The 57,671-nt window shown below is 51.2% G+C and carries 47 protein-coding genes (2 of these 47 only partly in view); 22 read left to right on the top strand and 25 right to left on the bottom strand.

Features of this window, described 5'->3' with window-relative positions:
- From pnp to mtr, 5 genes are all read left to right on the top strand, one after another.
- Nucleotides 1-1,415: the 3' portion of a polyribonucleotide nucleotidyltransferase gene (pnp, locus tag M2371_RS13385; protein WP_147295619.1), read on the top strand. 715 nt of this gene lie to the left of the window's left edge; the window shows 1,415 of its 2,130 coding nt (coding positions 716-2,130); its start codon lies beyond the left edge, outside the window; it ends in the stop codon at nucleotides 1,413-1,415.
- A 117-nt stretch (nucleotides 1,416-1,532) separates the two neighbouring features.
- Entirely contained in the window at nucleotides 1,533-2,417 is an 885-nt protein-coding gene (nlpI, locus tag M2371_RS13380) for a lipoprotein NlpI (protein WP_034498810.1), read from the top strand.
- 110 nt (nucleotides 2,418-2,527) lie between these two features.
- Nucleotides 2,528-2,605 carry a protein YrbN gene (gene yrbN / locus M2371_RS13375; RefSeq protein WP_110510645.1) on the top strand — a complete coding sequence of 26 codons (78 nt, stop codon included), beginning with the start codon at nucleotides 2,528-2,530 and terminating at the stop codon, nucleotides 2,603-2,605.
- Nucleotides 2,598-4,589 (top strand): DEAD/DEAH family ATP-dependent RNA helicase, encoded by a 1,992-nt coding sequence (locus M2371_RS13370; protein ID WP_034498808.1) that lies wholly within the window; start codon nucleotides 2,598-2,600, stop codon nucleotides 4,587-4,589. Before yrbN ends, M2371_RS13370 begins: the two co-directional genes overlap by 8 nt.
- Before the next feature lie 159 nt (nucleotides 4,590-4,748).
- The gene (gene mtr, locus M2371_RS13365) at nucleotides 4,749-5,993 is read left to right on the top strand and encodes a tryptophan permease (RefSeq protein WP_259267938.1); all 1,245 of its coding nucleotides are present in this window, start codon (nucleotides 4,749-4,751) and stop codon (nucleotides 5,991-5,993) included.
- A 32-nt stretch (nucleotides 5,994-6,025) separates the two neighbouring features.
- On the opposite strand, the gene M2371_RS13360 is transcribed toward mtr, so the two are convergent.
- The 3 genes from M2371_RS13360 to M2371_RS13350 all read right to left on the bottom strand — a co-directional run bounded on the left by M2371_RS13360 (nucleotide 6,026) and on the right by M2371_RS13350 (nucleotide 9,028).
- Nucleotides 6,026-7,036, bottom strand: a complete 1,011-nt coding sequence (locus tag M2371_RS13360; protein WP_259267937.1) for a luciferase-like monooxygenase — start codon at nucleotides 7,034-7,036, stop codon at nucleotides 6,026-6,028.
- A 103-nt stretch (nucleotides 7,037-7,139) separates the two neighbouring features.
- The gene (locus tag M2371_RS13355; protein WP_156104910.1) at nucleotides 7,140-8,042 is read right to left on the bottom strand and encodes a U32 family peptidase; all 903 of its coding nucleotides are present in this window, start codon (nucleotides 8,040-8,042) and stop codon (nucleotides 7,140-7,142) included.
- Nucleotides 8,033-9,028, bottom strand: a complete 996-nt coding sequence (locus tag M2371_RS13350; protein ID WP_259267936.1) for a peptidase U32 family protein — start codon at nucleotides 9,026-9,028, stop codon at nucleotides 8,033-8,035. Before M2371_RS13350 ends, M2371_RS13355 begins: the two co-directional genes overlap by 10 nt.
- Before the next feature lie 248 nt (nucleotides 9,029-9,276).
- Between M2371_RS13350 and M2371_RS13345 the strand changes: the two genes are divergently transcribed.
- Entirely contained in the window at nucleotides 9,277-9,801 is a 525-nt protein-coding gene (locus tag M2371_RS13345; RefSeq protein ID WP_034498800.1) for an SCP2 domain-containing protein, read from the top strand.
- A complete protein-coding gene (locus M2371_RS13340; protein ID WP_034498799.1) occupies nucleotides 9,795-10,301 on the top strand; it encodes a GNAT family N-acetyltransferase in 507 nt (168 codons plus the stop codon). The genes M2371_RS13345 and M2371_RS13340 overlap by 7 nt, the downstream gene beginning before the upstream one ends.
- On the opposite strand, the gene M2371_RS13335 is transcribed toward M2371_RS13340, so the two are convergent.
- On the bottom strand, nucleotides 10,285-10,593 hold the full coding sequence (locus M2371_RS13335; RefSeq protein ID WP_259267935.1) for a GIY-YIG nuclease family protein: 309 nt from the start codon (nucleotides 10,591-10,593) through the stop codon (nucleotides 10,285-10,287). The genes M2371_RS13340 and M2371_RS13335 overlap by 17 nt on opposite strands.
- Before the next feature lie 53 nt (nucleotides 10,594-10,646).
- Between M2371_RS13335 and M2371_RS13330 the strand changes: the two genes are divergently transcribed.
- Together M2371_RS13330 and M2371_RS13325 are read left to right on the top strand one after the other, a co-directional pair.
- On the top strand, nucleotides 10,647-11,090 hold the full coding sequence (locus M2371_RS13330; protein ID WP_259267934.1) for a YhbP family protein: 444 nt from the start codon (nucleotides 10,647-10,649) through the stop codon (nucleotides 11,088-11,090).
- 15 nt (nucleotides 11,091-11,105) lie between these two features.
- Nucleotides 11,106-11,747 carry an NAD(P)H-binding protein gene (locus tag M2371_RS13325; RefSeq protein WP_259267933.1) on the top strand — a complete coding sequence of 214 codons (642 nt, stop codon included), beginning with the start codon at nucleotides 11,106-11,108 and terminating at the stop codon, nucleotides 11,745-11,747.
- A gap of 6 nt (nucleotides 11,748-11,753) precedes the next feature.
- Here M2371_RS13325 and nrdG read toward each other — a convergent pair whose 3' ends face one another.
- The 5 genes from nrdG to treR form a co-directional block, all read right to left on the bottom strand.
- Nucleotides 11,754-12,218 (bottom strand): anaerobic ribonucleoside-triphosphate reductase-activating protein, encoded by a 465-nt coding sequence (nrdG, locus tag M2371_RS13320; protein WP_259267932.1) that lies wholly within the window; start codon nucleotides 12,216-12,218, stop codon nucleotides 11,754-11,756.
- The gene (gene nrdD / locus M2371_RS13315; RefSeq protein ID WP_259267931.1) at nucleotides 12,219-14,354 is read right to left on the bottom strand and encodes an anaerobic ribonucleoside-triphosphate reductase; all 2,136 of its coding nucleotides are present in this window, start codon (nucleotides 14,352-14,354) and stop codon (nucleotides 12,219-12,221) included.
- Between the two features lie 345 nt (nucleotides 14,355-14,699).
- On the bottom strand, nucleotides 14,700-16,358 hold the full coding sequence (gene treC, locus M2371_RS13310; RefSeq protein ID WP_259267930.1) for an alpha,alpha-phosphotrehalase: 1,659 nt from the start codon (nucleotides 16,356-16,358) through the stop codon (nucleotides 14,700-14,702).
- Nucleotides 16,359-16,488: 130 nt separating this feature from the next.
- Nucleotides 16,489-17,907 carry a PTS trehalose transporter subunit IIBC gene (treB, locus tag M2371_RS13305; RefSeq protein ID WP_172893132.1) on the bottom strand — a complete coding sequence of 473 codons (1,419 nt, stop codon included), beginning with the start codon at nucleotides 17,905-17,907 and terminating at the stop codon, nucleotides 16,489-16,491.
- Nucleotides 17,908-18,033: 126 nt separating this feature from the next.
- Nucleotides 18,034-18,981 (bottom strand): trehalose operon repressor TreR, encoded by a 948-nt coding sequence (treR, locus tag M2371_RS13300; RefSeq protein ID WP_034498782.1) that lies wholly within the window; start codon nucleotides 18,979-18,981, stop codon nucleotides 18,034-18,036.
- A gap of 383 nt (nucleotides 18,982-19,364) precedes the next feature.
- On the opposite strand from treR, the gene mgtA reads away from it, so the two are divergent.
- Both mgtA and M2371_RS13290 read left to right on the top strand, forming a co-directional pair.
- Entirely contained in the window at nucleotides 19,365-22,079 is a 2,715-nt protein-coding gene (gene mgtA / locus M2371_RS13295) for a magnesium-translocating P-type ATPase (RefSeq protein ID WP_404979391.1), read from the top strand.
- Between the two features lie 250 nt (nucleotides 22,080-22,329).
- The gene (locus M2371_RS13290; protein ID WP_259267929.1) at nucleotides 22,330-24,723 is read left to right on the top strand and encodes a beta-N-acetylhexosaminidase; all 2,394 of its coding nucleotides are present in this window, start codon (nucleotides 22,330-22,332) and stop codon (nucleotides 24,721-24,723) included.
- A gap of 55 nt (nucleotides 24,724-24,778) precedes the next feature.
- On the opposite strand, the gene ridA is transcribed toward M2371_RS13290, so the two are convergent.
- From ridA to speFL, 6 genes are all read right to left on the bottom strand, one after another.
- Nucleotides 24,779-25,168, bottom strand: a complete 390-nt coding sequence (ridA, locus tag M2371_RS13285; protein ID WP_034498778.1) for a 2-iminobutanoate/2-iminopropanoate deaminase — start codon at nucleotides 25,166-25,168, stop codon at nucleotides 24,779-24,781.
- A 67-nt stretch (nucleotides 25,169-25,235) separates the two neighbouring features.
- Entirely contained in the window at nucleotides 25,236-25,697 is a 462-nt protein-coding gene (gene pyrI / locus M2371_RS13280; RefSeq protein ID WP_034498777.1) for an aspartate carbamoyltransferase regulatory subunit, read from the bottom strand.
- A gap of 17 nt (nucleotides 25,698-25,714) precedes the next feature.
- Entirely contained in the window at nucleotides 25,715-26,647 is a 933-nt protein-coding gene (gene pyrB, locus M2371_RS13275; RefSeq protein WP_034498775.1) for an aspartate carbamoyltransferase, read from the bottom strand.
- Nucleotides 26,648-26,929: 282 nt separating this feature from the next.
- Complete coding sequence (gene potE / locus M2371_RS13270) at nucleotides 26,930-28,252, bottom strand: putrescine-ornithine antiporter (protein WP_172893136.1); 1,323 nt, start codon at nucleotides 28,250-28,252, stop codon at nucleotides 26,930-26,932.
- 120 nt (nucleotides 28,253-28,372) lie between these two features.
- The gene (gene speF / locus M2371_RS13265) at nucleotides 28,373-30,535 is read right to left on the bottom strand and encodes an ornithine decarboxylase SpeF (protein ID WP_259267928.1); all 2,163 of its coding nucleotides are present in this window, start codon (nucleotides 30,533-30,535) and stop codon (nucleotides 28,373-28,375) included.
- Between the two features lie 326 nt (nucleotides 30,536-30,861).
- The gene (gene speFL, locus M2371_RS13260) at nucleotides 30,862-30,966 is read right to left on the bottom strand and encodes a leader peptide SpeFL (protein ID WP_115627191.1); all 105 of its coding nucleotides are present in this window, start codon (nucleotides 30,964-30,966) and stop codon (nucleotides 30,862-30,864) included.
- Nucleotides 30,967-31,536: 570 nt separating this feature from the next.
- Between speFL and M2371_RS13255 the strand changes: the two genes are divergently transcribed.
- Nucleotides 31,537-31,989, top strand: a complete 453-nt coding sequence (locus M2371_RS13255) for a YhcH/YjgK/YiaL family protein (protein ID WP_259267927.1) — start codon at nucleotides 31,537-31,539, stop codon at nucleotides 31,987-31,989.
- 43 nt (nucleotides 31,990-32,032) lie between these two features.
- On the opposite strand, the gene argF is transcribed toward M2371_RS13255, so the two are convergent.
- Nucleotides 32,033-33,040, bottom strand: a complete 1,008-nt coding sequence (gene argF / locus M2371_RS13250) for an ornithine carbamoyltransferase (RefSeq protein ID WP_172893139.1) — start codon at nucleotides 33,038-33,040, stop codon at nucleotides 32,033-32,035.
- 163 nt (nucleotides 33,041-33,203) lie between these two features.
- Here argF and rraB point away from each other — a divergent pair, with 163 nt between their 5' ends.
- A complete protein-coding gene (rraB, locus tag M2371_RS13245) occupies nucleotides 33,204-33,629 on the top strand; it encodes a ribonuclease E inhibitor RraB (RefSeq protein WP_034498767.1) in 426 nt (141 codons plus the stop codon).
- A 56-nt stretch (nucleotides 33,630-33,685) separates the two neighbouring features.
- Complete coding sequence (locus M2371_RS13240) at nucleotides 33,686-34,444, top strand: tRNA isopentenyl-2-thiomethyl-A-37 hydroxylase MiaE (protein ID WP_259267926.1); 759 nt, start codon at nucleotides 33,686-33,688, stop codon at nucleotides 34,442-34,444.
- Here M2371_RS13240 and M2371_RS13235 read toward each other — a convergent pair.
- Nucleotides 34,441-34,944: a GNAT family N-acetyltransferase gene (locus M2371_RS13235; protein WP_259267925.1), complete on the bottom strand. Its 504-nt coding sequence runs from the start codon at nucleotides 34,942-34,944 to the stop codon at nucleotides 34,441-34,443. The genes M2371_RS13240 and M2371_RS13235 overlap by 4 nt on opposite strands.
- Before the next feature lie 198 nt (nucleotides 34,945-35,142).
- Here M2371_RS13235 and M2371_RS13230 point away from each other — a divergent pair, with 198 nt between their 5' ends.
- Nucleotides 35,143-36,336, top strand: a complete 1,194-nt coding sequence (locus M2371_RS13230; protein ID WP_259267924.1) for a YjgN family protein — start codon at nucleotides 35,143-35,145, stop codon at nucleotides 36,334-36,336.
- Between the two features lie 63 nt (nucleotides 36,337-36,399).
- On the opposite strand, the gene M2371_RS13225 is transcribed toward M2371_RS13230, so the two are convergent.
- From M2371_RS13225 to pepA, 3 genes are all read right to left on the bottom strand, one after another.
- On the bottom strand, nucleotides 36,400-39,255 hold the full coding sequence (locus M2371_RS13225) for a valine--tRNA ligase (RefSeq protein ID WP_259267923.1): 2,856 nt from the start codon (nucleotides 39,253-39,255) through the stop codon (nucleotides 36,400-36,402).
- A 6-nt stretch (nucleotides 39,256-39,261) separates the two neighbouring features.
- A complete protein-coding gene (locus tag M2371_RS13220) occupies nucleotides 39,262-39,720 on the bottom strand; it encodes a DNA polymerase III subunit chi (RefSeq protein WP_034459595.1) in 459 nt (152 codons plus the stop codon).
- Nucleotides 39,721-39,784: 64 nt separating this feature from the next.
- Nucleotides 39,785-41,296 carry a leucyl aminopeptidase gene (gene pepA / locus M2371_RS13215; protein WP_034498761.1) on the bottom strand — a complete coding sequence of 504 codons (1,512 nt, stop codon included), beginning with the start codon at nucleotides 41,294-41,296 and terminating at the stop codon, nucleotides 39,785-39,787.
- Nucleotides 41,297-41,571: 275 nt separating this feature from the next.
- Here pepA and lptF point away from each other — a divergent pair, with 275 nt between their 5' ends.
- Nucleotides 41,572-42,675, top strand: a complete 1,104-nt coding sequence (lptF, locus tag M2371_RS13210; protein WP_034498760.1) for an LPS export ABC transporter permease LptF — start codon at nucleotides 41,572-41,574, stop codon at nucleotides 42,673-42,675.
- Complete coding sequence (lptG, locus tag M2371_RS13205) at nucleotides 42,676-43,752, top strand: LPS export ABC transporter permease LptG (protein WP_115627198.1); 1,077 nt, start codon at nucleotides 42,676-42,678, stop codon at nucleotides 43,750-43,752.
- A gap of 55 nt (nucleotides 43,753-43,807) precedes the next feature.
- Here the strand turns inward: lptG and M2371_RS13200 are convergent, their stop codons facing one another.
- Complete coding sequence (locus M2371_RS13200; protein ID WP_259267922.1) at nucleotides 43,808-45,310, bottom strand: helicase HerA-like C-terminal domain-containing protein; 1,503 nt, start codon at nucleotides 45,308-45,310, stop codon at nucleotides 43,808-43,810.
- A gap of 135 nt (nucleotides 45,311-45,445) precedes the next feature.
- Between M2371_RS13200 and M2371_RS13195 the strand changes: the two genes are divergently transcribed.
- On the top strand, nucleotides 45,446-47,083 hold the full coding sequence (locus tag M2371_RS13195) for a glycerone kinase (RefSeq protein WP_259267921.1): 1,638 nt from the start codon (nucleotides 45,446-45,448) through the stop codon (nucleotides 47,081-47,083).
- A gap of 55 nt (nucleotides 47,084-47,138) precedes the next feature.
- Here the strand turns inward: M2371_RS13195 and M2371_RS13190 are convergent, their stop codons facing one another.
- Nucleotides 47,139-47,639 (bottom strand): M48 family metallopeptidase, encoded by a 501-nt coding sequence (locus M2371_RS13190; RefSeq protein ID WP_172893145.1) that lies wholly within the window; start codon nucleotides 47,637-47,639, stop codon nucleotides 47,139-47,141.
- A 106-nt stretch (nucleotides 47,640-47,745) separates the two neighbouring features.
- Here M2371_RS13190 and rlmG point away from each other — a divergent pair, with 106 nt between their 5' ends.
- Nucleotides 47,746-48,882 carry a 23S rRNA (guanine(1835)-N(2))-methyltransferase RlmG gene (gene rlmG / locus M2371_RS13185; protein WP_034498752.1) on the top strand — a complete coding sequence of 379 codons (1,137 nt, stop codon included), beginning with the start codon at nucleotides 47,746-47,748 and terminating at the stop codon, nucleotides 48,880-48,882.
- A gap of 107 nt (nucleotides 48,883-48,989) precedes the next feature.
- Here the strand turns inward: rlmG and M2371_RS13180 are convergent, their stop codons facing one another.
- Nucleotides 48,990-51,008 (bottom strand): NADPH-dependent 2,4-dienoyl-CoA reductase, encoded by a 2,019-nt coding sequence (locus M2371_RS13180; RefSeq protein WP_259267920.1) that lies wholly within the window; start codon nucleotides 51,006-51,008, stop codon nucleotides 48,990-48,992.
- 449 nt (nucleotides 51,009-51,457) lie between these two features.
- Between M2371_RS13180 and M2371_RS13175 the strand changes: the two genes are divergently transcribed.
- Complete coding sequence (locus M2371_RS13175) at nucleotides 51,458-52,843, top strand: carbohydrate porin (protein WP_259267919.1); 1,386 nt, start codon at nucleotides 51,458-51,460, stop codon at nucleotides 52,841-52,843.
- 74 nt (nucleotides 52,844-52,917) lie between these two features.
- Here the strand turns inward: M2371_RS13175 and lsrK are convergent, their stop codons facing one another.
- Nucleotides 52,918-54,507 (bottom strand): autoinducer-2 kinase, encoded by a 1,590-nt coding sequence (lsrK, locus tag M2371_RS13170; RefSeq protein WP_259267918.1) that lies wholly within the window; start codon nucleotides 54,505-54,507, stop codon nucleotides 52,918-52,920.
- Nucleotides 54,508-54,537: 30 nt separating this feature from the next.
- On the bottom strand, nucleotides 54,538-55,509 hold the full coding sequence (gene lsrR / locus M2371_RS13165) for a transcriptional regulator LsrR (protein ID WP_259267917.1): 972 nt from the start codon (nucleotides 55,507-55,509) through the stop codon (nucleotides 54,538-54,540).
- 231 nt (nucleotides 55,510-55,740) lie between these two features.
- On the opposite strand from lsrR, the gene lsrA reads away from it, so the two are divergent.
- Both lsrA and lsrC read left to right on the top strand, forming a co-directional pair.
- Entirely contained in the window at nucleotides 55,741-57,222 is a 1,482-nt protein-coding gene (lsrA, locus tag M2371_RS13160; protein WP_259267963.1) for an autoinducer 2 ABC transporter ATP-binding protein LsrA, read from the top strand.
- A protein-coding gene (lsrC, locus tag M2371_RS13155) for an autoinducer 2 ABC transporter permease LsrC (protein ID WP_259267916.1) crosses the window boundary here: on the top strand, nucleotides 57,219-57,671 show its 5' end (the start). Its footprint extends 579 nt past the window's final position; 453 of the gene's 1,032 nt are visible here — the first part of the coding sequence; it begins with the start codon at nucleotides 57,219-57,221; its stop codon lies off the right edge, out of view. Before lsrA ends, lsrC begins: the two co-directional genes overlap by 4 nt.

Raw genomic sequence — 57,671 nt, 5'->3', positions numbered from 1 at the left:
ACGAAGCGCTGAATGCGCGCGTTGCTGCACTTGCTGAATCCCGCCTGAGCGATGCTTACCGTATCACTGATAAGCAAGAGCGTTACGCACAAGTCGACATCATCAAATCTGACGTTATCGCTGCACTGTCAGCTGAAGACGATTCAATTGATGCTGGCGAAGTCAGCGACATTCTGCACGCTATCGAGAAAAATGTTGTTCGTAGCCGTATTCTGGCTGGCGAGCTGCGTATCGATGGCCGTGAAAAAGACATGATCCGTGGTCTGGATGTGCGTACTGGCGTTCTGCCACGTACTCACGGTTCTGCACTGTTCACCCGTGGTGAAACTCAGGCGCTGGTTACAGCAACTCTGGGTACTGCTCGTGATGCACAGAACCTGGACGAGTTGATGGGCGAACGTACCGACAACTTCCTGTTCCACTACAACTTCCCTCCGTACTCCGTAGGCGAAACCGGCATGGTCGGTTCACCGAAGCGTCGTGAGATTGGTCACGGTCGTCTGGCTAAGCGTGGCGTACTGGCTGTTATGCCAGAAGCTGACCGCTTCCCGTACACCGTGCGTGTAGTGTCTGAAATCACTGAATCTAACGGTTCTTCTTCCATGGCTTCCGTATGTGGTGCTTCTCTGGCACTGATGGATGCAGGCGTGCCAATCAAAGCCGCTGTAGCCGGTATTGCGATGGGTCTGGTCAAAGAAGGCGAAAACTTTGTTGTTCTGTCTGACATTCTGGGTGACGAAGATCACCTGGGCGACATGGACTTTAAAGTTGCTGGTAGCCGTGAGGGTATCTCTGCACTGCAGATGGATATCAAAATCGAAGGTATCACCCGCGAAATCATGCAGGTGGCTCTGAACCAGGCTAAGGGTGCGCGTCTGCATATCCTTGGCGTGATGGAACAAGCTATCAATGCACCACGTGGTGATATCTCTGAGTTCGCTCCACGTATTCACACTATCAAAATCAACCCGGACAAGATCAAAGACGTGATCGGTAAGGGTGGTTCTGTGATTCGTGCACTGACCGAAGAAACCGGTACTACCATTGAAATCGAAGATGACGGCACAGTTAAGATTGCTGCAACCGACGGCGACAAAGCGAAATTCGCAATTCGTCGTATCGAAGAGATCACTGCTGAGATCGAAGTCGGCCGTATCTACCAGGGTAAAGTTACTCGTATCGTAGATTTCGGTGCATTCGTTGCTATCGGCGGCGGCAAAGAAGGTCTGGTGCACATTTCTCAAATCGCTGACAAGCGTGTAGAGAAAGTGACTGACTACCTGCAAATGGGTCAAGAAGTTCCAGTTAAAGTACTGGAAGTTGACCGCCAGGGCCGTGTACGTCTGAGCATCAAAGAAGCAACTGAGCAGTCTCCAGCAGAAAGCGCAGCACCTGCTGCACCAGAAGCTGAGTAAGCGATACCGATTAAGCTCCCCGTGGCAACATGGGGAGCTGTTTATTACGGGGCAGGGAGTCTCGTTTTAGGGCCGGCGGACAGGACGTCATCCAATTGTTGTCTTCGGGAGTGGGAAATGAAGCCTTTTTTGCGCTGGTGTTTCGTTGCGACAGCTCTCACGCTGGCAGGATGCAGCAACTCTGCCTGGCGTAAAAGTGAAGTCCTGGCGGTGCCTTTGCAGCCGACTTTGCAGCAAGAAGTCATTCTTGCACGCATGGAACAGATACTTGCCAGCAGGGCTTTAACCGATGATGAACGCGCACAGCTTTTATATGAGCGCGGAGTGTTGTATGATAGCCTCGGCTTGCGGGCTCTGGCGCGAAATGATTTTTCACAAGCGTTGGCAATCCGCCCCGATATGCCTGAAGTATTCAATTACTTAGGTATATATTTAACGCAGGCAGGCAATTTTGATGCTGCCTATGAAGCGTTTGATTCTGTACTTGAGCTTGATCCAACTTACAACTACGCGCATTTAAATCGCGGTATCGCCCTCTACTACGGTGGTCGTTATCGTTTAGCGCAAGATGATCTGCTAGCGTTTTATCAAGACGATCCCAATGATCCTTTCCGTAGTCTGTGGCTCTACATTGCTGAAAGCAATTTAGATGCAAAGCAGGCTAAGGTGGCGTTACAACAACGCCTCGATAAATCGGATAAAGAGCAATGGGGATGGAACATTGTCGAGTTCTACCTGGGGAACATTAACGAAAAAACGTTAATGGAACGCCTCGAGGCGGACGCAACGGATAACACCTCGCTCGCTGAGCATCTCAGTGAAACCAACTTCTATTTAGGTAAGTACTACCTAAGTCTGGGGGAAAAGGACAGCGCCACGGCACTGTTCAAGTTAGCGGTCGCTAACAACGTACACAACTACGTTGAGCATCGTTATGCATTGTTGGAATTAGCGCTCTTGGGCCAGGAGCAAGATGACCTGGCAGAATCGGACCAGCAATAGCTGACGAACATCGATCAGCCCATAAACTTTTTTATTAAAGTCATCACCTTAACGGGTGAGGGCGTTTTTGTTCGTTAATCAACCAAATTTGAGCCGGTTCACACTTTTCAATGAAAATTGCAGGTCAATTTCACGATGAGTTATGTAGACTGGCCGCCATCTACGAGGCACGTGTACTACATGACTGACATCATCGAGACTACTACTATCGAAACTACTTTTTCTGATCTGGGTCTTAACGACTCCATCCTTAAAGCCCTGAACGATCTGGGTTACGAAAAACCATCTCCAATCCAGGCAGAGTGTATCCCACAGCTGCTGGCTGGCCGCGATGTGCTGGGTATGGCCCAGACGGGTAGCGGCAAAACTGCAGCGTTTTCTTTGCCGCTGCTGCACAACCTTGATCCAGAGCTGAAAGCACCACAAATCCTGGTGCTGGCACCGACCCGCGAACTGGCGGTTCAGGTTGCTGAAGCCATGACGGATTTCTCTAAACATATGCACGGCGTAAACGTTGTAGCCCTTTACGGTGGCCAGCGTTATGACGTGCAGTTGCGCGCCCTGCGTCAGGGACCACAAATTGTTGTGGGTACCCCAGGTCGTCTGCTTGACCACTTAAAACGCGGTACGCTGAATCTGTCCAACCTGAAAGGTCTGGTACTGGACGAAGCTGATGAAATGTTGCGTATGGGCTTCATCGAAGACGTTGAAACCATCATGGCTCAGATTCCAGAAGGTCATCAGACCGCTCTGTTCTCTGCAACTATGCCAGAAGCGATTCGTCGTATTACCCGTCGCTTCATGAAAGATCCGCAGGAAGTTCGCATTCAGTCTAGCGTTACTACTCGCCCGGACATCAGCCAGAGCTACTGGACTGTGCACGGTATGCGTAAGAACGAAGCACTGGTTCGTTTCCTTGAGTCTGAAGATTTTGATGCGGCGATCATTTTCGTACGTACCAAAAACGCAACTCTGGAAGTGGCAGAAGCGCTGGAACAAAGCGGCTATAACAGTGCTGCACTGAACGGTGACATGAACCAGGCGTTGCGTGAGCAAACTCTGGAGCGTCTGAAAGACGGTCGTCTGGACATCCTGATTGCAACCGACGTTGCAGCTCGTGGTCTGGACGTTGAGCGTATCAGCCTGGTTGTTAACTACGACATCCCGATGGACTCTGAATCTTACGTTCACCGTATCGGTCGTACCGGTCGTGCAGGTCGTGCTGGCCGTGCTCTGCTGTTCGTTGAGAACCGCGAGCGTCGTCTGCTGCGTAACATCGAACGCACCATGAAGCTGACTATTCCTGAAGTTGAACTGCCAAACCGTGAACTGCTGAGCGAGCGTCGCCTGGCTAAGTTTGCCGCTAAAGTTCAGCAGCAACTGGAAAGCAGCGATCTGGATCTGTACCGTGGTCTGCTGGCGAAAATCCAACCTTCTGCTGAATCAGAAGAAGCGCTGGATATGGAAACACTGGCTGCAGCACTGCTGAAAATGGCACAGGGCGAACGTCCTCTGATCCTGCCACCAGATGCGCCAATGCGTCCACGTCGTGAATTCCGTGAACGTGATGAGCGTTTCGAACGTTCAGACCGTGCACCACGTGGCGATCGTCCAGATCGTGCACCACGCGGTGACCGTCCAGAGCGTTCAGATCGTCCACAGCGTGATGGCGATGCACCACGTCGCGAACGTCGTGATGTTGGCGATATGGAACTGTACCGTATTGAAGTTGGCCGTGATGATGGTGTTGAAGTTCGTCATATCGTTGGCGCTATCGCTAACGAAGGTGATATCAGCAGCCGTTACATCGGTAACATCAAGCTGTTCGGTACTCACTCTACTATCGAACTGCCAAAAGGCATGCCGGGCGAAATCCTGCAGCACTTTACCCGTACTCGTATTCTGAACAAACCAATGAATATGCAGTTGATGGGTGATGCACAACCTCGTACTGATCGTGGCGGCGAACGTCGTGGCGGTGGTGCTGGTGCAGGTGCTGGCCGTAGCTTCGGTGGTGGTGAGCGTCGTGAAGGCGGTCGCGGTCCACGTCGTGATGGCCCTGCAGGTGCTGGTGCTCCACGTAGCTTCAGCGGCGAACGTCGTGAAGGCGGTCGTGGCCCACGTCGTGAAGATGGTGCAGCTCCAACTCGTCGTCGTACAACTGAAGCTTAATTGACAGAAGTTTATGCCTGCTGTTTATCAGCAGGCAGTGATAAAAATCCTGGTTATTGCGACCGGGATTTTTTTTATCCAAATTGTACTCATGTACTGGTACAATGTTGCGCAGCAAACCTGTCGCTTCGACAGTCGTTCATTGTTTCAGGAATTCGTATGGCAACCTTATCTACCACTCACGCATCGCCGTCTATTTTCGGCGGGGTCATGATTATTGGCGGCACAATTATTGGTGCGGGGATGTTTTCTCTGCCAGTGGTTATGTCTGGTGCGTGGTTTTTCTGGTCACTAGCTGCGCTGCTGGTGACGTGGTTTTGTATGCTGCACTCTGGTTTGATGATTCTCGAAGCCAATCTTAATTATCGAGTCGGCTCGAGTTTCGATACCGTGACTAAAGATTTATTGGGCAAAGGCTGGAATCTGATTAACGGCCTGTCCATCGCGTTTGTGCTGTATATCCTGACCTACGCCTATATTTCGGCGAGCGGTTCAGTTATCCATCACACGCTTGGCAAAATGTCTGTCGATTTCCCTGCAAGATTTGCCGGGTTGATCTTTGCCCTGGTGGTGGCGTTTATTGTCTGGATGAGCACGCGCGCCGTTAGCCGCATGACCACGATCGTTCTCGGTGCAAAAATACTCACTTTCTTTATGACGTTTGGCGGCTTGATGTGGCACGTCGAACCGGCAACATTACTGGATAGCAAAGCGATTAATCCGAGCTATTTGCCGTATCTATTTATGACACTGCCATTTTGTCTCGCCTCATTTGGCTATCACGGTAATGTGCCGAGCCTGATGAAGTATTACGGCAAAGATCCGCAAACTATTAAACGTTGCCTTGTCTGGGGAACGCTGATGGCATTGGTGCTGTACATCATTTGGTTGGTGGGCAGCATGGGAAATATTCCGCGCAGTGATTTTATTGCCATTGCCGACAAAGGTGGAAATATTGATGTGCTGGTTGGGGCGTTAAGTGGTGTGTTGAATAGCCGTACGTTGGACTTGCTGCTGATCGTGTTCTCTAACTTTGCGGTTGCGAGTTCCTTCCTGGGCGTGACGTTAGGATTATTCGATTACCTGGCTGATTTATTTAAGTTCGATGACTCACCGATGGGGCGCCTGAAAACCGCGTTGGTGACATTTATCCCGCCAATGTTAGGCGGTGTAATCTGGCCTGATGGGTTTATCTACGCGATTGGTTTTGCCGGGCTGGCTGCGACTATCTGGGCGGCTATCGTTCCCGCACTGTTGGCAAAAGCCTCACGTAAAAAGTTTGGCAGCCCAATTTATCGGGTGTGGGGCGGCAATAAAATGATTGCGCTGATTCTGATCTTTGGTGTGACAAACGCAGCAATTCATATCCTTTCAAGCTTCGATCTATTACCGGTTTATCATTAAATTTGTCGCCCCTCCATTGAGGGGCGACATCATTAACTCGTCAGACTTTCATGCACATCCATCGCTAAATCAAATGAATGTAGTCGGGCTTCGGTATCAAATATTTGCCCGTTCACCATGATTTCATCGGCCTGTGTTTCCCGCAGGAGTGAAATCAGCCCGTGGCGCACCTTCGCCTTATCGCCAACTAGCGACATGCTCAACGCTTGCTGAACGCCATACTTCTCGGCGGGACTCCAGAAATTATCCATATTTTCAATTGGTGGCGGTAGTTGGCCAGTCTCACCACGACGGAGTTTAACGAAAGCCTGCTGCATAGAGGTAAACAGGAATTCAGCATCACGGTTGCTGTCGGCGGCGACGATATTTATACACACCATCGCGTACGGTTTTTCCAGACGCGCAGACGGTTTGAATTGAGCGCGGTAAAGTTGCAGCGCCTGGAACAACATATCTGGAGCAAAGTGTGAAGCAAAGGCAAACGGCAGCCCAAGTTGTGCGGCAAGTTGCGCGCTATATAAACTGGAACCTAACAGCCAGACGGGGATTTTCGCGTTGTAACCCGGAACCGGGCGTACCGCCGGGTTAGGGTCGGTTGCGTCAAACCACGAAACCAACTCACTGACATCGCGTGGGAAGTTGTCGATATCGCCGCTCATATGGCGGCGCAACGCCATCATTGTACGCTGGTCGCTTCCCGGTGCGCGCCCCAGGCCTAGATCGATACGGCCCGGATAGAGCGTCTCAAGCGTGCCAAACTGCTCAGCAATCACTAACGGCGAATGGTTTGGCAACATCACGCCGCCTGAACCCAGGCGCAAAGTTTCGGTATTCGCCGCAAGATAGCCAATCAGCACGGATGTCGCCGCACTGGCGATACCGGTCATATTGTGGTGTTCAGCCAGCCAATAGCGATGGTAGCCACGCTTTTCGGCAAGGCGAGCTAAATCCAGAGAACGATGGAACGCATCACGAGGCTGGGAGCCTTGTGGAATCGGGGCTAAATCGAGTAGAGAGAAAGGAACTTGGGTGATGTCAGACATAACGGCTCACTTTGTTAGACGAAGTGGGTAACTTCGTTTGCTGATAATTAGCCTTAGTATTGCGCAGAACCATCAACAATTAAGTAACAAAGTGAGCCTTTTCTCAGCTCTGAGTCACCAGTTCTAATCCAGCGACGCGTCGCCAGTAACCATTGCAATCACTTTGCTGCGCTAGCGTCAAAGGCGCATTGCCATTCTCATTTTTGCGGAAGGCTTCCAGTACGCGCAATGTCTCCATCCCCATCGGCGATAAACGTACCATATCGACCAGGCCTTTCATCGACGCCAGTTCATTACCGAGGTTGTACACATAGCCGCTCATGGTCTGAATGCCGTTGAGCACAAACACTTGCTGGTTTTCCTGCGAAAGCATATTGCGCCCGACAGGATATTTAATGCAGCAGGTCTCGCATTCATCTTTTGGCTTATCTTCAGAACGAGCGGTAAAGCAGCGCGCAGAATAGGCCAGCGGTAAATGACCGTAGCTCAGGACTTCCACTTCAAACTTGTTGCGAATACCCAGCTCATCACACTGAGTCAGCATGTTTGCCAGCCAGTCGCGTGACAGCTCCACAGGCATGCACCAACGAATCATGCCTTGTTTGAGTAACAGACGCAGAGTCACCGCGTTGTAGCAGTTAAGCGCATGACCGGCGACAAACGGCAGCTTGCGCTCTGCCGCCATATTCACGGCACCCAGGTCATTGGCTTCAATCAGGAAATCGCCATTCTCAACGTAACGTTTTAGCTCGTTGAGTTCAGACGGAGCCTGAACCAGGGCGAGGGTCGAAAGCACCACTTGTTTGCCCTGGTCTGCGAGGTTTTTCGCCATATCTAACCAGTCGCCAGTTTTTGTCGCACGACGCTTACTACACACTGACTCGCCAAGATAAATAGTCTCAGCGCTGCTGTTTGCGGCAGCCTGATAAAATTTTTCCAGCGTCTCTTTTGGCCAGTAGTAAAGCACCGGCCCTAATGAATATTTCATGGGTTTTCCTACTGCCATTTACGGTGATAGGCACCGAGTGTGGTTTGCGTGCCTTCAGCCATCTCGCCCAGCGCTTCCATCCACGCAGGTTGAGCGCGATAGTTTTCCGGATCGGCCATGCAGCGGTCGATAGCCTGACGCCAGACTTTGGCGACCTGGGTGACATACGCCGGGCTACGCTGGCGGCCTTCAATTTTCACCGAAGCAATATTTGCCGCGAGTAATTCAGGGAGCAGTTCAAGCGTGTTCAGGCTAGTTGGCTCTTCAAGCGCGTGATATTTCTGGTCATCAACCAGATAGCGACCTTTACACAGCGTCGGATAACCTGCGTTTTCACCATCCTGATAACGGTCAATTAGTACATCGTTGAGACGAGACTCAAGCCCTTGCGGCGTTTGCTGCCAGCGCACAAACCGTGCCGGAGAACACGCGCCCACCGTATTTGGCGATTCGCCAGTCAGATAAGAAGAAAGGTAGCAACGGCCTTCAGCCATAATGCACAGGCTGCCAAAAGCAAAGACTTCCAGCGGCACTGGCGTTACCCTGGCTAATTGTTTTACCTGATGAATGGATAACACGCGCGGCAGAACCACTCGTGCGACATCGAAATGGCGATGATAAAAACGAATCGCTTCTTCATTGGTGGCGGAGGCCTGTACCGAAACATGGCGCTCAATGTGCGGATAACGCTCTGCTGCGTACTCAAGCATCGCCAGATCGGCGAGAATTAATGCATCGGCTCCGAGTTGCGCTGCCATATCCACTGCTCGTTGCCAGCGCACATAGCCGTCAGGGTGCGCAAACGTATTGATAGCGATATGCAATTTACGGCCATGTTGATGCACGTAACTCACCGCTTCTTGCAGTTTCTTCTCCGTGAAATTCAGTCCAGCAAAATGGCGGGCGTTGGTGTCATCTTTAAGACCAATGTAAACCGCATCGGCACCATTATCGATGGCCGCTTTCAACGCCGGTAAGTTTCCGGCTGGGCAAAGCAACTCCATAATTTATCCTGAATCATCGGGTAACCTTTGAGGAAACCCATGCAGCCCAGGGCAAGGGCCACAAAATTGTTAACGAACTGGGATTTTAGTTAACCCGTCCACGACAAATTTTGATTTAAGGCAGTTAATGGCGTATTGATGACATCAATATAGAGGTATCGATAACCCGCGTAATTGTTGATTTGCACCGCTACGGAGAATGGCTGGTGTGGCAAAATAGCGTTCAAATTTCTCAAGGAGTAAAGCTCGTGTTGGATAAATTGCGTTCACGCCTGGTCCATTTAGGCCCGTCATTGTTAAGAACACCGGTTAAACTGACGCCCTTTACTCTGAAGCGCCAGGTACTTGAACAGGTTCTGGGCTGGCAGTTTCGTCAGGCAATGGAAGAGGGTGAGCTCGAATTTCTTGAGGATCGTTGGTTAAGCATTGAAGTCCGCGATCTCGGCCTGAAGTGGTTTACTTCGGTACAAGATAATAAACTGGTGGTTCGTGAAGACGCTCCTGCTGATGTCAGCTTTAGCGCAACGGCGAATGATTTGTTGATGATCGCTGCACGCAAACAAGATCCCGATACCCTGTTTTTCCAACGTCGCCTGGTTATTGAAGGGGACACCGAATTGGGTCTGTACGTCAAAAATTTAATGGATGCCATTGAGCTGGATGCGATGCCGAAACCTTTACGCATACTGCTGCTGCAACTGGCTGATTTTGTCGAAGCAGGTATGAAACACAAACCTGTTCCAGAAAGTAACTCGGTAGGTGAGCCATGCTAATTCGTGTAGAAATACCTATTGATGCTCCCGGCATCGACGCTTTACTTCGCCGTTCCTTTAAGGGCAATGGTGAGGCAGATTTAGTGAAGGATTTACGAGAAGACGGCCTGTTAACACTTGGCGTTGTGGCGACAGATGACGAAGGTCAGGTTGTCGGTTATGCCGCCTTTAGCCCGGTTGCGGTAGAAGGTGAAGAGCTTCAGTGGGTTGGTTTAGCGCCGCTGGCAGTTGATGAAGCTTATCGTGGTCAGGGGCTGGCAAAACAGCTGGTCTATGAAGGGCTGGATTCACTCAATGAGTTTGGCTACGCGGCGGTTGTCACATTAGGCGAACCGGCATTGTACGGGCGTTTTGGTTTTGTTCCTGCTGCACAATTCGATTTGCGTTGTGCGTGGCCTGATACCGAAGCCTATTTCCTGATTCATCCACTGGCTGATGACGCGCTTAATGGCGTAAGTGGATTAGTGGAATATCACGAGCATTTTAACCGAGAGTTTTGATCTCTGATGACGTTTGAAGGCTTGCCAGCAGGTCTTCAAACGACAATGCTCCTTTTACCAGCATCTCTTTCTGCGCTTTAGTTAGCTGCTTGATGCGATATTCCAGGCGCAAGGCGCTTGAACGATCGCCAACCAGATGGCTGAATGCCAGCGTCAATTCACCTTTCCCGCGCAATGCTTTAGCGCCTTTTCCAGCCTGATGCTGCGAGAAGCGGCGTTCCACATCGGTGGTTATACCGGTATATAAACGGTTATCAAGGGTGCGAACTAAATAGAGATACCAGGGAGACATAGGTCAGGCGCATAATTAACGTTTTACGCAGAATATCACTCTTCAGGTTGTCCATGGAAACTCTCAATGCCATCAGTCGCTGGCTGAACAAACAGCATGTACTGACTTACTGCGCTGGCGGTCATAGTGATTTATGGTGCGCCAATGCGTTCTATTTATACGATGCGCAGCGCGTGGCTTTTTATCTGTTAAGCGAATCCCACACCCGCCATGGCGAGTTGATTGGTAAACAAGCCAGGGTGGCCGGAACCGTTAACGGGCAGCCGAAAACCGTCGCACTTATTCGTGGCGTGCAGTTCCGTGGGGAGATTACGCTGATTGAAGAAGCTGAAGCGGCAAATATTCGTAACCTTTACTGCAAACGTTTCCCGGTGGCGAGAGTGATGTCTGCTCCGGTCTGGGAAATTCGGCTCGATGAGCTGAAAATGACAGATAACACACTCGGTTTTGGGAAAAAACTGCATTGGCTGCGAGATAACACTAAGCTTGGTGAATAAGCGACAGGAGAACTTATGAGCCGGGTTTTGTTAACAGGGGCCACGGGCCTCATTGGCGGGCATCTATTACGCATGTTGATCGAGGCGCCGCAAGTCAGCCACATCACTGCGGCGACACGGCGTCCATTACCTGCAATGAATAAAGTCACCAATCCCCACGATCCTCAATTGAGTGATGCACTCACACAATTAACCGAGCCACTTGATACCGTGTTTTGTTGCCTCGGCACCACGATGAAAGAAGCGGGCAGCAAAGAAGCTTTTGTGCTGGCGGATTACACGCTGGTGGTAGATACCGCCATAACCGGTCAACGCCTTGGCGCGAAGCATATGCTGGTGGTGAGCGCGATTGGCGCTAATAGTAAATCACCGTTTTTCTACAATCGTGTGAAAGGTGAAATGGAAGAGGCGTTGATCGCGCAAGACTGGCCACATTTAACTATTGCTCGCCCGTCCATGTTGCTTGGGCACCGTGAATCGCAACGCTTTAATGAATCGCTGTTTGCGCCGCTGTTTAAAATCATGCCAGGGAAATGGAAGTCCATTGAAGCCAGAGACGTGGCAAAGGCAATGTTGCGAGAAGCGCTGGCCACCTCTCGCGAAGGCGTGAACATTCTGGACTCGCGGCAGTTGCGGGAAATAGCAAAAGCCCCTTAAGGGGCTTTATCGCAAATGATGCACAACCTGGTTGCTGCTGCCGCGCCAGACAAGCGACGGGTCTTTTAGCTCCTGAACAAATTTACCGTCAATCAGCACGTTAATTAAATCTACCACTTCACGCTGATCTGCCGTTAACTCACCAAGCGTATAACCCGTCCACATCCAGATATCTTTGCCGGGACATTCCGTTTTCACTCGTTGCACCAGTTTCAGCACATCCGCGATGTTTTGCGGATGAAGCGGATCGCCGCCCGAAAGCGACAACCCCTGGCGGCGAATACGCGTGTCATTCAGATCGTTGATTATCCGATCTTCCATTTCCTTGGTGAACGGCATACCTGAATTTAACCGCCAGGTGCTTTTGTTGTAACACCCGGGGCATTCATGCACGCAGCCAGAAACAAACAGCGTGCAGCGTGTTCCCGGCCCATTGACTATGTCGACCGGGTAGTACTGGTGAATATTCACTTAGCCTAACTGCCCGTTACCCAAATGCTTCACGCGGCGCTTAACTTCTTCCTGCTTACCGGCGTTAAATGGACGTGCATCCGGACTACCCAGATAACCACAGACGCGGCGCGTTACGGATACGCGAGCTGCATCGTGGTTGCCACATTTAGGGCAGGTGAAGCCTTTGCTGGTGCACTCAAACTCACCGGTAAAACCGCACTCGTAGCATTCGTCAATTGGCGTGTTGGTGCCGTAATACGGAACGTGTTTGTAGCTATAATCCCAGACATCTTCCAGCGCTTGCAGATTGTGCTGAATATTTGGGTATTCGCCGTAACAGATGAAACCGCCGTTAGCCACTGGTGGGTATGGCGCTTCAAAGTCGATTTTGTCGTATGGGTTAACTTTCTTCTCAACGTCTAAGTGGAAGCTGTTGGTGTAGTAACCTTTGTCGGTCACGCCAGGAACTACGCCAAATTCGGCGGTATCAAGACGGCAGAAACGGTCACACAGGTTTTCACTTGGCGTACTGTAAAGGCTGAAACCGTAGCCGGTTTCATCTTTCCAGGTGTCGGTCGCCAGGCGCAGACGCTCAACAATTGCGACGGCTTTAGCGCGTAACTCTTCGCTATCGTATACGTGTTGATTGCCAAACAGTGCATTCACCGTTTCGTGAATGCCGATGTAACCCAGGGAAATCGACGCGCGGCCATTTTTGAAAATCTCAGAAACGTCGTCGTCTGCTTTCAGACGCACGCCGCAAGCTCCTTCCATATACAGGATAGGTGCCACGCGAGCTTTAACGCCTTCCAGACGTGCAATGCGCGTCATCAGGGCCTTGTATGCCAGTTCCAGTCGCTCATCGAGCAGTTTCCAGAAGGCAGATTCATCACCTTTTGCTTCCAGCGCAATACGCGGCAGGTTCAGGCTGATAACGCCGATATTGTTACGGCCATCGTGGATCTGCTCGCCATTTTCTTCGTACACGCCGAGGAAACTACGGCAGCCCATAGGCGTTTTGAACGAACCGGTCACTTTCACAACCTGGTCGTAGTTCAGAATGTCCGGGTACATGCGCTTGCTGGCGCACTCCAGCGCGAGCTGTTTGATATCGTAGTTTGCGTCGCCAGCTTTGTGGTTCAGGCCGTCTTTAATCGCAAACACCAGTTTTGGGAACACCGCTGTTTTACGGTTTTTGCCCAGACCCGCGATGCGATTACGCAGAATAGAAGTCTGAATCAGGCGAGATTCCCAACTGGTCCCCAGACCAAAACCGAAGGTCACGAACGGTGTCTGACCGTTAGCGGTGTGCAGCGTATTCACTTCATATTCCAGCGACTGGAAAGCGTCGTAACACTCTTTCTCGGTGCGAGAAAGTGCATAGCCTTCGGCATCCGGGATCTGCCACTTTTCAGCAGTCTGGCGATGTTTTTCAAAGCTTTCAGTGACGAACGGTGCCAGCACTTCATCAATACGGTTAATCGTGGTGCCGCCGTAAATGTGGCTGGCAACCTGGGCAATAATTTGCGCCGTGACGGCGGTCGCCGTAGAGATGGATTTCGGCGGTTCAATCTCCGCATTACCCATCTTAAAACCGTGCGTCAGCATACCTTTCAGATCAATCAGCATGCAGTTAAACATCGGGAAGAATGGCGAGTAATCCAGATCGTGATAGTGAATATCACCGCGCTCGTGCGCCAGCACCACATCACGCGGTAACAGATGTTGAGAAGCGTAGTGTTTTGCCACGATACCGGCTAACAGGTCACGCTGAGTCGGGATAACTTTGCTGTCTTTATTGGCATTTTCGTTGAGCAAAGCGGAGTTGGTTTGTTCTACCAGACCCCGGATTTCCTGATTCAGGCGGCCACGTTTTTCGCGCTCGATATCACGGTCATGGCGATACTCGATGTAAGCGCGTGCAAGTTGCTTATAGTCGCCAGCCATCAGCTGGTTTTCTACAGCAGTCTGGATTTCACCAATATCAACCTGGCTGCGGCCTTCCATCTGTGCACGGACAATATCTGCGACGCGGCCGCAATAGTCTGCGTCATCGACTCCCGCTGCTTTAGCTGCACGAAGAATAGCTTCTTTAATGCGCTCTGAAGTGAAAGGTACTTTGCACCCGTCTCTTTTCATCACATGCGGTGTCATGATCTCTCCATCTAAAAAAGGTTATCCACAAAGGGATGTCATTGTCTGCAAGCCGGGTTTTGCTCGCATTGCCATAGGCTTTCTGTTTTTGCCCCTGGCTTTATCCACAGATAATCCCCAGAAGTGGCTGTGGCTCTTGTTGCTATAATAGTCGATTAATACAAGATGTAGGGGCGGGGTGCATTTTAAGGTCTATATGTAGTGATTTGCATCAAACAAGTTTGCGATTTTATTGATGCAGGACAAGGTAAATCGGGCGTAGCAGGAAGGATGGGCAACAAGAAGAAATCTTAAAATTATGGGGAAGAGATCTCCCTCAAATAAGAGGGAGAAATTGAGGGAAGTTTAACCTTGCAACCAATAAACCGCTTCAAATGGTCGTAAACTCATTTCACCCGGTTTGCCCGCCGCATCAGCGTAATTACTCATTAGCACATCCCAGTCACCCTCTAAGGCTTCAGGCACCCACCATTGGTTTTCACGGCTGAGGTTTGCCGCAACCACCAGTGTCTGGCCTTGCCATTCGCGGCGATAGCACCATAAATACGGATGCTCAGGCAGTAAATCCTGATAGCTACCCCAGGTGAAAACAGGATTCGCTTTACGCAGCGTAATCAGTTTCTGATAGGCATAAAATACAGAGTCCGGGTCATCAACGGCTGCTTTGGCATTGATGGTTTGATAGTTATCGCACAGGTTTATCCACGGGGTGCCGTCAGTGAATCCAGCGTGTTCGCCGTCATTCCACTGCATCGGCGTGCGGCTGTTATCACGCGATTTACTGGCAAGGATAGCCAACAGGTTTTCACTGTCACGGCCTTGCGCGCGTAGCTCTGCGTACATGTTGTGGCTTTCCACATCACGGTAATCAATGATGCGTTTGAAGTGCGGATTGGTCATCCCCAACTCTTCGCCCTGATAAATGTACGGCGTGCCCTGCATACCGTGCAGCACCATCGCCAGCATTTTTGCCGCCGGAACACGCAGTTCGCCTTCATCACCAAAACGCGACACAATGCGCGGCTGGTCGTGGTTACACCAAAACAACGCATTCCACGCCACGTTATGCATGCCTTGCTGCCAGTGGCTGAAGATAGCTTTAAGCGCCACGTAATCCGGAGCCGCCAGCGCCCATTTTTGCCCGTTGGGATAATCCACTTTCAGGTGATGGAAGTTAAACGTCATCGACAGTTCATTGCTATTCAGCGCGGCATATTGCTGGCAGTTATCGAGCGTCGTTGACGACATTTCGCCCACCGTCATCAGCTCGCGTGGCACAAACACGTCGCGGCTCAGCTCTTGCAGATATTCGTGAATACGCGGCCCATCGGTATAAAAACGACGCCCGTCACCGCCTTCAATATCACTTGGGAAATCTTGATCTTTCGAAACCAGGTTAATCACATCAAGGCGTAATCCATCCACGCCGCGATCGGCCCAGAACTCGCAAACCTTCTTCAATTCAGCGCGAACCTGCGGGTTTTCCCAGTTGAGATCCGCCTGCTCTGGGGCAAATAAATGCAGGTAATACTGGCCACTTTCTGCATGCCAACGCCAGGCGTTACCACCGAATTTAGAGCGCCAGTTGTTAGGCAGAACATCAGGCGTACCGTCGCGCCAGATATAAAACTCGCGGAAGGGGCTTTCTTTGTTCAGCGCTTCGTGGAACCAGGCGTGCTGGGTGGACGTATGGTTAAAAACCATATCCAGAATGACGCGGATGCCGCGCTCGTGGGCGCCGGCGACTAACAAATCGAAATCATCCAGCGTGCCGTAGGTGTGGTCGATGGCGCAGTAGTTCGCCACGTCGTAACCGTTATCCACCTGCGGTGAGACATAAAACGGTGTCAGCCAAATGGCATCAACACCCAGCAGCTTCAGGTAGTCCAGACGCTTAATGACGCCAATCAGATCGCCCGTGCCGCTGCCAGTCGTGTCCTGAAAACTCTTCGGGTAGATTTGGTAGATGACACCATGTTGCCACCAGGGAGGAGTTGTATTCATAAATCATTCCTAAAACCAGTGAGGCCAATGTGACCTCTGTTGTCGGATGACGCTAACGCTTATCCGACCTACGAAAAGCCGTTGTAGGGTGGATAAGCGCTAGCGTCATCCACCACCGATTGTGAACCGACTAAACCACTAACAACGTGCCCTGACGGTATTTGCGCTTATACATCACACTGGTCAGCACGATTGGAATCACGACTGCAATCAGAATGGCGAGGGAATAAACTTCCCAATAGCGCGGCTGAATGGACAAAATTCCCGGCAAGCCACCCACGCCAATCCCGTTCGCCATCACTCCGCTCAGGCCACACAGCAAGCCTGCCAGACCTGAGCCAACCATCGCGCACAGCATCGGGAAGCGGTATTTCAGGTTGATGCCATACATCGCCGGTTCAGTTACACCGAGGTAGGCAGAAATCGCCGCCGGAACTGAAATCTCACGCTCGTTATGCTTACGGCTGCAAATAATGATGCCGACAACCGCGGATGCCTGCGCAATGTTAGACAGCGCAATCAATGGCCACACCGGCGTTCCGCCCATGCTCTGAATCATCTGCATGTCGATGGCGAGTGTTGTCTGATGCACACCGGTAATCACCAGCGGTGCGTACAGGAAGCCAAACAGTGCAGCGCCGACAGGGGCAAAACTTCCCGTCATCAAATGGCGAACCGCAAAGGCCACGCCATCACCAATCCAGCGTCCAAACGGGCCGATAAACGCATGCGCCAGGAACACCGCCAGAATCAGCGAACACACAGGCACTATTACAAGATAGAGGTAATCTGGCACGATGCGTTTCAGACGCGTCTCAATAAAGCCCAGAGCCAGCCCCGCCAGCAATGCTGGAATCACCTGCGCCTGGTAGCCAACTTTCTCGATGGTGAACCAGCCAAAGTTCCAGACTTCCGGAATTTTGCTACCCAATTCATAGGCATTCATCAACTGCGGTGACACGAGCGTGACGCCAAGCACAATACCAAGGATAGGTGTCCCACCCATTTTTCGCACTGCTGACCAGCAAATACCGACCGGTAAATAGAAGAAAATAGCTTCGCCAATCAACCATAAGAAGTCGTAAATCGATTGCAGGGACGGGTGCATTTGCGCCAGTGTCTGCCCGTTGCTCATTGGCAAATCGCCAATCACATTTCGGAAGCCGAGGATTAAACCCCCGCTGATTAATGCAGGTAGAAGTGGGAAGAAGATCTCGGCGAAGTGTGAAATTAATTGCTCGTGCCACTTCATATTCTGGCGCGCAGCGAGTTTCGCTTGCTCTTTATCTGCGGTGCTATGGCCTGTCGCGGCGATCAATGCCTTGTAGTAATCGCCCACTTCCGGACCAATCACCACCTGGAACTGCCCGGCGTTTGTAAAGCAGCCCTTAACCATCGGCAGCTCTTCAATCTCTTTCGGCTTCGCAATCGCAGTATTGTTTAATACGAACCGTAAGCGAGTGATGCAGTGACTGACGGTGGCAATATTCTCGCGCCCGCCGACCAGTTCTATCAGCTTATCAATATCCTGTTGTTTCACTTTGGCCATGATGAGGTCCCAGAGTAAGGAGTGAGGTTTTTTATCTGCCGCAAGGTTATCTTTTAATCTTCATCTCGAAAATGGGAACGTTCCCGAAATCAATCGACGATCACAATAAACCTGAAGTGAGGGGTGTTACTGGAGAGTACTGGGGATAACGATCTGGCGCAGCTCGCGAGCCTGCGTGACTTGCCCAATCAACTGCAAAACCGCCTGGCGACCTGCCTCAGCATAACCTGGATCGACCGTGATGATTTCCGGGTGCAGGAACTTCATCAGCGGCGTATTCCCGACGCTCGCCAGTTGCAGCGTGGTGCGTTGGTGTTCCTGGAGATATTTGCTGGCGCCCAGAGCGAGGGTATCGGTCGCGCAAAGCAGGGCGGTGGTTTCTGGTAACAAAACTTCAGCGACGTGTTCGTAACCTTGTTTCATCGCCAACCCCGGTAGCGCCACGTTTGGCGTCAGTTGGTGTTGTTTGCAAAACGCGAGATATGCTTCATGGCGGCGCAAGCCAGTTGTCACATCGCTATGGGGCACGCCGAGGAAACTGATGTGGCGATGGCCCTGCTCATAAAGGCGTGACATCAAAATATTAATTGCCCCTTCGTCGTCATAACAAACCGAGGCAAATCCTTTGGCATCCCGCGCCATGAGTACCAGCGTCGATTGCCAGGGGGCGAGCATTTTTTCATTGATGCCGGTAAAACCAAACAGAATCACGCCGTCGATATTGCGTCGCTTGAGCATACCCAGATGCTCTTCAACCAGTTCCGGGTCGAACTGGCTTTCCATCATGATCGGGTCGTAACCCTGCTCATAGAGCGACGGCAGCATGGTTTGTACCGCCAGGTTTTCCGATAACGAGTCCAGACGCGTCACGATAATGGCGACGACTTTGTCACTTTGCCCACGCATCGCCCGCGCCGAGCGGGAAGGTGAAAAGCCCTCTTGCTGCATCACCGCTTCCACGCGTTCTCGCGTGCGGGCGCTGACGCCGCTTTCGTTATTCAACACGCGAGAAACAGTCGATTTACCGACACCGCTTAAACGGGCGATGTCTTTAATGGTGAGGCGGCTTTGCATCGTTATCGTTCTTCCCTGCAATCGTTTTTTATAGAGTAAGGTCTGCCCACGATACCACAATGGAAAAAATCTGGTTTACGTCAGGTTTAGGTTTGAAGGCGTAGAATGCCCGCGACTAGTGTAATGACATTTTCTTTTAACCGGAGGCGACATGGAACCTGATCCCAGTCCAAGCCCTGTAATGACAGGAATAATCCGGTAAGACTCCCTTCTTTGAAGCAACTGCCTTTGAAGTGACTGCCTTACCGGATTGCGTAAGGCAGAGATCTATCTTGTATCAATCAACGATATCCCTGCTGAAAAAATTATTTGGCCTGCAAGGCAAGGATTAGCCGCGCCTGCATGTCACCAGGCTCCGCATTACGTGGGGCCGAGGGACTATTATGCTGTTAAAAAATCTGACCCGGCAGTTGTTTGCACAACTTAGCCGCCACCTGCCACGTCGCTTGATCCAACGCGACCTGATGCCGGATGACAATACCGTTGCTCATGCTCAGGACGTCCCGGCTTCATTAAGCGAAGCCTGCCTGAAATATGCGCGAGCCTCAGAAGAACAACTGTACCGCGATTTCCAGAGCCACCCGGAAGGGCTGAATGCGCGTGAAGTTGAGCGTGCGCTAGAGCAACATGGCCTGAACCAAATCCCGGCGCAAAAAGCGTCGCCATGGTGGGTCCATTTGTGGCTGTGCTATCGCAACCCTTTCAATATCTTGCTGACAATCCTCGGTATTGTTTCCTACTCCACTGAAGACTTGTTTGCTGCAGGCGTCATCGCACTGATGGTGGTGATTGCCACCTTGCTGAATTTTGTTCAGGAAGCGCGTTCCACCAAAGCGGCGGACACGCTAAAAGCAATGGTCAGCAACACCGCGACCGTGCTGCGTGTCGTCAATGAAAACGGTGAAAACGAGTTTATCGAAATCCCACTCGACCAACTGGTGCCGGGCGATATCGTCAAACTGGCGGCAGGCGACATGATCCCGGCGGATCTGCGCGTCATCCAGGCACGCGATCTTTTCGTCGGCCAGGCTTCGCTCACTGGCGAATCCTTACCGGTAGAAAAAGTCGCGGTCAGCCGCGATCTGTCGCATAACAACCCGCTGGAATGCGACACGCTGTGCTTTATGGGCACCAACGTGGTGAGCGGCACGGCGCTCGCGATGATCATCTCAACAGGTGGCAATACCTGGTTTGGGCAACTGGCCGGGCGCGTCACCCAGCAAGAAAGCGAACCGAATGCATTCCAGAAAGGCATCAGCCGTGTGAGCTGGGTACTCATCCGCTTCATGCTGGTGATGACGCCTGTCGTGCTGCTGATTAACGGCTTCACCAAAGGCGACTGGTGGGAAGCGGCGCTGTTCTCGCTCTCTGTGGCGGTGGGTTTAACACCTGAAATGCTGCCGATGATCGTCACTTCGACGCTGGCTCGCGGCGCGGTGAAACTCTCTAAGCAAAAAGTGATCGTCAAGCACCTCGACGCGATCCAAAACTTCGGGGCGATGGATATCCTTTGCACCGACAAAACCGGCACGCTGACCCAGGATCGTATTGTTCTGGAAACTCACACCGATATTCTCGGTGCGGTCAGCAACCATGTTCTGCATACCGCCTGGCTGAACAGCCATTACCAGACGGGCCTGAAAAACCTGCTGGATGTCGCGGTGCTGGAAGGTGTTGACGAGGATCATGCGCGTAATGCTGCCGCCCGCTGGCAGAAAGTGGATGAGATCCCGTTCGACTTTGAACGTCGCCGCATGTCGGTAGTAGTCTCCGAACAGCCGGAAGTGCATCAGTTGATCTGCAAAGGCGCATTGCAGGAGATCCTGAACGTTTGCTCCCAGGTTCGTTACGGCGACGAGATCGTGCCGCTCAGCGAATCCTTGCTGGCGCGTATTCGCCGTGTGACTGACGATCTGAATCGCCAGGGTTTGCGTGTGGTGGCCGTTGCGACCAAATTCTTACCCGCGCGTTGCGAAGATTATGGCCGCGTGGATGAATCGGATCTGATCCTTGAAGGCTATATTGCGTTCCTCGATCCACCAAAAGAAACCACCGCTCCGGCTCTTAAAGCGCTGAAAGAAAGTGGTATCACGGTGAAAATTCTCACCGGAGACAGCGAGCTGGTGGCCGCGAAAGTGTGCCGCGAAGTGGGTCTGGAGGTGGGCGAGTTGGTGACAGGCAGCGAAATCGAAAACATGCCTGATGACCAGCTTGCGGAACTGGCTCTGCGCACTACGCTGTTTGCCCGCCTGACGCCAATGCACAAAGAACGCATCGTGCGCCTGCTGCGTGGCGAAGGTCATGTGGTTGGATTCATGGGTGATGGCATTAACGACGCCCCGGCATTGCGTGCCGCAGACATTGGGATTTCCGTGGATGGCGCGGTGGATATTGCGCGTGAGGCCGCAGATATCATCCTGCTGGAAAAAAGCCTGATGGTGCTGGAGCAGGGTGTGATTGAAGGGCGCAGAACCTTCGCCAACATGCTCAAATACATCAAAATGACCGCCAGTTCTAACTTCGGTAACGTGTTCAGCGTGCTGGTGGCCAGCGCCTTCCTGCCGTTCTTGCCGATGCTGCCGTTACACTTACTGATTCAGAACCTGCTGTACGATGTCTCCCAGGTGGCGATTCCGTTCGATAACGTCGATGACGAGCAAATCAAAAAACCGCAGCGCTGGAACCCGGCGGATTTAGGCCGCTTTATGGTGTTCTTCGGGCCGATAAGCTCCATCTTCGATATCCTGACGTTCTGCGTGATGTGGTGGGTGTTCAAGGCTAACGTGCCGGAAGCACAAACCCTGTTCCAGTCTGGCTGGTTCGTGGTGGGGTTACTGTCGCAGACATTAATTGTGCATATGATTCGTACCCGTCGCATCCCGTTCATTCAGAGCCGTGCTGCGTGGCCGTTGATGATCATGACCCTGGTCGTGATGGTGGTTGGGATTGGCCTGCCGTTCTCGCCGCTGGCAAGTTATCTGCAACTTCAGGCGCTGCCGCTGAGCTACTTCCCATGGCTGATTGCGATCCTTGCCGGATACATGACGCTGACTCAGTGTGTGAAAGGGTTCTACAGCCGTCGTTACGGCTGGCAGTAATATACCCATCATCCTTCAAGCTGCAGCGGCGTTGGCTGCAGACGCTCACCCCAGTCACTTACTCAAGTAAGCTCCTGGGGTTCTCGTCCTGGCCGCCTGGCTGCAACTCGAATGCTAATGGGTAGAGTAAAAATCAGCGGGATGTGATCTGCATCCCGCGTTTCCCGCCCATAATCTTGATGAATATTTCTACACGTGTTACCAGATTGTTTTTGCTTTTTTCTGGCCCGTCACTGTTAAAGGAATATTCATGTTTAAATCCATTCGTTTGAGCCTGCTGGCAGGTTGCATCGCGGCAACGTGTCAGGCTTGGGCTGCACCGGCTGGCGACTTACCGTTAATGCCCTGGCCGCAAGAAGTGAATCGTCCGGCTGCGGAAGGCTCGCTGCAAATTGATAATGCCATTTCCATAAAAATAAGCGGTGACAAGCTGCCAGGTGCTATTGATCGTTGGCGGCAGAGAATCTCCCAGCAAACGGGCTGGCAGTTACAACCCGCGCAGGCCAATCCTGCAAAACCCATCATTGATATTCAAATCAAAAAAGCTGTTGCTCCCTTACCTAAACTCGACAGCGATGAAAGCTATGAACTTAGCGTCACGGCTGACGGTGTGAAGCTCACGGCAAACACGCGCTTTGGCGCGATGCGCGGCATGGAAACCCTCTTACAGCTCATTCAGAACGGGCCTGATAATACCGCCATTCCGTTTGTCGCAATCAAAGATCAGCCTCGTTTCCCGTGGCGCGGTTTGCTTATCGACTCTGCCCGCCACTTCATGCCGATTAAAGATATTTTGCGCCAGTTAGATGGCATGGCGGCGGCCAAAATGAACGTGTTGCACTGGCATTTAACAGACGACCAGGGCTGGCGTTTTGCTTCCACTGCGTACCCAAAATTGCAGCAACTGGCCAGCGATGGTGACTTTTACACTCAGGCGCAGATGAAAGAAGTGGTGCGCTATGCGGCTTCGCTCGGCATCCGCGTCGTACCGGAAATGGACTTGCCGGGACATGCCTCGGCGATTGCGGTGGCCTATCCTGAGTTGATGAGTGCGCCGGGGCCATACCAAATGGAGCGCCATTGGGGCGTGTTAAAACCGTTACTCAACCCGACCAACGATGCGGCCTATAAATTTGTCGATACCTTGATTGGTGAACTCACCGCGATTTTCCCTGACAGCTATTTGCACATCGGGGGCGATGAAGTGGACGATGAGCACTGGCAAAAATCGGCAGAAATCCAGGCATTTATGAAGCAGCATAATCTGGCGGATACCCACGCCTTACAGACCTACTTCAACCAACGCCTGGAGAAGCTCCTCGAAAAACATCATCGTCAGATGATGGGCTGGGATGAGATCTACCATCCCGACCTGCCAAAAAGCATTTTGATCCAATCCTGGCAGGGTCAGGATGCGCTGGGTGCCGTTGCAGCTAACGGTTACAAAGGCATCCTCTCGACAGGTTTCTATCTGGATCAACCGCAATCTACCGCTTACCACTATCGCAACGAAGTCCTGCCGCAAGGGCTGAATGGCGTTGATGAAATTGCGGAAGCCGATAGCGCGCAAAGCTGGTTCTTCAGTATGCCGCGCCTGAAAGGCAGTGCTGTGGAAGGAAGTTTTACGCTGGTGAATGGTAAAACAACCTGGCGCGGATTTATCGATTTCAAAGGAAAATCCCGCCGTGCGGTGCGTGATATTGAGTGGTTAAGCCCAACGCAGGTGACGTTTACCGTCGACACCTGGATGGGTGAAACGCGCCCCGTTTTAACACTGGATAAGGACAAACTGAGCGGTTATTTGCTGGTGGGTAACGTCCGCTACCCAGCTACCGGGCAGAAGCTTGATGCTGTGCCGGATGGCATCCAGCCGGTGGTGCCGACGCCTGAACAAATGAACAATATTATCGGCGGCGAAGCGGCTCTGTGGGCTGAAAACGTTGCATCGCCGCTGCTGGATATCAAACTGTGGCCGCGTACGTTTGCGGTTGCCGAGCGTTTGTGGTCGGCAGAAGATGTCAAAGACATCGACAACATGTACCAGCGCTTGCAGGCGATAGACGCCTGGTCGACGGTTTCCGTCGGCCTGGAACAACATGCTGCGGCAGCGCAACAAATGACGCGTCTGGCAGGTTCGACGGAGATTATGCCGTTGCAAATACTCGCTCAGGCGGTAGAACCGGCGCAGTATTACACGCGCCAACACTTGAAATTCCAGGCTGGAAACTACCATCACTTCGAGCCACTCAACCGCTTTGCCGATGCGCTGGGTGCCGAAAGCAACCAGGTGCGAGCCATGGATACGTGGGTCGATAAACTGATTGCTGACCCGGAAGATGGCAACAGCGCGGATTCGCTGCGCCACACTTTTGCGCGCTGGCAGAGTAATACACCGGATGTGCTGGAGTTAATCAACGGTAATTATCAGCTCAAGGCGTTAAAACCGGTGGCGGAAAACGTCGATAAGCTGGCGGGAATTGGGCTGCGCCTAACGGATTTGGTGGCTAAACAGGGAAACCTGAGCGCTGACGAAGTTCAGGGAATTCAAAAACAGCTCGACGATGCGGCACAAACGCAAGATGAAGTGGTGATCGCGGCAGTGTATCCATTGCAGAAATTGTTGCGGGCGAGTGTGAAACCATAATTATTTTAAAGGCCGCAATTGCGGCCTTTTCATTGATGCTTCAAAAGCTCAATCGTTAGCGGCGGATGGCAATCGCTTCGATTTCAATCTTCACATCTTTTGGCAGGCGGGCAACTTCCACGCAAGAACGCGCAGGGAAGGTGGCTTTATGCTCGTTAAAGAAAGCTTCGTAGGTCGCATTCACGGTCGCGAAGTCGTTCAGATCTTTCACGAAAACGGTCGTTTTAACGATATCGCCTACTTTCAGGCCAGCGGCTTCAACAATCGCCTGCACGTTTTCCAGAGACTGGCGCGCTTGTGCTGCCACATCTTCTGGCACGCTGCCCGTTTTCGGGTCAACAGGAATCTGACCAGAAGTGATAATCATGCTGCCAAGATCAACGCCCTGAACATATGGGCCGATTGCTGCAGGTGCGTTTTCGGTGCTGATGGTACGAGAAGACATTTTCATTCCTTATGAGAAGTGATAAAGCTCGCGTCCATTATAGGGCCGAGAGCTTAAGCAGCAATGATTAATCTGCCAGCACAACGTAATGTGAGAACTCCTTCTCACAATATTTACATTTGAGGCTAATGTTCTCGTCGCGCTTTTTCACTGCAAATGAAGAATGAACCGGTTCACTTCTGCTGATGCAGTTGGTATTCGGGCAAACCAGAACTTTATCGATGCGCGAAGGCAGGCTCGGTTTGCTTTTACCCACCACTTCATATTCATCAATACGGTTTACCGTGGCGTGCGGGGCATACAGCGCCAGCTGGTTGACTTGCTCATCAGTCAGGAAGGTATTTTCTATTTTAATCAGGTCTTTACGGCCTTGCTCGCGTGAAGGCAGGTTCAGGCCGATGGTGATGCGCTGGTCGGTTTCCGTCAACTGGAACAGCGTCAGCAATTTAAAACCAACCTGCGCAGGAATATGGTCGATAACGGTGCCGCGTTTAATCGCTTCAACTTGTAATTTGTTGTCGTGTGTCATCTTAATCTTCCTCTCACTCAAACCAGTTCAGGTTGCAAAACTAACGCCAGCAGAGCCTGGCGGGCATAAATACCGTTGCCTGCCTGTTGGAAATACCAGGCGTGTGGGGTTTTATCAACGTCGGTTGTGATTTCATCAACGCGTGGCAGCGGGTGCAGTACTTTCATGTTGGTGCGGGCATCCACCAAATCTGCGGCGCGCAGCACAAACTGAGCTTTTACGTTGGCATATTCCGACGGGTCCAGGCGCTCTTTCTGCACGCGAGTCATGTACAGAATATCCAGTTCACCGACCACATCGTCGATGGCTTCATGGCAGCTCCACTCGATGCCTTTTTCGTCCAGCATATCGAGAATGTACTTCGGCATCGCCAGCGCATTTGGTGCGATAAAGTAGAAGCGGTTGCCTTCGAATTTCGCCAGCGCCTGCGCCAGGGAATGCACGGTGCGGCCATATTTCAGGTCGCCGACCATGGCGATATTCAGGTTTTCCAGGCGACCCTGCGTTTCCTGAATGGTGAACAAATCCAGCAGCGTTTGTGTTGGGTGCTGGTTCGCGCCGTCACCCGCATTGAGCACAGGTACATTGCCTGAGAATTCCGTCGCCAGACGGGCGGCACCTTCTTGCGGATGGCGCATCACAATGGCATCAACATACGTGCTGATAACCGAAATAGTATCGGCCAGGGTTTCGCCTTTTTTGCCCAGCGAAGTATTGCTGCTGTCCGAGAACCCGACCACCGACGCCCCCAGGCGATGAATGGCGGTTTCAAAAGAGAGGCGCGTGCGCGTTGATGCTTCAAAGAAACAGCTGGCAACAACGATGTGTTTGAGTAATTCAGGTTGCGGATTCGCTTTCAGTTTTGCCGCAGTAGACAACACCAGTTCAAGTTCTTCACGACTGAGATCGTTTATGGAAATGATATGTTTCTGATATAGGGGGTTAGCCATGTTTATCTCCTGCTCTCGGGCGTCGGGCAAAAAAAAAGCCCCTCAATGAGGGGCCTTTGGAATTGATTGAAGCAACGGAAAGAAAAACAGGTTAGCGCCGTCTTTCAGACGACGTTGTGTGGCATTTTTTTGAACACACTGGACCATGTTTCCTCCGGCAAATTGTGGCGCATTATACGCATGTAAGAGGACACTTCAAGCGAATAATTCACAGTTTTTACCTCTTAGCAATCGGTTGCTGTGAATACTTATCCGCAATCAATCCCGCCGAAGGCGTTGCTATCAGGCATTCTTATTGCGCAGTTCAAAACGCGGTGAAATCAGGCCATACAACGTCCAGCCGAGGAACGTCACGATGGCACCGTACATCATCGCTTCTTCACCAGATGAATACAGGGCGTAGAAGCTATACATCGCACCAATGAACGCGAAGATATTGGCAATGCGCGCTTTGTTCGGTGCCACATTGGCTACTTTCTGGATAATCACCAACGCCGCCATCGACAGGATGTAAGGGATAATATTGGTGACTACCGCCAGGTTAACCAGCACGTTGAACTGTTTATTCAGCGATGGACTAATGGTCATTAACGACAGCCCGGTCTGGATAAGCACGATAACAATCATGCCTTTTACAGGCGCATCGGCTTTGGTCAGTTTGGAGAAAACTTTAGGGAAATAGCCCTCGTCAGCAGAGGATTTAAACACTTGAGCGATGGTGAACTGCCAGCCCAACAGCGAACCGACGCAAGACATAATCATCAACGCCATGATGATTTTACCTACGCCAGGTGTGAACATCTGCGCAAAGGCTAAACCAAACGGTGCGGTTGAATTGGCCAGGTCCATGTTTGGCACGATACCGGCAATCACGTTGGTAGAAATAATGTAGACAACCGCCGCGCCCAACGTGCCGCCGAGTACCGCGATAGGCACATTACGCTCAGGATTTTCCACCACATCAGTATTTGCGCAGGCAGATTCCAAACCTAAGAATGCCCACAGCGTCATGGCGATAGAAGAACCGACTGCTTCAAAAACAGGAAGGTGGTGCGGGTTCCAGGACTCCATATACAACGTCGGGCTAAACCAGAACCAGCCGATGACTGAAATCCCCAGCACCGGAATAATGACGCCCCAGACGGTGACGCCGCTGATACGTCCGGTAATGCGTGCGCCGCCAAAGTTTGCCGCCGTGGCGAGCCACAACACCCCGATTGTGGCGACACAAATCCCGATTGGGGATAAGGTCGCATCCAGTAATTCGGTGCCGTAACCCACGGCTGAGATAGCAATCGCGACGTTGGCAATCAGCAGCGAAACCCCGTAGGTGTAGTTCGCCATAAAGTTGCCAGATTTGCCAAAGGCATACTCTGCGTAGCCGCCCATCCCGCCTGATTTACGACTAAACATCCCGCATTTCGCGAACGCGTAAGCCAGTGCCATCGAACCCAAAGCGGTCACTAACCATGAAATAATCGACAGCGTGCCCACTTCCGCTAATTTGGTCGGCAGCATGATGATCCCTGAACCCATCATGTTTACCGCGGTTAAAATCGTGAGCTGAACGACGCCCATTTTGTTGTTTGCCTTAGACGTACTCATAATCTGTTCCTTGTATAAACTTGAGTAGCGAAGAACCGGAAACGTCACACTTCTTCGCTGTTTCTTTTTTATGGAAGAATCAATTTTTGCCAGTAACCCTGACGCTTTTTGATTTCAGATTTATTGTTTAATAACATAGCCATAAGCGCGTTTTTTGCGGTCCTCATCCAGCTTGATATATACCCCTTGTAACTCCGGCGCGAAGCCAGGTAACAAATTGATCCCTTCTTCCAGCGCCAGGAAATAACGCTGCACAGAGCCGCCCCAGATTTCCCCTGGAACCACACATAAAACGCCTGGAGGATAGGGCAGCGCACCTTCAGCGGCGATGCGACCTTCAACTTGCGATAACGCCACTAATTCAACGTTTCCGCGCACAAACTCAATATTTGCCTGTTGAGGATTCATCACGACTTTCGGGAAGTGAGCTTTACGGAACATCTCTTTTTGCAGCTGCTTCACGTCGTGGCTGACATACAAATCGTGCATTTCCTGGCACAGCTGGCGGATGGTGTAGCCGTGGTAACGTTCTTCGTAGGTTTTGTAGATGGAAGGTAGAACGTCGCAGAGTGGAGCATCTTCTTCAATCAGGCGTTCAAAACGCGCAATTTGGGCAACAAGATGCTGCATCTTTGCCATGTCTTCCGCAGGCGTCATCAGGAACAAAATGGAGTTCAGGTCGCATTTTTCCGGCACGATGCCGTTCTCACGCAGGAAGTTGGCGAGGATAGTCGCAGGGACACCAAACTTGTCGTACTCACCGGTTTGAACGTTGATACCTGGCGTGGTTAGCATCAGTTTGCAAGGATCAACGAAATATTGATGCTCTGCGTAGCCTTCAAATGAGTGCCAGCGATCGCCGGGGATGAAATTAAAGAAACGCAGATCGTTCGCCATCACCTCGGTATCAAAATCTTCCCATTTGCGGCCTTCAACTGTTTCTGGCACAAACGGACGAATATGTTTGCAGAGTTTTAACAGCAACTTACGCGTCTCGATCCCCACTTTTACGCAGTCCATCCACATGCGTTTCCCGCTTTCGCCTTCATGCATTTTGGCGTTGACGTCCAGGGCTGCGAACAACGGATAGAACGGGCTGGTGGAGGCGTGCATCATAAACGCGTTGTTCATCCGCTTATGATTCACGTAACGATCCTGGCCTTTGATATGTTTATCTTTTTTATGAATTTGTGAGGTTTGGGAGAAGCCCGCTTGTTGCTTATGCACAGACTGCGTCACCAGAATCCCCGGATCGTTTTCATTCAGTTCGAGCAACAGCGGTGAGCAGTCATTCATCATCGGAATGAATTGCTCGTAACCTACCCAGGCAGAATCAAACAAGATGTAGTCGCACAGATGACCAATCTTATCGACAACCTGACGCGCGTTATAAATGGTGCCGTCGTAGGTGCCTAACTGAATAACCGCAAGGCGGAACGGGCGTTTTTCAGCGCCACGATCTGGAGCCACTTCGCGCACTAAATCACGCAAATATTTTTCTTCAAAACAATGGGCATCAATACCGCCAATAAAACCAAACGGGTTGCGAGCTGTTTCCAGATAAACAGGTGTGGCACCTGCCTGAATCAATGCGCCGTGGTGGTTTGATTTATGGTTGTTACGGTCAAACAGCACCAAATCTCCCGGTGCCAGCAGCGCATTGAGCACCACTTTGTTTGAGGAAGACGTCCCGTTTAAAACGAAGTAGGTTTTATCGGCGTTAAATACTTTCGCCGCATGCATTTGTGCGGTGCATGGTGCGCCTTCGTGAATCAGTAAATCACCCATCGAAACGTCAGCGTTACATAGGTCCGAACGGAAGAGCGTTTCGCCAAAGTAATCAAAGAATTGGCGTCCGGCTGGGTGACGGCGGAAGAACTGGCCACCCTGGTGCCCTGGGCAGTCAAAAGCGGCATTGCCTTGCTGCACATATTCCACCAGGCTGCCAAAGAACGGCGGTAGCACTTCTTTTTCATATTTAACCGCTGCGGCTTCCAGTTGTTTACCGTAGAAATCTACATTTCCATCGCACAGTTCAAACACGCCGGTGACGCGTGGAAGCACTTCAGCAGGCAACTCTTCTTCACAACAAACCGCGACAAAAATTGGAATGCCGAAGCCAGTTTGTTCAATAGTATTCAACATCCCTGAGATAGCATCTTTCACGGAAATAACAGCAGCAGACACATCAGTGAAATTAGTATGAGTAATATCGACGATTTCGCGATCGGTACTAAAGCATTCAGTTGTGCTGGTATTAACCGCTATTTTTAATTTTTCCATTTTGCTTATGTTCTCTAATGTTTGTAATGCGTAAAATTTAGATATGGCATAGCCGTCAGATATTCCCTGATGGGATTCCGATGCTTTATTATTTTTTAAAGGCAATAGCTACCCGCAATAATTCTTAATATGGAATTATTGATAAGAGTCGATAAATGCCAGGTGATTGCTTCACCAGTCAGGCTTGTCTGTTAATTTGGATAGTCAAATGCCGCACGCAAAACAATGGATAATAGTAACCCTGTTCAATGGTTTACTGGGTTTATCAGTGTTTGGTGACAAGCAGGAACGAGTATCCGCAGAAGCAGATGCCGTTAGGGGGGAGATTACTTAGAGTTGAAAAGGTGGAAGTCAAAGCAGCTACGATGTATCAGCATCATAATATGCGTAATACGTCGGATGTGTGGCATGGCCTTATTATTATTTTCCATTTTCTATTTCCCTTCATTTTTGGAAATCGGGGCTATTGTAATCAGGTCAATTTATAAAACTGTGATGTCAGTCACTTTTGATTTTTGTGTAAATAACAAAACATCGTTTTATTTGAAAACTACTGAATAAGTTATCAATAGCCCGGGTTATTAATATGTGAAATTATTAATTGCAAAATAGACGATACTTGAAAAATAAACTTCGCTGGAGCGGGATTAATCGCATCAATGTTTAGCCTGCAGCGGTTGAGATTTAAATTTGCTAACAAAATGAAGCTCTATTGTTAATGAATTCCCTTCATGTCAGGCAGGCGGTGATATTCATCAAAATGCTTATTTTGTATTAGTTGGTGCATTTTTATTCACGGGGGTGATGTTAGCAATAAATGCTATTTGCTCGCCATTTTTTGAATCATCTCTCTACGCTGTCATCCCTCGGAGGTTTTAATCATCTGTTTGTGCATTTTTTGGAGACAACACCGGTTTTCTAAAAAAACTCGTGGCGGCAAAAGATGAATGCTCGTATAAATACCGTAATAAAACATCGTTTCAAAAAAAAAGGTATTGATTATGATTATCGGCAACATTCATGCTTTGCAATCCTGGCTTCCGGAAGAACTGCGTCTGGCGATTGAGCATGTTAAACAGCACATCACCCCAGAAACCCCGTTGGGCAAGCATGATATCGACGGCAACCGCCTGTTTATGCTGGTTTCAGAAGACAGCACGCAGCCCATCGCAGAGCGCCCGGCTGAATTTCACCAGCGCTACCTGGACATTCAGATTGTGATGCGCGGCCAGGAAGGCATGACCTTTAGCTGCCTCCCTGCGGGCACGCCTGAAACTGATTGGCTGGCTGATAAAGACATCGCGTTCTTGCCAGAAGGTGAGCAGGAAAAAACCGTCATCCTGAATGAAGGGGATTTTGTGGTGTTCTATCCAGGTGAGGTGCACAAACCGTTGTGCGCGGTGGAGAAACCTGCGACCGTGCGTAAAGTCGTAGTGAAGATGTTGATGGCATAATCAATGATGGTGGCGGATGGCTAGCGCCCTCCGCCATTAACTATTAAAGGTCAGCCAGCGTGGCGACCATTACCGCTTTAATGGTGTGCATCCGGTTTTCAGCCTGGTCAAACACAACGCTATTAGCCGACTCAAACACTTCATCTGTCACTTCCATTCCGCCATGCATGCCGTACTGCTCCGCCATTTGCTTGCCCAGCGTCGTTTGGTCATCGTGGAAAGCAGGCAGACAGTGCATGAATTTCACATCAGGATTACCGGTCAGTGCCAACATCTTGCTGTTTACCTGATATGCTCTTAACAGATCGATACGCTCAGCCCATTTTTCTTTGGCTTCGCCCATCGACACCCACACATCGGTATAAATGAAGTCGGCACCTTTTACGCCCGCCGCAATATCTTCTGTCAGCGTAATGTTCCCGCCATTGTGAGCTGCCAGTGCCTGGCATTCCGTTACCAGTTTTTCATCCGGCCAGCAGGCTTGTGGGGCCACCAGGCGTAGGTTAAGCCCGGTGAGTGCGGCAGCCTCCAGCATTGAATTTCCCATGTTATTACGTGCATCACCGGCGTAAACAAGCGTCATCTGCTGGAATGTCTTGCCCGGCAATTGCTCTTGCATCGTCAGTAAATCGGCCAGTAACTGGGTGGGGTGAAACTCATTCGTCAGCCCGTTCCATACTGGCACACCCGCGTATTGCGCCAGCGTCTCGACGATTTCCTGGCCAAAGCCACGATACTGAATACCGTCGTACATGCGGCCCAAAACGCGCGCCGTATCTTTAATTGATTCTTTATGCCCAATCTGGCTGCCGCTTGGGCCGAGATAAGTCACTCGTGCACCCTGGTCAAATGCGGCAACTTCGAAAGAGCACCTCGTACGAGTCGAGTCTTTTTCGAAGATGAGCGCGATGTTTTTACCAGTAAGGTGCTGAACTTCAGTGCCTTTTTTCTTATCTTTTTTCAGGCTGGCTGAAAGGGCGAGTAATTCGTGAAGTTGGGTAGGGGTGAAATCCAGTAATTTCAGAAAATGCTTTTGATAAAAGTGACTCATATTTTCCTCACATGGCACACGCCATTTATTGAATATAAATTCAATTTATATGTATGGTTATTCATTTGCAACCCCTCGCGTAAAAACTTTAGCGGGAAAGGTGGAGGCAAACTCAGCCGTGTGTGAAAATAGAAGTATCTGCCTACAAATTGAGGAAAGGGCCATGGCAAATCCAGAACTGCTGGAAGAGCAACGCGAAGAAACGCGTTTGATTATTGAAGAATTACTGGAAGACGGCAGCGATCCTGATGCGCTGTACACTATCGAGCATCACCTTTCCGCAGATGATTTCGAAACTCTTGAGAAAGCCGCTGTTGAAGCATTCAAAATGGGTTACGAAGTCACTGACCCGGAAGAGCTGGAAGTTGAAGAGGGTGAAACGGTAATCTGCTGTGACGTGCTGAGCGAATCTGCGCTGAAGGCTGAATTACTGGACGAGCAAGTCGAACAACTGTTGAACCTCGCCGAGAAATTCGGTGTGGAATATGACGGTTGGGGCACTTACTTCGAAGACCCGAACGGCGAAGACGGTGAAGAAGGCGATGACGAGGATGAAGTCGACGAAGACGACGACGGCGTGCGCCACTAATCTCTTCCGTGCAGCGGTGTGATGCCGCTGCACATCAAGGATCAATAACAACCCTTATGAACTATCCGCAACTCCTCTCCCCGGTATTGAATTTCCTGCATTGTCCAACGCCAGAAGCCTGGATTGAAAAAGCCCGCCAGCCGGAGCATTTACCTTTATTGCTGACTGACCATCTGGTGTGTGAACTCAAAGCTGCACAAACCGCGATGTTTTTGATTCGCAAATACGTTGCCGATAAAAGCAGTGCGCAGTTTTTACTTGATTGGCTAAAACCCTACGAGGACTTCGCTTTCCGTGAGGGGGCAGAACCTGATTTTATTGCACTGCATAAAACCCTGAGCAAAAGCGTGATGCCCAAAACGGACAGCGCCTGGGGCCAGCAGCTTATCGACAGCATGGTTTTGTTGATTAAAGAAGAGCTGCATCACTTCTGGCAGGTACGCGAGATTATGCTCGCCCGCAACATTCCCTACGTGAAAATGACCGCCAGCCGTTATGCCAAAAGTTTGCTGAGCGAAACACGAACGCACGAGCCTGTCATGCTGGTGGATAAACTGATTTGCGGGGCGTATATCGAAGCGCGTTCCTGTGAGCGTTTTGCCGCACTGGCACCGCATCTGGATGAAGAACTACAGAAATTCTATTTGTCGCTATTGCGTTCAGAAGCCCGGCATTATCAGGATTATTTAGCGTTAGCCGAACAAATTGCCGGGAGTGATATCAGCGATCGGGTGCGTTTCTTTGGGGAAGTTGAGGCCGCTTTAATTAGCAGCCCTGATAGCGAATTCCGTTTTCATAGTGGCGTGCCGACTTAAAGCGTTCTGAGCATTCTCACTTCGCAATCAACATGCCCGGTGCAGCCCAGCGGCTCAGTAATATGTTCAAACCCTAAGCGTTCATACAGCGCGATGGCTTCTGTCAGGAATGCCGTCGTTTCGAGGTAGCAGCGCTTGAAACCTTCTTCGCGGGCGAAATCCATCGCCTGCAATGCCAGCCTTTTTGCCAGCCCTTTGCCACGCACGACCGGCAGGAAATACATCTTCTGCAATTCACAAATATCCGGCTCGCTACAGGTTAACGGCGCGACGCCTCCGCCACCAACCACTTTGCCGTCCAGTTCCACAATCCAGAATGCGTGCCCTGCCTGGCTGTAAACCTGAAACAGTTCATCCAGATTAGGGTCTGCAACGGTATAGCCTTTATCGGCAGTTAAACCATATTCAGCAGAGACTTCGCGGATGACACTCGCGATAGGCGCATTGTCGTGGGCGGTTATCCGGCGCAGAGCGATTTCAACCGGAGCAGCAAGATTCATAGCGTGACTCATTAATGATGGGGTAAAGACAGCTCATTTTAATACCACTGTGAAACTTAACAAGCAAGTTTCTAAGCTGTTTTGTTACTCCCGTTTCGGATTATTTAAACACGAAGAGGTGTGGTTAGATAACAGTCGGCAAGAGTATGAAAAGAAATCATTTACGAAGAGACAGGGATGCAATCCTGAGGGAGATATATGTCAGATCAGCAAGTCGTAATAAAAGAAAAACAAACCAAAAATCTGGTTTTTAATGGGACAGGTAGTGGCTATTTTAGAGTGTGCATAGTCAATTTATTATTAATAATAATTACATTTGGCATTTTTGGTGCATGGGCGCTGGTGCGTTCTAAGCGATACCTTTATAGCCATACAGAATTATATGGCTCATGCTTTGCTTACCATGCAACAGGGCGTTCTCTATTTGCCAGTTGGCTGTGTATGTTGATTTATATTTTCGCTTTAGAAGGCGCTGTTATTGGTAGACACACTTTCGTTGCCGTGTGTTTGGGGGCCGCATTAATACTGTTTTTGCCATATTTATTGGTGCAAAGTTTACGTTATCAGTTGCAGTCTACCACCCTCAATAATGTGCGTTTTAATTTTCGGTGTTCAGGCTTTAAAGCATGGTGGGTGATGCTGGGTTGTCCGTTAATAATGATGCTGGGTGTGCTTCTGGTTTGTACTCTTATCATGCTGACTTGCCGGTCGGCTTCGATTTTTGAATTTGATCGGATCATCATTACCGGTGTTGTCGCTTTAGTCGTGGGAGTTTTGGGGATGGCCGTTGTGCAGGGCGTTTCCTCGGCACTTTGGTTGAATTTATTATTCAACCATTTAAGTTTTGGTAAGAACAATTTCACTGCCAAAATAAGTATCAAAAAACTCGTCAGTATTAGCCTTATTAGTATGTTGATGTTGATTCCTGTTCTTTTGATAGTCTTGAAGTTGGAAGTCCCTGCTTATATAAAAATATTATCCAGTCAGGGCGATCCTGAGGCTATTGCCAATGAACTTCAGTCATCAGGAACAACAATGTTTATTGGCTATTTGATTTATATGTTTGGCATATTACTTTGGGCAAGCTATCTCTATGTCACAATGCGTAATTATTATTATAAAACCGTCTCGCTTAGCGATCATTTTACCTTTCGCTCAACGCTGACGGTAGCCGGTTTTTTAAGCCAATTAATAATCAATGCATTGATAACAGGTTGTACTTTAGGCGTGGGCTACCCATGGGCGCGAGTACGCTATTGTAAATATTTGGCACGAAATACCTGGGTTGATGGTGATCTGGACGAATTAGATTTGCAGGATCATAACGAAAAAATTGCCAACGATATTGTGAGCCGTCTTTCTCGAGGCCTGACTCCAAACATTAGTTTTTAACCAATATTTATACTCATAAAAAAGGCCGGGAATCTCCCGGCCTTCTCATATCAAAGCACTCAATTACAGCGCAGCGATAGTTTCTTTCTGCTCAGCCAGTTTCACTTTAGCTTCACCACATGCCGCCAGACGTTCGCGTTCTTTTGCGACAACAGCTTCTGGCGCGCGCGCCACGAAACCTTCGTTAGACAGCTTGTTTTCGATGGATGTAATTTCAACATCCAGCTTAGCCATCTCTTTGTCCAGACGCGCAAGCTCAGCGGCTTTGTCGACCAGGCCTGCCATTGGGATCAGCAGCTCTGCACCTTCGATGATTTTGGTCACGGAAACCGGGCCTTTATCATCAGCAGGCAGCAGGGTGATGCTTTCCAGACGCGCCAGGTTTTGCAGGAAGGTACGGTTCGCGTTAACGCGACGTTCCGCCTCTGCACTGACGTTGCGCAGCAAAACTGGTAGTGGTTTGCCCGGAGAGATATTCATCTCAGCACGAACGTTACGTACTGCGGTGATTGCCAGCTTCAGCCACTCGGTATCTGCAAACGCAGCTTCATCGTCCTGTGCGCTGTTATACGCCGGGAACGGTTGCAGCATGATGGTATCTTCGGTGATGCCTTTGAAGGTTTTCACGCGCTGCCAGATGGTTTCGGTGATGAATGGAATGATCGGATGCGCAAGACGCAGCAGGCCTTCCAGCACGTTAATCAGCGTATTACGCGTACCGCGCAGTTCCGCTTCTGTGCCGCTGTTCATCACCGGTTTGGTCAGCTCCAGATACCAGTCACAGAACTGGTTCCAGGTGAATTCATACAGAATATTGGCAGCGATATCAAAGCGATAGCTGTCAAGCGCTTCACGGTACGCTTTCACCGTGCGGTTGAATTCCGCCAGAATCCAGCGGTCTGCCAGAGACAGAACCATTTCGCCGCCGTTAAAGCCGCAATCCTGGTCTTCGGTATTCATCATCACGAAACGGCTGGCGTTCCACAGCTTGTTACAGAAGTTGCGATAACCTTCCAGGCGCTTCATGTCCCAGTTGATGTCGCGACCGGTTGACGCCAGAGCTGCCAGCGTAAAGCGCAGCGCATCGGTGCCGTGTGGTTCAATACCGTTCGGGAATTGCTTCTCGGTGCGCTTACGGATTTTCTCAGCCAGCTGTGGCTGCATCATGTTACCGGTACGCTTCTCAAGCAGGTCTTCCAGGGAAATACCGTCAACCATATCCAGTGGATCGATTACGTTACCCTTGGACTTAGACATTTTCTGCCCTTCGTCATCGCGGATAAGACCGGTCATATAGACAGTTTTAAACGGAACCTGTGGTTTGCCGTCTTCATCTTTGATGAAGTGCATGGTCAGCATGATCATGCGCGCAATCCAGAAGAAGATAATGTCGAAGCCGCTGACCATCACGCTGGTTGGGTGGAAGGTGCGCAGTGCTTCGGTGTTCTCAGGCCAGCCGAGGGTGGAGAATGTCCACAGACCGGAAGAGAACCATGTGTCCAGAACGTCTTCGTCCTGGTTCAGTGCAACGTCGTCGCCCAGATTGTTTTCAGCACGAACTTCCGCTTCGTTGCGACCAACGTATACGTTGCCTTCGGCATCGTACCAGGCCGGGATGCGGTGACCCCACCACAGTTGACGAGAAATACACCAGTCCTGAATATCACGCATCCAGGAGAAGTACATGTTTTCGTACTGCTTAGGTACGAACTGAATGTCACCTTGCTCAACCGCTTCAACCGCGACTTTCGCCAACGGGGCTGTGCGCACGTACCATTGGTCAGTCAGCATTGGCTCGATAACTACGCCGCCACGGTCGCCGTAAGGAACGGTCAGATCGTGTGGTTTGATCTCTTCGAGCAGGCCCATTTCGTCGAACTTAGCGACCACAGCTTTACGAGCGGCGAAACGTTCCAGTTTCTGGAATTCAGCCGGGATGTCGTTGCTGTAAACGTCAGCTTCTTCGCCGTTGGTATCGAACACTTCTGCGGCTTCGCGGATATCACCGTCGAAGGTCAGAATGTTGATCATTGGCAGAGCGTGACGGCGGCCAACTTCATAGTCGTTAAAGTCGTGTGCAGGCGTGATCTTCACGCAGCCGGTGCCTTTTTCCATATCGGCGTGTTCATCGCCCACGATCGGAATAAGACGGTTAACCAGCGGCAGCACAACAAATTTGCCGATCAGATCTTTATAACGCGGATCTTCTGGGTTCACTGCCACGCCGGTATCACCGAGCACGGTTTCCGGACGGGTAGTTGCGACAACCAGGTAATCTTTGCCGTCAGCGGTTTTTGCGCCGTCAGCCAGCGGATAACGCAGGTGCCACATAGAACCTTTAGATTCGCGGTTTTCAACTTCCAGATCGGAAATTGCGGTGCGCAGTTTCGGGTCCCAGTTTACCAGGCGTTTGCCACGATAAATCAGATCTTCTTTGTACAGGCGGACGAACACTTCTTTCACCGCGTTGGACAGACCTTCATCCATGGTGAAGCGTTCGCGCTCCCAGTCTACGGAGTTGCCGAGACGACGCATCTGACGGGTGATAGTGCCACCAGACTCTGCCTTCCATTGCCAGATTTTGTCGATAAAGGCGTCACGGCCATAATCATGGCGTGTTTTGCCTTCTTCGGCGGCAATTTTGCGCTCAACGACCATTTGCGTTGCGATGCCGGCGTGGTCAGTACCCGCCTGCCACAGAGTATTTTTACCCTGCATGCGCTGGTAACGAATCATGGTGTCCATGATCGTTTGCTGGAAGGCGTGACCCATATGCAAGCTGCCGGTAACGTTCGGCGGCGGGATCATGATGCAGAAGCTTTCCTGGCTGGTATCGCCATTTGGCTTAAAGTAGCCCTGCTGTTCCCAATGCTCGTAAAGCGGCTGTTCGATATCTTGCGGGTTATATGTCTTTTCCATTGTCTGCTATGTCGTTCCCGGCGGGGTATGAGTCGCCGTAGTCAAGTGGAAACCAGCAACGCGATAGGCTTTGTAGCGATCGCGGGCTAGTTGTTTTTGAGTGTCTTCGTAAGGTACGAAGTCTATCACTTCATGGAAAGCGGTGGCAAAATCTGCGAACTGCGGCAACAGGCTAATCAGTACATCGCGTGGTGAACTTCCACGTCGTTGCGGCCAGGCCAGTTCCACCGGGGCGCCGTAACGTGGCCCTTCACCGGCAAGATTATGAGGGACAAATGCGTGCGCATCGCGCTGCCAGAGTGCTTCATCCAGACGGATAGCTTGTTGTTCATCAACACAAGCAATCAGCAGGCGCTTGCCTGCGCGAAAGCTTTCTGCCGCCAGTTCACAAACCAACGCTTCAACGGCACTCAACTCACCGGAAGGCGTGTCGTTGTCGAGCAGGTAGAACGTCGCGTTTTTCATTGAGCCAGCTTTTTCCAGGTAATGGGTTTTACCCTCTCCCGGAGGAGAGGGTGAGGGCGCTAAATCACTCTTCGCCGTTAAACCCTGAGCGGTTCAACAAGAATTGTGACAGCAGCGCAACCGGGCGGCCAGTTGCACCTTTGGCTTTACCAGAACGCCAGGCCGTACCTGCGATATCCAGGTGCGCCCAATTGTACTTACGGGTAAAGCGCGACAGGAAGCAGGCTGCGGTAATTGCGCCACCAGGACGGCCACCAATGTTTGCCATATCAGCAAAGTTAGATTCCAGTTGATCCTGATACTCATCACTGATTGGCAGACGCCATGCCCGATCACCCGCTTGTTCGGACGCGCCGATAAGCTCGTGCGCCAGCGGATTGTGGTTAGACATCAAACCGGTAATGTGATGGCCAAGGGCAATCACACACGCGCCGGTTAACGTTGCCACGTCGATAACCACATCAGGCTCGAAGCGCTCAACATAGGTCAGCACATCACACAGCACCAGGCGGCCTTCGGCATCGGTGTTCAGCACTTCTACCGTCTGGCCAGACATGGTAGTCAGTACATCACCTGGGCGATAAGCACGCCCGCCAGGCATGTTCTCACAGCCAGCCAGCACGCCAATCACGTTAATCGGCAGATTCAGTTCGGCCACCATGCGCATCACGCCGTAAACAGAAGCGGCACCGCACATGTCGTATTTCATCTCGTCCATGCCTTCGGCAGGTTTGATGGAAATACCACCGGAGTCGAACGTCAGGCCTTTACCCACCAGTACGATTGGGCGCACTTCAGGATCGGTGCTGCCTTTGTACTCGATGACGGACATCAGCGATTCGTTCTGGGAACCATCCCCTACCGCGAGGTAAGAGTGCATGCCCAGCTCTTTCATCTGCTGTTCGCCAATCACGCGAGTCACTACATTTTTGCTGAAAGCATCCGCTAACTGGCGCGCCTGAGAAGCCAGGTACGCAGGATTACAGATGTTTGGTGGCATATTGCCCAAATCTTTCGCGGCTTTAATGCCCGCAGCAATCGCCAGGCCGTGCTGAATCGCACGTTCACCGCTGGTCAGCTCGCGGCGAGTTGGCACATTGAAGACCATTTTACGCAGCGGGCGACGTGGCTCGCTTTTATTGGTCTTCAGCTGATCGAAGCTATACAAAGACTCTTTTGCCGTTTCCACTGCCTGGCGTACTTTCCAGTAAGTGTTGCGGCCTTTAACGTGCAGTTCGGTCAGGAAGCAAACGGCTTCCATCGAGCCAGTATCATTTAGAGTATTAATTGTTTTCTGGATAACTTGCTTATACTGACGTTCATCCAGCTCACGCTCTTTGCCACACCCAATCAGCAGAATGCGCTCGGAGAGCACGTTCGGAACGTGGTGAAGCAATAAAGTTTGACCGGGTTTTCCCTCAAGCTCACCACGGCGCAAAAGTGCGCTGATGTAGCCATCGCTGATTTTATCGAGTTGTTCGGCGACCGGGGACAGGCGACGCGGTTCAAAGACTCCCACAACGATGCAGGCACTACGCTGTTTCTCGGGGCTACCGCTTTTTACACTGAACTCCATGCACTACGCTCCTGAATCTTAAAGACAACGGCGGTGGCTACGGCTAGAATTGCAAGCTTTCGTAACTCATCTCCGCGGTTGCGATGACTTCGTGTTAATCTTACGAGTATGTTTTTACAGTTTCGGCGACGTCATTTAAATCACCCTGCGCCATAATCATGCCGGGCTTTTTAATCTTAGCGATGTTTTCGACGACTCAAGAGAATAAATGACGTATAAGCGATGAAACAAGCGATTTTCCTGCAAAAAGACTCGTTTTCACAGGCGTATTTAATGTGATTATCATAAGATATCTGGTTCGGGAGACGCTCAAAAGCCAACTTGCGATCCTTTTCATCCTGCTGCTGATCTTTTTTTGTCAGAAGCTGGTCAGGATACTGGGTGCGGCGGTTGACGGCGAAATTCCGACAAATCTCGTATTTTCCCTTTTAGGACTGGGTGTGCCTGAAATGGCGCAGCTCATCCTGCCTCTTAGCCTTTTCCTTGGGCTACTCATGACGCTTGGCCGTTTGTATACCGAGAGTGAAATCACGGTAATGCATGCCTGTGGCTTGAGTAAAGCGGTGCTTATCAAAGCTGCAATGATTCTCGCACTCTTTACCGGCGTGGTCGCAACCGTCAACGTGATGTGGGCAGGACCATGGTCCTCTCGTCACCAGGACGAAGTGTTGGCGGAAGCCAAGGCTAACCCTGGAATGGCGGCACTCGCTCAGGGGCAGTTCCAGCAAGCGACTGACGGTAATTCTGTGCTGTTTATTGAAAGCGTAGACGGCGCCAGCTTCAAAGATGTGTTCCTTGCGCAATTACGCCCGAAAGGCAATGCGCGCCCTTCCGTGGTGGTGGCAGATTCCGGCCAGTTATCTCAACGCCCGGACGGCTCGCAGGTTGTCACGCTAAACACCGGCACACGCTTTGAAGGGACCGCGTTATTGCGCGATTTCCGCATTACCGACTTCCAGGATTACCAGGCGATTGTGGGGCACCAGACCGTAGCGCTTGACCCTGATGATTCCAGTCAGATGTACCTACGTACTTTATGGGCAAGCGATGCGCCAAATGCGCGAGCCGAACTGCACTGGCGTTTAACGCTGATTGTGACCGTATTTATTATGGCATTGATGGTGGTTCCGTTAAGCGTGGTCAACCCGCGACAGGGTCGCGTGCTTTCTATGTTGCCTGCCATGTTGCTCTATCTGGTCTTCTTCCTGCTTCAGACCTCGCTGAAATCTAACGCAGCGAAGGGGAAAATCGACCCGATGATTTGGATGTGGTTGGTTAACCTGGTTTATTTTGCCATCGCAGTGGTGCTCAACGTGTGGGACACGGTGCCGATGCGCCAGCTACGTGCACGCTTTAGCAAAACACGAGGAGCGGCATAAATGTTTGGTGTTCTCGACCGTTATATCGGTAAAACCATCTTCACCACCATCATGATGACATTGTTCATGCTGGTGTCGCTGTCGGGCATTATTAAGTTTGTCGACCAGCTCAAAAAAGCCGGGCAGGGCAGTTATTCCGCTTTAGGCGCGGGTGTGTATACCGTTCTGAGTGTGCCAAAAGACATTCAAATCTTCTTCCCAATGGCTGCACTGCTTGGTGCATTGCTGGGGTTGGGGATGCTGGCGCAACGTAGTGAACTGGTTGTCATGCAGGCATCGGGTTTTACGCGTCTGCAAATTGCATTGTCAGTAATGAAAACGGCGATTCCGCTAGTGTTGCTGACGATGGCGATTGGTGAATGGGTTGCCCCGCAAGGCGAACAAATGGCACGTAACTACCGTGCACAACAAATGTACGGCGGTTCGTTGTTAACCACGCAGCAAGGTTTGTGGGCGAAAGATGGCCAGAACTTCGTCTATATCGAACGCGTGAAAAGCGACAACGACCTCGCGGGAATCAGTATCTACAGCTTTAACCAGGATCGTCGGTTGCAATCGGTTCGCTATGCCGCCTCCGCACAGTACGACGCGGAACATAAAGTATGGCGATTGTCTCAGGTTGATGAATCTAACCTGAGCAATGAGAAGCAAATTACCGGTGCTCAGACTGTGAGCGGTGAGTGGAAAACCAAGCTCACGCCCGACAAGCTAGGTGTCGTTGCTCTTGACCCGGATGCGCTCTCGATAAGCGGCCTGCATAATTACGTGAAATACCTGAAGTCCAGCGGGCAAGATGCCGGGCGTTATCAGCTCAACATGTGGAGCAAAATCTTTGCGCCGCTTTCTGTTGCGGTGATGATGTTAATGGCCTTGTCGTTCATCTTCGGGCCGCTGCGTAGCGTGCCAATGGGTGTGCGTGTCGTCACCGGTATCAGCTTCGGTTTCGTGTTCTACGTGCTTGACCAAATCTTTGGCCCACTGAGCCTGGTGTATAACATTCCGCCGATTCTCGGTGCGTTGTTGCCAAGTGCGACGTTCTTCCTCATTAGCTTATGGTTAATGATGAAGCGCTCATAAGATATTGTTTTTCTGTATGGAACTCTGTTCTAAGTGGAAGAGTTCCATACAATATTTACCGTTTACGCCCGCCCATAATGCTCCCCAACACACCGCGTATTATTTGATTCGTCACCTGGCGCGCAGCGCTCTTCGCCACGGTTTGCACGACGCCATCTTTCTTGCCGCCGCGTGGCCCGGTGGTGCCAAACAGAATATCCTTCAGCCCCCCAAGAATACCGTTATCAACGGCTACTGATTCACCTTTCACGGGTGGTGCATTTTGTTGCTCACCTGCGGCCTGAACACCTTGTTGCAGGCGCTCATAAGCTGATTCACGGTCAACGGTTTCGTCGTATTTCCCGTACAGTGGCGAGTGGTTCAGCAGCCCATTTCGTTCATCATCAGTCACTGGCCCCATACGTGAACAAGGGGCGATAACCATCGCGCGTTCGACCACCGTCGGGCTGCCTTTTTCATCCAGCAAAGAGATAAGGGCTTCGCCAGTACCCAACTCCTGAATCGCTTTTTCAGTATCAAATTTTGGGTTAGCACGCATGGTTTGCGCTGCTGCTTTCACCGCTTTCTGATCTTTGGGAGTAAAGGCGCGCAGTGCATGTTGAATGCGATTACCGAGCTGCCCCAGCACCGTATCCGGAATATCTGATGGATTTTGGGAAACAAAGTAAACGCCAACGCCTTTAGAACGAATCAGGCGAATCACCTGCTCGATTTTATCGAGCAGCACTTGCGGTGCATCGTTAAACAGCAAATGCGCTTCATCAAAGAAGAACACCAACTTCGGTTTCTCCAGATCCCCCGCTTCGGGCAATTGCTCATAGATTTCTGACAACATCCAGAGCAAACTGGCAGCATATAGCTTTGGCATTTGATAGAGCTTTTCGGCGGATAAGATATTGATAACGCCTTTGCCGTTGGCATCGGTGCGCATCCAGTCTTTGATATCCAGCATCGGCTCGCCAAAGAAATACTCGGCACCTTGTTGTTCAAGCTGCAACAACCCGCGCTGAATGGCACCGACAGACGCACTGCTGATATTGCCGTATTGGTTCTGGAACGATTTGGCGTTATCGCCGATATACTGAGTCGCCGCGCGTAGGTCTTTAAAGTCGAGAAGTAACAGGCCCTGATCGTCAGCAATACGGAAGATGATTTGCAGCACCCCGGCCTGAATGTCGTTGAGGTTGAGTAACCGTGAAAGCAGGAGTGGCCCGAGGTCAGAAACCGTTGCCCGCACCGGGTGGCCTTTCTCGCCGAAGATATCCCACAGCACCACTGGATTACCATGTGGCGACCAGTCATTCACCCCTATTTTTGCAAGCCTTGCGAGCAGCTTTTCAGACTCGACGCCAGCTTGTGCAACTCCGGTGAGATCGCCCTTAACATCCGCCATAAATACCGGCACACCAATTTCGGAAAACGATTCGGCCAGCTTTTGCAGTGTGACAGTTTTACCCGTACCCGTAGCGCCGGTTATCAGCCCATGACGGTTCGCCATACTGGGCAGCAAATGCAGTTCTTGTTCGGTGGTTCTGGCAATCAGGAGCGGCGCAATCATGATGAATTCCCTGTGGCGACATTTCCATAAGCATAGCAAGCGGCAGACGTTCGTCATTAGCCAAAATCCAGGATTGCGGCAGCTCTCGCAGCAAAGGCTATGCTTTGCATATGTATTACTTATTATTGGGAAACTATGTCCAGATTCTTCTTTAACGACCGTAAGCAAATGGTCGACGACGCCATTGAAGGCGTCATCATCAGCTCTCGTTTTCGCAATCTGACCCGCTTAGATACTGACCCCGCCATCCGCGTCGTCGTGCGCAAAGACTGGAACAAAAGCAAAGTCGCGATAATTTCTGGTGGTGGTTCTGGCCATGAACCGGCACATGCAGGATTTGTCGGTAAAGGGATGCTAACTGCGGCAGTGTGTGGCGATTTATTTGCCTCGCCGAGTGTAGACGCTGTGTTGAACGCGATTGTGGCAGTGACTGGCGACCGGGGTTGTCTGCTCATCGTCAAAAACTACACCGGCGATCGTCTTAATTTCGGCCTCGCCGCTGAACGCGCTAAAAAACATGGGCTGAAAGTCGAGATGGTTATCGTCGGCGATGATATTTCTCTGCCCGACAATAAACAGCCGCGAGGCATTGCCGGAACGGTTTTAGTGCACAAAATTGCGGGCTATGCCGCAGAGCAGGGCAAGTCATTAAGCGATGTTCGAGACATCGCGCAACTTGCTTGCGACAGCATTGCCAGCATGGGTGTCGCCATGCAAACCTGCAATCTGCCGGGCCAAAATGATGAAGAAGGGCGCATCAAAAGGGGTCATGTTGAGTTGGGCCTCGGGATTCACGGCGAGCCTGGAGCCAGCACAGTTGATAGCCAAAACAGCCAGAAGATGATTGCCGCGTTGGTTAAACATCTGCGTAAGGCTACGGGGCCGGAAGCCCGGCTTGCGGTGCTCATCAATAACCTTGGTGGAACGTCTGCGCTGGAAATGGCTCTGCTGACAAAAGAGCTGGTGCATTCAGAACTCAAAGAGCAAATCGACTATTTGATTGGCCCTGCCGCACTGGTGACTGCCTTAGATATGAAAGGGTTCTCGCTTTCTGCCATCGCGCTCAATGAGACATTTATCGAAGCGTTGCAGGCCGATGTTGAAACCGCGGGCTGGCAACCGCTGGTGAAACTCAACCCAATGCCGCTGCAAAAGCATCGTGTGATCCACGGCGGAACCCATGCGAAACCGTCAGAAAACGACGCCGTTAAAGCGCTGGTTGCCAGCATTACCCGCACGCTTATCGAGCAGGAAGATGCATTGAATGCGCTGGATGCCAAAGTGGGCGATGGCGATACCGGTTCGACATTCGCGTTGGGGGCGAGGGAAATCGCGCAGCTTAACGAAGACGGCAAGCTGCCATTAAACGACACGGCGGCACTGCTGGAATTAATAGGCGAGCGTTTAGCAACGGTCATGGGCGGTTCGAGCGGCGTGTTGATGTCGATTTTCTTTACCGCCAGCGGGCAGGAAGTCGCTAAAAAGCAGCCTCTTGCAGACGCCTTGCTGTTTGGGCTTGAGCAGATGAAACGCTACGGCGGCGCTGATTTAGGCGATCGTACCTTAATCGATGCGTTGCAGCCCGCGCTCGAAGCCTTGAAAAATAGCGACCTGAGCGCTGCGGTGACGGCTGCGAATAAAGGGGCTGAAGCTACCGCACAGATGCAAAAAGCCAACGCCGGGCGCTCATCATATGTGAACAGCGAAAACCTGAACGGGGTGAAAGACCCTGGAGCGGTGGCGATTGCGGCGGTGTTTGCAGGAATGAAGTGATTGTGTCGATTTTGTAGGGTGGATAAGCGCTAGCGTCATCCACCATTTTCCCAGGTTAAGCCTGGCCGCTTAACGCCATTTGCGTCAACCAAAGCCGCGTATCAAACTCAAGCTGATGATATTGCGGCTCCATATGGCAGCACAGCGAGTAAAACGCCTTGTTGTGATCCTTCTCTTTCAGGTGCGCGAGTTCGTGAACCACAATCATGCGTAAAAAGGCTTCTGGACCATTTTTAAACACCGTTGCCACGCGAATCTCCGCTTTAGCTTTCAGCTTATTTCCCTGAACGCGCGATACCGCCGTGTGCAAACCCAACGCATTATTCAGCACATGAATTTTGCTGTCATACGCCACTTTATTAATCGGCGGCGCATTGCGCAGAAACTGGCTCTTTAAATCTTGCGTCCAGGCATACAGCGCTTTGTCGGTGGTGATGTTGTGCGTATCCGGGTAGCGTTTTTGCAGCACTTCGCCCAGACGTTGTTCCGCAATCAGGGTACGAACCTGCGAGAGCAAATGTTCCGGATATCCCTGCAGATAAGTTAAATTGCTCATGAGTTCTCTCTTGCTTGACGTCTTTCAAAAGGCAGTTTGGAAAAAAAAGGGTATACTCACGCCCCCATTCGGGGATTAGCCGAAATTTTACCATCCAGGAGGGCCGATGAGCCAATTAGACAACGGTTTCCGTTCACTGACACTAAAACGTTTTCCAGAAACGGACGACGTTAACCCACTACAGGCGTGGGAAGCTGCCGATGATTATCTTTTGCAGCAACTGGACGAAATCGAAATCAGTGGCCCGGTCCTGATTTTTAATGACAATTTCGGGGCGCTGTCTTGCGTGCTGGCTGAACACAAGCCGTATAGCATCAGCGACTCGTATCTTAGCGAACTGGCTATCCGTGAGAACCTGCGCGAGAACGGCATCGTTGAGTCCAGCGTCACGTTCCTCGATAGCACCGCGAAATATCCGCAAGCTCCGGCCGTGGTTCTGATTAAGATCCCTAAAACCTTAGCTTTGCTCGAACAGCAATTGCGTGCCCTGCATGAAGTCGTGACGCCTGAAACTCGCATTATTGCGGGTGCTAAAACGCGTGATATTCACAACTCTACCATCGAGTTGTTTGAGAAAATCATCGGGCCGACCACCACCACTCTGGCGTGGAAAAAAGCGCGTTTGATCAACGCAACGTTCAGCGCACCGGTTCTGAAAGACACCGCGGAAACCCTGAGCTGGAAGCTGGAAGGCACGCCGTGGACGATTCACAACCACGCAAACGTCTTTTCCCGCACCGGTCTGGATATCGGCGCACGCTTCTTTATCGAGAATCTGCCAACCAATCTGGAAGGTGAAATTGTCGATTTAGGTTGTGGTAATGGCGTGATTGGCCTGCACTTGCTTGAGCAAAACCCAGAAGCGAACGTGGTATTTGTTGATGAATCGCCAATGGCCGTTGCATCTAGCCGTCTGAATGTTGAAACCAACATGCCGGAAAATCTGGATCGCTGCGAGTTTATGATTAACAACGCATTGTCTGGTGTGGAGCCTTACCGCTTTAACACGATTCTGTGTAACCCGCCGTTCCATCAGCAGCACTCTTTGACCGATCAGGTGGCGTGGGAAATGTTCCACCATGCGCGTCGTTGCCTGCAAAATGGCGGCGAGCTGTACATCGTTGCTAACCGCCATCTGGATTACTACCACAAACTGAAAAAGATCTTCGGTAACTGCGACACCGTTGCGACCAACAAGAAATTTGTGGTGCTTAAAGCGGTGAAACTAGGCCGTCTTCGCTAAGCGTTTGGTCACTTCTGCTAAAAGTGGTGGATGACGCTTCTCGCTTATCCACCCTACAAAACCTGGCCTGTAGGTCGGATAAGCGCAGCGTCATCCGACGTTTAGCGCTAAATTTCCAGCGCTAAACGGGTGCCCTGCGCAATTGCGCGTCGGGCATCCAGTTCCATCGCCACATCCGCACCACCAATCAAATGCAGCGTTTTCCCCAGTTCGCGCAACGGCTGCGCCAGTTCACGACGCGAATCTTGTCCGGCACAAATAATCACGTTATCCACGGCTAATGTCTGCGGCTCTCCGCCTACCGTAATGTGCAAACCTTCGTCGTCTATGCGTTCATAAGTGACTCCTGCCAGCATTTTTACGCCACGTGCCAGCAGCGTTGTGCGGTGGATCCAACCTGTCGTTTTGCCCAACCCTTCACCCGGTTTACTGGTTTTGCGTTGCAGCATGACAATCTTGCGCGGGCTTTTATGCAGTTGAGCACCTTCAGGGCGTAACCCACCCGCATGTTGTAAGCTGGTGTCGATACCCCATTCCACGCAAAACTCAGCAATATTCTGGCTGGTGGATTCTCCTTCCTGGCTCAGATACATCGCCGTATCAAAGCCAATACCTCCGGCACCAATAATCGCCACGCGGTCACCCACCGGAGCTTTCTCACGCAGTACATCAATATAATTCAGAACTTTAGGATGCATGATCCCGTCAATAAGCGGCAGACGCGGCTCGATACCGCAGGCGAGAATAATCTCGTCGAAATCTTTAAGCAGCGGGGCGGTGACATACTGATTCAGGCGAACTTCAACGCCCGTAATCCCTAACATACGACGGTAATAGCGCAGCGTTTCGTAAAACTCCTCTTTGCCGGGAATTTGCTTGGCGATGTTAAATTGCCCGCCAATTTCCGAAGCGGCATCAAATAGCGTCACTTTGTGGCCGCGTGCTGCGGCGTTGACGGCAAAAGCTAATCCCGCCGGGCCAGCGCCAACCACGGCCAGATTTTTACGAACTGATGCCGGAACAACGGGCATTTTGGTTTCGTGGCAGGCACGAGGATTCACCAGGCAGGAGGTGACTTTGCCGAGGAAAATCTGATCCAGACATGCCTGGTTGCAGCCAATACAGGTATTTATTTCATCTTCGCGACCTTGCTGCGCTTTAGAAACAAACTCAGCATCGGCGAGGAATGGCCGCGCCATCGACACCATATCGGCATCGCCATCAGCAAGGATCTTCTCGGCTGTTTGGGGATCGTTAATTCGGTTGGTAGTGACGAGCGGGATCGAAACAAGCCCTTTCAGTTTGCGCGTCACCCAGCTAAATGCCCCGCGCGGAACCGGCGTGGCAATGGTTGGAATGCGAGCTTCATGCCAGCCGATACCGGTGTTGATCAACGTCGCGCCTGCTTTTTCGATAGCTTTGGCAAGCTCGACGGCTTCGTCAAAGGTGCCGCCACCATCGACCAAATCCAGCATCGACAGGCGATAAATAATAATGAAATTCGCACCGACTTTTTCGCGAACCGCACGCACGACTTCGATGGCAAAACGCATACGACGCGAGTAATCGCCGCCCCATTCGTCGTCGCGCTGGTTGGTTCTGGCTGCCAGAAACTGGTTAATCAGATAGCCTTCGGAACCCATGATTTCGACGCCATCGTATCCAGCCTGTTGCGCCAGGCTCGCGCATTGAGCGAACTCTTCAATGAGGGTCAGGATTTCTTCGTGGCTCAGCGCGTGTGGCTTAAAGCGGTTGATTGGTGCCTGAATTGCAGATGGGGCAACCGGATTGGGTTGGTAGCTATAACGCCCGGTATGCAGGATTTGCAGCGCAATTTTGCCACCTTCACGGTGTACGGCTTCGGTCACAACTTGATGATGGGCAAGTTGGCTTGCGTCATTGAGCACCGCACCGCTTTCCACGCCAACGCCCGAAGGTGAAGGGGCAACTCCACCCGTGACAATCAACGCCACACCATGGCGCGCGCGCTCGGCATAAAAGGCGGCTAAACGTTCGGCACCGTTCGGGTGCTCTTCAAGCCCGGTGTGCATCGAACCCATCAGCACTCGGTTTTTAAGCTGGGTAAAACCCAGGTCCAGCGGGGCAAACAGCGACGGATAGCTCATATTCTCTTCCTGCAGGGTCATTATTATTATGTGGTCGGATGAGTTAGTAATTTAGCGGGAAGCAGAGAAAATGGGGGAAAGTTGTCGAATGATTGTGATGGGAATCAAAAAACGCAGATGTTTTTTGACTGATGACTTTTCCTGCCTGGTTCCGTCAAAGTTATGAATTTACGTTTCTCTATTCATAAATAACCTTTTTAAATGGGGTATTTATTATATATGTCGGTTTTTCATTTCCACCAGTTATGCATTATCAGACTCTTTTATTTTTTATTTAATTGAGTGTGATAAAGCTACAATTATGACCAATTACAGTTTTGAGATGGCCTGGTAAAATTGCTATGTTATTTTTCGTCAAAATCATTAATGCGCTTTTTATTATTTTAATTAATTTATCAATGAGTGCTCAGGCATTCGCATGGATTATATAAAACTGATAAGGATATGTAATGAAAATAACAGCATTAGCACTGTTAATAGCCGCATTTTTTTCAAATAGTACAATAGCCTCAACAAATGAATCAGCTTTAGAACAACGTTTGAACCAATTAGAGAAACGCCTAATAGCCGCCGAAAACCGCGCTGCCAGTGCAGAGGCTGAAATCCAGAAAATGAAAGCGCCGCCGCCAGTTGCTGTAACTGCACCGGTTGCTGTAGTGAGCGAACAATCTGTTAATAGTAAATCCGATAATCAATCGCCTAAATTAAGCTTAAGCGGTTATGGCGACCTTAAAATATATGGTGATGTGGAATTTAATATGGATGCCGCCAGCCACAGTAATGGCCTGACATCTGTTCGCCGCAGTGCCAATACTAATTGGGCCGATGGCACTAACGAGCGTTGGGATATTAATGGCCGTATTCTGCTTGGCTTTGATGGTTATCGCCGCATGGATGATGGTAATTTTGCTGGGTTCAGCGCGCAGCCGTTAGCCGATTTAACCGGCCATATGAATCTTGATGATGCGACATTCTTCTTTGGCCATGAGAACGACTGGAAAATTAAAGTAGGCCGTTTTGAAGCCTACGATATGTTCCCGCTTAACCAGGATACCTTTGTTGAATATTCCGGTAATACGGCAAACGATCTTTACGGCGATGGTTATGGCTACATTTACATGATGAAAGAAGGGCGCGGGCGTAGTGATACTGGCGGCAACTTCCTCATGAGTAAAACTATCGACAACTGGTATTTTGAGCTTAATACCCTGTTGGAAAATGGTACTTCTCTCTATCAGGACAAGTCATATCACGGTAATGAGTTGGAGAATGACAAAAACGTGGCGTATGTCCGCCCCGTCATTTCCTGGTCTGAAGGCGCGTTCTCTGCTGCAGCGGCCATGGAAGCACAAGTGGTTGATAACGCATATGGTTATAAAGATGCTAACGGTCAGATGGTTGATCAATCCAGCCGCACCGGTTACGGCCTGACGATGACCTGGAACGGGCAGAAAAACGACCCGGACAACGGCATTGTCGCCAACCTGAATACCGCCTATATGGACGCCAGCGATGAAACCGACTTCACCGCAGGGGTGAACGCTTTATGGCAGAATTTCGAGCTTGGCTATATTTATGCGCACAACGATATTGATAAGTTTGATGTGACCAATGCGGTGGAAAACTGCGACAGCGATTGCTGGATAACCAACGCCGGGACTTATGACATCCATACTATTCACTCTTCGTATCTCTTCCCGAACGTGATGGGCATGAAGAACTTTAATATTTATCTGGGGACTTATGTGTCGTGGGTCAGTGCGGATCAGGACTCCAGCGATGGCAGTGATAACACCCGCTATGGCGGGCGTGTGAGATTCAAATATTACTTCTAATTTGAATGTTAAGCACAACGCTCTTCGTAGGTCGGATAAGCAGCCGCGTCATCCGACAAAACTCACCCTCTCCCTCAGGGAGAGGGTCGGGGAGAGGGCATCACCAACCCCGGAGCTTGCCACATTGACGTCGTCAAACCGCTATCAACCAGCGTGAGCTGATCGGCATATACCTTCATCCACTTGCGTTTCATCTCGTCATACAACTCACGATGCGCCAGATTCGGCGTAAACTCGCGTTGCCATTGCACCAGCCGTTCGCCAGCATCTGCCAGATTATTGAATATCCCGGCACCGACACCCGCCGCAATCGCACAACCCAGCGCTGTCGCCTCTTTCACCACCGGCACGCGCACCGGCAAACCGGTCACATCGCTAAGAATCTGGCTCCACAAAGCGCCTTTAGATCCGCCGCCAGCAAACACCAGTGATTCAAATTTAATGCCTGAAAACCCAGAAATTTGCTCGAGGTTGCAGGCCGAAACAATTGCTGCATTCTCTTCCAGTGCCCTGAACAGCGTCGATTTATTGCATTTTTCCGGGTCGATGGAGAGGTTAATAAACGATGGTGCGGCGTGATACCACTGCTTGAAATGCATCGCGTCGGAGAAAATCGGCATCACGCCGTGAGAGCCCGCAGGAACTCGGGCTGCCATATCTTCGAGCAAGGCGTAAGTATCCACGCCAAGCCTTTCTGCCAGCAGCTTTTCTTCGGCACAAAAGGCATCCCGGAACCAGCGCATCGTCAGACCGGTAAAGAAGCTAATGGACTCCGCTTGCACCATGTTGCTGATAACGTGTGGATTAATGCGAATATTCATATCCGGATCGGTTTTGATCGTGGGCAGATTCACCACCTGCTGCCAGAATGTGCCGCCTAAAACTGCCGCTTGCCCGGCGCGAACCACGCCCAGCCCCACACAACCGAGCTGCACATCGCCGCCGCCCATCACCACCGGCGTACCTGCCAGCAAACCACTTTGTTGTGCAGCTTCCTGCGTCACGCCACCCAGCACGGTGCCGGTTTCTTTTACCGGAGAGAGAATGTCGGCGCGCAATCCGGCCATATCCATTAAGGCAGGCTGCCAGTCACGCGTCGCCAGATCCAACATGCCAGTCGTACCCGCGTTAGAAGGATCTACCGCCAGCTCGCCGCTCAGTTTCGCCGCCAGCCAGTCGCTGATCATCGTGACGGTTGCCGCCTGGCGATAAATATCAGGCCGATGGTGTGCAAGCCACAGTAGGCGCGGCATAGCGCTTAACGCCAGCGTCTGGCCGGAAACATGATAAACCTCGGATTCAAACTGGAAATCGTGGATCTCTTTAAGTTCGCTTACTTCGCGGCTGGCGCGGGCATCAACGTTGGCACATGCCCATATAGGATCGCCGTTACGATCGTAAAGCACGATCCCTTCGCGCATTGAACAGCAGGAAACAGCGCTGATAGCACCAGGTGGAAGATGCGCTTTTTGCAGCGCATCGCGAATGCACTGGCAGGCTAGCTGCCAGTTGGTGGTGAGATCAAACTCCATCGAGCCGGGAACATCGGCAACACTTAAGTGCTTCCATTCAGCCTGGCCGACGGCAATCTGGTGGCCTGAAGTATCAAAGATAACGGCGCGAATACTCCCCGTTCCGGCGTCCAATGCTAATAAATAACTCATGAACACATCCCCGCAGCTTATGGCGCGGGGTTAATCAGCTAACGCTAACACCGCCCGCGCAGTCTCTTCTTCCGTCACCAGGCCGTTAATACGCAGGCCACGAAGTGCGGCATAAATAGCGTCCGCTTTATCCACGCCCCCCGCGACACCGACAATCGTCGGGAGATGCGCCAGGTCGTCGAGCGTTACGCCAAGCAATTCACGATGGATTTCCAGACCTTCCACCAGTTCGCCATCCGCTTGCAGGAAATAACCCAGAATATCGCCCACCGCACCTTTGCGGGCGTACATCAGTTGTTCGCCCTCGCTGATATAACCCGAGCGCAAAATTGTGGCATCGCGTTTTTGGTTGATAGCGCCAATGCCGACAACCGCAACATCTGCGGCGGTCGCCGCGAGGATCACGTCGCGCACACTCGATTCCATACGTAAGATCTCAGCCACCTGCGGCGATGAAACCCGCAGCGGGGCAGGGATCATGCTAACGTTACACGCCGCATCTAACTGGCCGATACCGGTCATGTATGGGCCAACGCCGCCGGAAAGCGTCACCAGGCGAATCTGCTGCGAACCGATAAATCCGCTCAAATGCTGGAGGCAATTCATGGTCGCCTCGCCAAAACCCACCGCCAGTAATTGCCCCGGTTCCAGAATTCCCATCAGCGATTGCGCAGCGCCAATACCTAAACGCGTATTCATCGGCGGCGTGTTATGCGCCGGGAGCACTCGCGCAATCTTGAGACCGAAACGCTGCTGCAACTGCGTTTCCAGCGCCAGGCAGCCCTCAAAACGCGAGTTAATCTGCACCCGAATGACGCCCGACTGACGTCCCTTTTCCAGCAGGCGTGAAATCTTCAAACGAGGTAGCCCAAGCCTTTCACCAATGTCGTTCTGCGTCAGGCCATCGTGGTAATAAGACCAGGCCACACGCGCCAGCAACTCTTCTTCTGCCATCGGCAAGGCGGCTAACTTGCCTTCTTCTGCTGCTCGTTTATCGCTCATAAGTGAACTCTTATTAAAATTTAGATCATATGTTCGAGAGTGCGGGATAAGAAAATGTGAAGCGCACGGCAAAAAGATCATTTTCAGATGCAAATGGTTTAGCTGATCTATTTAAAAATTTTGTGATCTCCGCCCTGTTGTAAAAATTATCCGGCGTCTACGCTTTTGAACATTATTAATTCAAAATCTCTTTTGTTCAATTGTGGAGTGAAAATGCCCAACACCACCGCAATGCTTGCAGCCCGCAAAATTAACAAACAGTTTTCAGGCGTGAATGTTCTGAAAGGTATTGATTTTGCTCTTTATGCCGGGCAAGTCCACGCATTGTTGGGCGGTAATGGGGCAGGGAAATCGACCCTGATGAAGATTTTCGCTGGCGTCGAAACGCCGGATAGCGGTGAACTGAATATCCACGGCAAAGCATTTGGGCGACTGAAACCCGGCCAGGCGCACGAACTGGGAATCTATCTGGTGCCGCAGGAACCCATGTTATTTCCTAACCTCACCGTGCGCGAAAACATTCTGTTTCGTCTGCCCAGGGCGCGCGATGTGGAAAAACGCCTGCAAGAGAAAATGACGCAGCTGGAATGCCAGATCCCCCTTCATGCCGCAGCCAGTACGTTGGAAGTTGCCGATCAACAAATGGTCGAGATCCTGCGCGGTTTGATGCATGAAGCGAAGATCCTGATCCTCGATGAACCTACCGCATCCCTGACTCCCGGTGAAACCGATCGCTTGTTCCGCCAGATCCGCGCGCTGCAAAATCTGGGCGTCGGCATTGTTTTTATCTCCCACAAGCTGCCCGAAATTCGCCAGATCGCCAGCCACATTTCTGTGATGCGCGACGGTGCCGTGGTGCTACAGGGTGAAACGGCGGAGCTGCTCGATGAGCAGTTGATCAACGCCATGACCCCTGGCGATAAGCAGCACAAACTCAGTGATACGCAAAAACTGTGGCTGGCGCTGCCGGGAAACCGCCGCACCGAAGCGCAGGATTTCCCGGTGCTGCGCGTAGAAGAACTCACCGGCGAAGGATTTATCGATCTTAGCTTCGAGTTGTATGCAGGCGAGATCGTCGGCCTGGCGGGTCTGGTGGGATCGGGGCGCACCGAACTGGCGGAAACGCTCTACGGTTTGCGCCCGGTACGCGGTGGCCGCATCTATTTAGAAAACCGTGAAATCAGCGGCGATCGCACCAAATCACGCCTCGATCGCGGGCTAATTTATCTCCCCGAAGACCGGCAGGTTTCCGGATTATTTCTCGATGCGCCGATCCGCTGGAACACCGTCGCACTAAACGAGCCGAGCGTATGGCAGCAAAGCAAACGCGAAGCGGCGGTGGTGGAACGTTACCACCGGGCGCTGGGGATCAAACTCAATAACGCCGAGCAAACCGTGCGCACGCTGTCCGGTGGCAACCAGCAAAAAGTCCTGCTGGCACGCTGTCTCGAAGCCAACCCGCTGCTGCTGATCATTGATGAGCCAACCCGTGGCGTGGATGTCGCCGCCCGGGCAGATATCTATCAGCTGATCAAAAGTGTGGCGGCACAAAACGTGGCGGTGCTGATGATCTCCTCCGATCTCGATGAGTTCAGCGGGCTGGCGGACAGAGTGCTGGTGATGCATCAGGGCGCGATGAATGGCGAGTTACGCAAACCGTCGATCACCGTCGAGAGAATGATGAGCATGGCGTTTGGCGGAGGTAAAGCATGAAAACCTTGCTGCGTAACCGCGAACTGAGCGCGCTACTGGCGATCGTGATTTTGTTTGGCGTGCTGGTGGCGCTCAACCACAGCTATTTCAGTCTGCAAACCTTAAGCATGATCTTCACCAGCGCACAGATCCTGATCCTGCTGGCGGTGGGCGCTTCAATGGTGATGCTGACGCGCAATATCGATGTATCGGTAGGATCGACCGTTGGCCTGTGTGCGATCGCCGTTGGAGTGGCGCTCAACAGTGGTTACAGCTTGCCGGTGTCGATGCTCTTTGCGTTGGGGATTGGCGCGGTGGCGGGCTTCTTCAACGGGGTGTTAGTTGTCTGGCTGCGCATTCCGGCGATCGTTGCCACGTTAGGGACGCTCGGGCTGTATCGCGGCGGCATGTTGTTGTGGACCGGTGGGAAATGGATTGAAGGTTTACCCGCCAGCCTGAAATCGCTCTCC

The sequence above is a fragment of the Buttiauxella sp. BIGb0471 genome, from assembly GCF_024807715.1.
GTDB classification, from domain to species: domain Bacteria; phylum Pseudomonadota; class Gammaproteobacteria; order Enterobacterales; family Enterobacteriaceae; genus Buttiauxella; species Buttiauxella agrestis.
The sequence above is the reverse complement of the archived record's forward strand: the minus strand, read 5'-3'. Positions and strand labels throughout refer to the sequence as shown.

Coding starts and splice junctions, on each gene's coding strand:
- nlpI (WP_034498810.1), top strand. CDS start 1,533: ATGAAGCCTTTTTTGCGCTGGTGTTTCGTTGCGACAGCTCTCACGCTG.
- yrbN (WP_110510645.1), top strand. CDS start 2,528: ATGAAAATTGCAGGTCAATTTCACGATGAGTTATGTAGACTGGCCGCC.
- M2371_RS13370 (WP_034498808.1), top strand. CDS start 2,598: ATGACTGACATCATCGAGACTACTACTATCGAAACTACTTTTTCTGAT.
- mtr (WP_259267938.1), top strand. CDS start 4,749: ATGGCAACCTTATCTACCACTCACGCATCGCCGTCTATTTTCGGCGGG.
- M2371_RS13360 (WP_259267937.1), bottom strand. CDS start 7,036: ATGTCTGACATCACCCAAGTTCCTTTCTCTCTACTCGATTTAGCCCCG.
- M2371_RS13355 (WP_156104910.1), bottom strand. CDS start 8,042: ATGGCAGTAGGAAAACCCATGAAATATTCATTAGGGCCGGTGCTTTAC.
- M2371_RS13350 (WP_259267936.1), bottom strand. CDS start 9,028: ATGGAGTTGCTTTGCCCAGCCGGAAACTTACCGGCGTTGAAAGCGGCC.
- M2371_RS13340 (WP_034498799.1), top strand. CDS start 9,795: ATGCTAATTCGTGTAGAAATACCTATTGATGCTCCCGGCATCGACGCT.
- M2371_RS13335 (WP_259267935.1), bottom strand. CDS start 10,593: ATGTCTCCCTGGTATCTCTATTTAGTTCGCACCCTTGATAACCGTTTA.
- M2371_RS13330 (WP_259267934.1), top strand. CDS start 10,647: ATGGAAACTCTCAATGCCATCAGTCGCTGGCTGAACAAACAGCATGTA.
- M2371_RS13325 (WP_259267933.1), top strand. CDS start 11,106: ATGAGCCGGGTTTTGTTAACAGGGGCCACGGGCCTCATTGGCGGGCAT.
- nrdD (WP_259267931.1), bottom strand. CDS start 14,354: ATGACACCGCATGTGATGAAAAGAGACGGGTGCAAAGTACCTTTCACT.
- treC (WP_259267930.1), bottom strand. CDS start 16,358: ATGAATACAACTCCTCCCTGGTGGCAACATGGTGTCATCTACCAAATC.
- treB (WP_172893132.1), bottom strand. CDS start 17,907: ATGGCCAAAGTGAAACAACAGGATATTGATAAGCTGATAGAACTGGTC.
- treR (WP_034498782.1), bottom strand. CDS start 18,981: ATGCAAAGCCGCCTCACCATTAAAGACATCGCCCGTTTAAGCGGTGTC.
- mgtA (WP_404979391.1), top strand. CDS start 19,365: ATGCTGTTAAAAAATCTGACCCGGCAGTTGTTTGCACAACTTAGCCGC.
- M2371_RS13290 (WP_259267929.1), top strand. CDS start 22,330: ATGTTTAAATCCATTCGTTTGAGCCTGCTGGCAGGTTGCATCGCGGCA.
- ridA (WP_034498778.1), bottom strand. CDS start 25,168: ATGTCTTCTCGTACCATCAGCACCGAAAACGCACCTGCAGCAATCGGC.
- pyrI (WP_034498777.1), bottom strand. CDS start 25,697: ATGACACACGACAACAAATTACAAGTTGAAGCGATTAAACGCGGCACC.
- pyrB (WP_034498775.1), bottom strand. CDS start 26,647: ATGGCTAACCCCCTATATCAGAAACATATCATTTCCATAAACGATCTC.
- potE (WP_172893136.1), bottom strand. CDS start 28,252: ATGAGTACGTCTAAGGCAAACAACAAAATGGGCGTCGTTCAGCTCACG.
- speF (WP_259267928.1), bottom strand. CDS start 30,535: ATGGAAAAATTAAAAATAGCGGTTAATACCAGCACAACTGAATGCTTT.
- speFL (WP_115627191.1), bottom strand. CDS start 30,966: ATGGAAAATAATAATAAGGCCATGCCACACATCCGACGTATTACGCAT.
- M2371_RS13255 (WP_259267927.1), top strand. CDS start 31,537: ATGATTATCGGCAACATTCATGCTTTGCAATCCTGGCTTCCGGAAGAA.
- argF (WP_172893139.1), bottom strand. CDS start 33,040: ATGAGTCACTTTTATCAAAAGCATTTTCTGAAATTACTGGATTTCACC.
- rraB (WP_034498767.1), top strand. CDS start 33,204: ATGGCAAATCCAGAACTGCTGGAAGAGCAACGCGAAGAAACGCGTTTG.
- M2371_RS13240 (WP_259267926.1), top strand. CDS start 33,686: ATGAACTATCCGCAACTCCTCTCCCCGGTATTGAATTTCCTGCATTGT.
- M2371_RS13235 (WP_259267925.1), bottom strand. CDS start 34,944: ATGAATCTTGCTGCTCCGGTTGAAATCGCTCTGCGCCGGATAACCGCC.
- M2371_RS13230 (WP_259267924.1), top strand. CDS start 35,143: ATGTCAGATCAGCAAGTCGTAATAAAAGAAAAACAAACCAAAAATCTG.
- M2371_RS13225 (WP_259267923.1), bottom strand. CDS start 39,255: ATGGAAAAGACATATAACCCGCAAGATATCGAACAGCCGCTTTACGAG.
- M2371_RS13220 (WP_034459595.1), bottom strand. CDS start 39,720: ATGAAAAACGCGACGTTCTACCTGCTCGACAACGACACGCCTTCCGGT.
- pepA (WP_034498761.1), bottom strand. CDS start 41,296: ATGGAGTTCAGTGTAAAAAGCGGTAGCCCCGAGAAACAGCGTAGTGCC.
- lptG (WP_115627198.1), top strand. CDS start 42,676: ATGTTTGGTGTTCTCGACCGTTATATCGGTAAAACCATCTTCACCACC.
- M2371_RS13200 (WP_259267922.1), bottom strand. CDS start 45,310: ATGATTGCGCCGCTCCTGATTGCCAGAACCACCGAACAAGAACTGCAT.
- M2371_RS13195 (WP_259267921.1), top strand. CDS start 45,446: ATGTCCAGATTCTTCTTTAACGACCGTAAGCAAATGGTCGACGACGCC.
- M2371_RS13190 (WP_172893145.1), bottom strand. CDS start 47,639: ATGAGCAATTTAACTTATCTGCAGGGATATCCGGAACATTTGCTCTCG.
- rlmG (WP_034498752.1), top strand. CDS start 47,746: ATGAGCCAATTAGACAACGGTTTCCGTTCACTGACACTAAAACGTTTT.
- M2371_RS13180 (WP_259267920.1), bottom strand. CDS start 51,008: ATGAGCTATCCGTCGCTGTTTGCCCCGCTGGACCTGGGTTTTACCCAG.
- M2371_RS13175 (WP_259267919.1), top strand. CDS start 51,458: ATGAAAATAACAGCATTAGCACTGTTAATAGCCGCATTTTTTTCAAAT.
- lsrK (WP_259267918.1), bottom strand. CDS start 54,507: ATGAGTTATTTATTAGCATTGGACGCCGGAACGGGGAGTATTCGCGCC.
- lsrR (WP_259267917.1), bottom strand. CDS start 55,509: ATGAGCGATAAACGAGCAGCAGAAGAAGGCAAGTTAGCCGCCTTGCCG.
- lsrA (WP_259267963.1), top strand. CDS start 55,741: ATGCTTGCAGCCCGCAAAATTAACAAACAGTTTTCAGGCGTGAATGTT.